The sequence below is a fragment of the Campylobacter sp. IFREMER_LSEM_CL2256 genome (assembly GCF_025771645.1).
In the GTDB taxonomy this organism is placed as follows: Bacteria; Campylobacterota; Campylobacteria; order Campylobacterales; family Campylobacteraceae; genus Campylobacter_D.
In genome coordinates, this window is record NZ_JAKMQQ010000009.1 from 1 (window position 1) to 57,671 (window position 57,671).

The window sequence follows — 57,671 nt, forward strand, 5'->3', positions numbered from 1 at the left end:
AAATAACGGAAGGAATGTAAAATAATATAGACATAGAAGATGTAAGAGGATAAAAAACTCCAAAATTTTAGTAAGGCTTTTAATTTTTGCATAAAACATATTTAACTATAAAGTTAAAACGCTTGTTTTGCCAAAATAATATATGATTTTAACCAAATAATTCCATAGCGTCTTTGTATGCACTGACCAACGAAGCTAAAGTAACAAAACCACCGATAATTAAAAAAATCATTTCGATTTTTTTTCTTTTATTCTCTTTTATTTTTTCCTTTTTATCTTCCTCTTGATTTTGTTCAATATGCAAAATATCAACAAGATTTTCTATCTGGATTTTAAGCTCTTGATGTTGTTCTAAAATATCGTAATATTGAAATATAATTTTCCATATTGCATGTTTTTGTTGGTAGTTATAGTGCACTGGATTACTAAAAAAATACTTTAGATTAAAAACATAAAAATCTTTTTTAATATCAATAACATCATGATAATTTTCTTCATCTATAATACTTGAAGTTAAATTCAAATAATACTCCATTTTCTCACGATAAGCCAAAGAAAGCGCAAACATAGTCATTGTATCGTTAAATTTACTTTCACAATTATTAAATCTAGCCTGAAATAAAAAGCCTTTTTCTGAAAACACAACTTTAATATCTGGATTATCATAACAATTTGATTTATCTATTTTTAATGTAGAACTACCTCTTAATAGTTGCGATATTTTACCATCATTCATATTTTCATCGGTATATACAACTATATGATCTATCACACCTTTTTTAAATTGACAATACTCTTGACTTACCGAGACTCCATCTTTTATGCATATAATACATATATCAAAAATTTTATATATTAATATTGTATCTTTGGCATACTTTTGATCTTCTATATTGGTGTAAATTTCTAAATTTTGAGTCAAAAAGGTATGAAAAAAATCTTTTGTTCTTGTATCTTCTTTAAATTTATCCTTGCAAAAATTTTCAATAATTTTAACTTGATATATATTTACCATAGCATCTTCCTAATTTTGTAGTATTATAAATTTAACTTATTGTTATAAATATGATTAAGATGAATCGCGAAACTTAAATACTTAAAAGAATTTTAAATTAGTGGTGCGGATGAAAGGACTTGAACCTTCACGCATTGCTGCACCAGATCCTAAGTCTGGCGTGTCTGCCAATTTCACCACATCCGCAAAAGTGGTACGCTCAAGAGGATTCGAACCTCTGACCTACGGCTTAGAAGGCCGTTGCTCTATCCAGCTGAGCTATGAGCGCATAAAAATAAAAATAATAATAGGCTTATGGTGCGCCCGATAGGAATCGAACCCATAACCTACAGATCCGAAGTCTGTCGCTCTATCCAGTTGAGCTACGAGCGCTGATGGGGTGAGTGATGGGAATCGAACCCACGACCCTCAGGACCACAATCTGATGCTCTAACCGACTGAGCTACACTCACCATTTATAAAAATGGTCGGGGTGAAAGGATTCGAACCTTCGGCCCCTTGGTCCCAAACCAAGTGCGCTAACCAGACTGCGCTACACCCCGATGTACAAAAATAAAGCGTTATTCTACATAAAAAAATATTAAAAGTCAAGATAAAAAAATATTTAGCATAAAAAATGCTAAATATTTTAAGAATTATTTGTTTGTTTTTTTTGCGAAATGATGTTTAAAATTTCTACTATCAAAGAAAAAGCCATAGCTGTATAAATATATGCTTTATCTATATGGATATCAAAACTTTCACATACTAAAACAAAGCCTATCATTACTAAAAATGCCAAAGCTAAGATTTTAATACTTGGATATTTTTCCACAAAATCTGCAATTGGTTTAGAAGCAAAAAGCATAACTAAAACTGCAACAATAACAGCAATAATCATAATCTCTATATCTTGAGCAATGCCCACAGCAGTAATAACACTATCAAGAGAAAATACTATGTCTATCACGGCTATTTCAGCTACTACAACCCAAAGTTTATTGCTAATTTTTATATTGCTTTGACTTTCCTCTTGGTGCATTATACTTTCTTTAATTTCCTTAATAGACTTAACTATTAAAAACAAACCTCCAAGCAAAAGCACCAAATCTCTACCTGAAATTTCATTGCCTAATATACTAAATAAAGGTGTGACAAGCTTCATCACCCAAAATAAAGATAATAATAATAAAATTCTAGTAATCATCGCAAAGGCAAGACCTAGAATTCTACCCTTATCTCTATGTTCTGGTGGTAATTTAGAAACTAAAATCGCTAGAAAAATGATATTATCAATCCCTAGTACAATCTCCAAAGCTGTAAGAGTAAGCAATACCACCCAAGCATCTACACTAAAAATCCATTCAAACATTTACTATCCTTAAACAAAAAGCGTAATTATAATGATGAAAAATTAATCATTTTCAAAAATTTTTACAATGGTTTCAGGTAAAAGTGTATGTTCGAGCTGGTGGATTTTATCTTCAAACTCTTCAAAGCTTAACTTAGCTTTTTCAAACGCCTTTTGTGCAATGATTTTACCACCATCAAGCTCTTCATTAACCCAATGCACACTAATGCCTGCTACTTTCATATCACTTTCATAGCTTTCTTTGATAGCATGAGCACCTTTAAATAAAGGAAGCAAAGAAGGATGAAGATTAATAGCTTTTATATTTTGAGTGAAAATAGGACTTAAAATTCGCATAAATCCTGCTAAGATAGTCAAATCTGCTTGACTTTCTTTTATAATTTTTACTAATTCTGCATCAAATTCTTCTCTTGAAGTAAATTTTTCATGTTCTATGATTTTAGTATCAAGGTTATATTTTAAAGCTCTTTGTATGCCATAAGCTTCTTTTTTATTACACACACACAAAACCACTTCAAAGGTATTTTTACCAAAAGTTTTTTTATGTAATTTTTCTAAAATATTTTCCAAATTACTTCCATTACCACTAAATAAAACTGCTAGTTTTATAAGCATTTTAACCCCTTTATTAATTTTAAAGCATCAAAACTAATTTTATTTTTCTTATAATTTTTAGCCACCAAAGCATGGGCTAATACTGCATTTTTAGCAGCTTCTAAAGCATTAAATTTAACTCCAAGTAAAGCCGCTATCATACCACTTAACACATCCCCACTTCCACCTTTTGCCAAAGCTTCATTGCCACAATTTACTACAAAAAGTTTTTCTTTTTGAGTAATGATGGGGTTAGCCCCTTTTAACACCAAAGCACATTGGAATTTAGAACTAAATTTTCTTGCATAAAAAAAGCGTTTGTTTTGAATTTCTTCTACACTTACATCCTCATTAAAACAAAGTTTTAAAAGCATAGAAAACTCTTTAGGATGAGGAGTTAAAACAACATCTTCTCTATTAAGATAAGAAAGTAAATTTTCACTTTGAAAGCAATTTGCATCTAAGACTAAAGGAATATTTTTTAATCTTTCATCTTTTAAAATACTTAAATCATCAAGTCCCATACCTATAGCAGCTGCATTTATTTTGCCTTCAATATCATCTTTTAGCATAACCAAAGGCGAAAAGCTTTCTTTAGCCACCAAAGACACAAGCCCTGCCCCAAACTCCAAAGCACCAAGTCCAGCTAAAGTACCTGCACTTTTATTGGCAAAAATATAAACATGGCCAAAATCACCTTTATTTGAGTTAGCCTTTTTTGTAATGAGTTTTAAATCTTTTTTTTCTAGTAAAAAGCTTGAAGTATTTTGCATATAAGGTTTTAAACCCAAATTCGCAATTTTAATTTTGCCTACAAATTCTTTTGCAAAATCTTCTAATAAAATTTCTTTAATCACTCCCATGCAAAGAGTGTAATCAGCCTTAAAACATAGTTCTTGTCCAAGTCCGCTAGAAATATCACAAGCTATTTTTAAAGCCTTACTTTTAGCAATTTTTTTAAAAATTCTTTGTAAATTTTCATCTAAAGCTTTATTTAAACCACTCCCAAAAATACAATCAACTATGATGTCAAAATCTTTAAATTTAGGTTCTTTTTTTAAAAATTTAAAACCTATATTTTTTAAAATTTGCTCTTGCTTGATAAACATTGTACTTTTTTTATATGGCATAACATAAGCAAAAGCTTTTTTTAAATGCCTTATAGCCACAAGTCCATCAGCTCCATTTCCACCAGTACCAAGCAAGAATAAAATTTTAGCATTTTTTATGTTTTTACTTTTTTTCTTAATCAAATTTGCAAGCTCTATGCCTGCATTTTCCATCATTAAAAGCTCATCCAAACCTTTTTCAATGAGCTCTTTTTCATAAGAAATATTATCTTTAAATACTACTTTCATCGCTCATCTCACATTTTATAAGCTTTTGAGTTTTAGCGCCTAGCTCTTTAAGCTTTATCACTCTTGAAGCGATATTTCCACTTCCATGAGTAAGCTTTGTTTGCATATTATCTACATTTGAGTTTAATCTTTTGATATTTTCTTTGATTTTTTCAAAATCATCTAAAACACCTGCAAATTTATCATGAAATTTGCCAAGCTCATCAAAAGCTTTTAGGATATTTTCATTACTTTGTATATTTTTCCATGAAATATTTATCGTATTCAGTGCCATAAAAAGAGTGTTTGGTGTGGTTAAATAAACCTTTTTTTTATAAGCGTATTGATAAATTTCAAGATCTACATTTAAAATCAAATCTAAGATATTTTGATAAGGTATAAAAAGCAAAACAAATTCATAAGTGTGTTTGTCATACTGCATATAAGGCTTTTTGGCTAACTCATCAATTCTTGATTTTAGATTATAAGCTAAATCAAGGCAGGTATTTTGACTAATATCTTCAAAAGCAAAATCACTTGGCAAAGAAAATTTTGCATCTATGATTATACTTTTTTGTTTATCTAAAAACACAACCGCATCAGGAATATAGGTTTTACCCTCATCTTGAAATCTCTCTTGCAATTTATACTGCACGCCCTCTACCAAACCACTATTTTCTAAAACTGATTTTAGTTGCAATTCTGCAAAATTGCCACGAATTTTTTTATCGCCCTTTAAAATTTTAGCTAACTTATCTGCATTTTCTGTCATATTTTGGCTAAATTTAAACATATTATCAATATGAGTTTTAAGACTAACTTCATTTGAATTTAGTCTTTCATTGTATTCTTTAACGCTTTTTTTCACAGGCAAGAAAATTTCTTCTAAGATTTTTTTTGTATCTTCATTAAGCATAAGTTTGTTTTGGTTTAAAATACTAGCATTTTGTTTTTGTAAATTTTGTTCTAATTCTTGTTTTAATTCTACTAAGCTTTGCTTGTATTTTTCTTCTAGTTTTATTAAAGTTTGGGTATATTCTTCTTTTAAATTCGCACGCTCTTTTAAATGTATATTTAAAAGTTCTTGCTGGGTTTGTTCTTTTTGAGCTAATTTTGCTTCTAAAGCCTCATTTTTAGACAAATATAATATTTTTTCATCTAAAAGTTTGGAATTTTTTTCTATGAGTGTAGTTTTTTCAAACTCTAAATTAGCAAGTTGATTTTGCAAAGCTATATTACTTTGGTTTAAAAACTCTAATTTTGCTTTTTCTTTTTGACTTTTAAACACGTACCATATAAAAGCCAAAATTACAACAACTAAAAAGGCTATCAAGATATTTTCCATTTTTAAGCCTTTGTTTTTTCAATAAGAAAATAAATATTTTTTTCATTACCTTCTTTAAATTGTTTCATTTGTGGTAAAAACTCTTTTACCAATGCTCTAAAATTTTTAAAACCAAAATTTTGAGGGATAAAATTTGCGTGTTTTCTATTCATATTAGTGCGAATTTGAGCATATTCAGCACGGCCTTTTTCTTCTATTAAAGCTTCTGTGATATTGATTAAATCTTTGATATATTCTTTAGTGCTTAATACTTTTTCTTTGGATTCATCTTGATCTAAATAAAAAAATTCACTAAAAGAATTCACATAAGATTTTACAGCTTGTTTTAAACCCATACCTATAACTTGCTTTTTGCCTTCTTTAAGTCTTTGGATTAAACTAGTATAATCACTATCACTTGAAACAATGACAAAAATATCAATATCTTTTTCATAAAAAAAACTCATAATCTCAGTGATTAAGTACATATCACTTGAGTTTTTATTAGCTATAAAATTAAATTGTTGCATAGCGATGATAGAATATTGTGCGATTTGTTCTTTCCAATTTTGTATATTTTTTTGTGTCCAATCTCCATAAATTCGTTTTATAACAATTTCTCCATAATCAGAGGCGATATCAAAAATAGATTTTGCATATTTTGAAGGAATATTTTCTGCATCAATAAAGATCGCCACACTTTTGTTATCCATTTTTTCTCCTATGTAGTTCTCATTCTAAAACTTAATGCTTTTAAAATATGAGTTTTTAAGATCAACTCACTTTGCTCTAAATCTGCAATGGTTCTTGCTACTTTTACGGTTTTATTTACCCCTCTTTGAGAGAGATTATATGAATTTATAGCCTTTTGCAAAATTTCATTCGCAGTAGAATCTAAAATACAAAATTGCTTCAGCTGTTCATCATTTAATTTAGCATTAAATTCTTCTTGTTTTCTTTGCTTTTGAAATAAAAATCCTTTAAAAACCATTTCATTCATCTGTTCAGAGCTTAAACTTGTTTTATCTTCATGCGAAATTTCATCCATAGCTACATAAAGATCGATCCTATCTAAAATAGGAGATGAAATTTTATTTTTGTATTTTTTAATTTCTATCTCTTGGCAACGACATGCAAGATTTTTAGAAAATAAATTTCCACAAGGACAAGGATTTTGCGCACAAGCAAATAAAAATTTAGTTTCATAAATCACCTTGGTATTAACTCTTGAAATAAGAATTTTAAAATCCTCTAGCGGCTCTCTTAAACTTTCTATAATTTGTTTTGAAAAATGGGGAAACTCATCAAAAAACAAAACCCCTCCATTTGCAAGTGCTATTTCTCCTATCTTGGCATTTTTGGTTCCTCCACCAAAAATACTAGCCCTAGTACTTGTATGATGAGGACTTCTAAAAACCCTACTAGCACTAAAATCATCGTCTAAAGAATTTAATGACTTATAGGCATTTTGAGCTAAAATTTCTTTCAAACTTTGTGGTGGCATGATGAAAGGAAGTCTTTTAGCACACATACTTTTACCACTACCTGGACTACCTTCAAATAAAATATTATGCATACCCAAAGCTGCTATTATACAAGCAAATTTAGCATTTTCTTGACTCTTAACTTCTTTAAAATCATAAGGGTAAGTAGAATTTTTTATATATTTTTGATTATTAATTTCTATGGCATTTTCAAATAAAGGATGAGCATTATTTATATGATAATTTTCATAATTTTTTTCTTTAAAAAAATCCATAGCTTGAGCTAAATTTTCCAAAGCATAGATTGTTAAGTTGGGTATCATCGAAGCTTTTTGTGCTATAGCTTTTGGTACTACTACTTTGGCATTTTGTACTTTTGCACTTAAAAAAAGCAAGATAGAAAATAAACTAGCAGTACTTTTAATACTCCCATCTAAACCAAGTTCTCCAAAAACAAAAAAGTCATCTAAATTTTCTTTTTGAAATAAAATCAAAATCGCAATAGCCAAATCAAAATGAGAGCCATTTTTAGGGATATCTGATGGACTAAGATTGATAGTGATTTTTTGAGCTGGGAAATTGAAATTTTGACTTAGTAAAGTTGCCTTAACTCTTTCTGTGCTTTCTTTGATGGTAGAATTTGCAAGACCCACTATACTAAAACCTGGCAAACCTCTTGTGAAAGTTGATTCTACATCGATAATATCAAGCTCTGTAGAAAAACTTGCACATTTTAGTTTTTTCATTTGGTCTTTTTGGATTTTTTCTTAAAGTCTTTATCAAATTTTTGGCGTTTTAAAAAAGAAAGTTTTTCTATAAATAAATGCCCATCAAGATGATCAACTTCATGTTGAATAGCCACTGCTAAAAAATCATGTGCTTGCAAACTTTGTGGCTTGCCAAATCTATCTTGATAATCAAGTTGTATATTTTTATAGCGCATTACATCTTCATAAAAACCTGGTATGCTTAAACAACCCTCGTTACAAGAAATTTTTTCATCATCTAAAGGTGTTATAATAGGATTAATAATTTCTAAAAGAGTTTGTTTATCTTCTTTTTGCTCACCTTCTTCATCACCAATATCTACAAGCAAAGCTCTAATTGGCACATCAACTTGAATAGCAGCCAAGCCTACGCCCTTATTAGCTATCATTGTTTCATACATATCATCTAGAAGTATATGTAAATCTTTATCAAAATTTTCTACTTTTTTTGACTCTAAAAATAATCTTGGATTAGGATAGGTAATTATCTTTCTTATCATTTTTCTTTTTCCACTATTATAAAGGGTTCTAAATTTTTTCCTGAATCTTTTAAAGCTTCAATACATTTTTCTATTAATTCTTCACCCTTGCTATCTTGATTAACAGCACTTATAGCCACTTCAACATCTACATCTATTTCTTTATCTGCTAGGAAAAAATTTGAATTTTCTAAAGATTCTAAAATTTTATTACATATTTCTTGTGCTTTTTCTAAATTTGTATGAGAAATCATCATAGCAAAAATATTGTTTCCACAATGGGCTACTATATCGCTTGAAGAGACATTTTTACTAAAAATTCTACACACACCTTTTAAAAAAGCATTTTTTTCTTTTTGAGTATAAGTTTGCTCAAGAATTTCTTCTTTTACTCTAAAAAATATTAAGGAAGTATGATAATTATATTTTGCATTACTTTCAATGCTTTTTTCTAAATTTTCTAAAAAATATTTTTTATTATAAACTCCAAATTTAGAGTCAAAATCACTTTGCTCTTCTATATGTTTATAAGTTTGTCTAACCTCATCAAAACTTTCTTTAATCTCATCTGAATATTTATCTAAAATACTAGAAAATCTTGAAAGATCTGCTTCAAGAGCGTGAATTACATTAGAAACAGCTAAATTTCCTGTACTAATAGCAAGTTCTGAATTACGTCTTCTTAACATATCTTTAACTGTTTCAAGATGTCTATAAATCATAGCAATGTATTGCAATAATGCCGAAGTAGAACTAAAACTTTTTTTGATTTCTTGTTCTATATTTGCACGTTTGATACCATCATCATTTTGCTCAAATTCCATAATCTCGCTAACTTTTTTCTTAAAAGCTACCGGACGTTCTTCAAGCATTTTTTGAAAATAAACTCCGTAATTAGTTGGTGTTGGAGGTATATTATCTTTTACAAGCTCAGTCAAAATAGACTTTGCAAATTTTTCAAATTCACCTCCACTAATTTTTTGAATTTTTGGAGCTTCTTTGGCTGGAGTTGGATCACTACTTAAATTTAAATCAGCAAATAAATCATCATCTAACATTGCTATGCTTTTCCTTATTTAAAACTTTTTTCCAAAACCTTATCGATTAAGCCATATTCCTTAGCTTCTACAGCACTCATAAAAAAGTCTCTATCAGTGTCTTTTTCTATTTTAGAGAGTTTTTGTTTGGTGTTTTTAGCCAAAATATCATTTAAAATCGCTTTTAATCTTAGAATTTCTTTTGCTTGAATTTCTATATCAGTTGCTTGCCCTCTTGCACCACCTAGTGGTTGATGGATCATAATTCTTGAATTTGGCAGAGCAAATCTTTTCCCTGGAGCACCACAACTAAGCAAAAATGCACCCATTGAAGCAGCTTGACCAATACAAATAGTACTTACATCAGCTTTAATATAATTCATCGTATCATAAATACTAAATCCACTGGTTACAACCCCACCTGGTGAGTTAATATAAAGATAAATATCTTTTTGAGGATCTTCAGCCTCTAAAAACAAAAGCTGAGCTACAATAGAAGCAGCAAGATCATCATTGATCTCGCCACTTAGCATGATAATTCTATCTTTTAAAAGTCTTGAATAAATATCATAACTTCTTTCGCCTCTGCTTGTTTTTTCAACCACATAAGGTATGTATGAGCTCATTATTTTTCACTTTCTTTTTCAGTTTTCTTTTTGTCATTTTTTTTGAAAATATCAGCAAAAAGTTTTTCTTCGATTAAAGACATTTTAATAGCAGGCAATGCACCTTGTTTTTTGTAATTATCTAAATGTTCTTGCGGGTTAAAACCATATCTATAAGCTTCAAAATAAATCGCTTGGATTAATTCTTGATCGCTTACTGTAATATTTCTAAGTTTTGCTAGCTCGTCTATAATGAAAGTTAATTTTACGCTTTTTTGTGCATCTTCTTTAAAACTTTCTCTTTTTTCTTTATATTTAGCCTCATCTTTAAATTCTTTTAATTCTTCTTCGCTTAAAGTTCTCAAAGAGCTTCTAAATTGCATATCTGTTTCTTGCTCTACTATATTTCTTGGTAAAACAAAGTCAAACTTAGCTACCAAAGCTTCTGCAAATTGATTTTTAAGCTCATCATTGATAAGTTTAAAGATTTTTTCATTTTTTAGTTGTTCTTTTAATTTTGCATCTAATTTTTCAACACTTGGTTCTTTTTCTTCAGGTAACAAGCTTTTTAAAAGCTCTTCATTTAACTCAGGTAATTTAAGTTCTTGAATTTCATGAATTTTTACTTTAAATACCGCATCTTTTCCTGCTAAATGCGCTGCACCATATTCTTTTGGAAAAGTTACATTAATATCTTTTTCCTCACCTGCTTTTAAACCAATCATACCTTCTTCAAATCCTGGTATGAATTGTTTTGAACCAATTTCTAAAACATAATTTTGAGCTTTTCCACCTTCAAAAGCTTTACCATCAACAAAACCTTCAAAATCAAATTTAGCAAAATCGCCTTCTTTTAAAGCTCTTGCTTCTTTAATCGCTTCAGGAGTAGCAAATCTTTTTAATAATTCTTCTTTTTTTGCATCAATTTCTTTTTGAGTTACTTTTGGTGTATTATAAGTTGGAATTAGTTCTTCATATCCATCTAATTTTACTTCCGGTCTAAAAGATAATACCATTTGAGCCTCAATAGCACCATCTTTTCTATCAAATTTTTCAAAATATGGCTCACCTACTAAATCTTTAGTCTCTTTTTGAACTTCTTTTAAAGCACCATCTACAGCATTTCTTAAAAGATCTTGCTCCGCATCTCTTGTAAGCTCTTTTTCATATCTTTTAAGTATAGCAGCAACAGGAACTTTTCCTGCTCTAAAACCATCCATTTTCATAGTTTTAGACGCTTTTTTAGCTAATTTTTCAACTTCTGCTTTAATAGCTCCTTGAGCAATTTTCACAGTAGCATTTGCATTTGCAAAATCAATTAGTTTTGCTGTAACTTCCATAATATTTTCCCTTTTTAAATAAAATTTTTTGATAATATACCAAAATTTTCCTTATCACTTTATATAAAAATAAAAATATGTTAAAATTTTAATTTTTGATGGAGAAAAAATGCAAGAAAAATTTGAACAATCAGTAAAAAATATGTTAGAAATTATCGGGGAAAATCCACAAAGAGAAGGGCTTTTAAAAACTCCTACAAGAGTTTTTAAGGCTTTTGAATTTTTAAGTAGCGGTTATAAACAAGATCCAAAACAAATACTAAATGATGCCTTATTTGAAAGCTCAAACAATGAAATGGTTTTAGTAAGAGATATAGAATTTTATAGTCTTTGTGAACATCATCTTTTGCCTTTTTTTGGGCGCGTGCATGTTGCGTATATACCAGATAAAAAAGTCGTAGGACTTAGTAAAATCCCACGCCTTGTAGAAGTTTTTGCAAGACGCTTACAAATTCAAGAACAACTTACAGAGCAAATCGCAGAAGCTTTAATGGAACATGTAGGTGCAAAAGGCGTTGGGGTAGTTATTGAAGCAAGACATATGTGTGTTGAAATGCGTGGAGTACAAAAGGCAAATTCTACTACTAGTACTTCAGCATTAAGAGGTAGCTTTTTAAAAAGCGAAAAAACAAGAAAAGAATTTTTTACCTTAATTAACTCAGCAAAACAGGTTAGATTTTAATGGGTTTAGAAAAACTTCGTAGTAAAATTGTTTCACAAAATCTTGCCAGTGTTTTTGGACAAATTACTAAAATTTCAAGCACTAGTATAGAAATAAATGGATTAAAAACTAGCATAGGTGATATCATTAAAATAGTTTCTAGTGAAGATGAGAGTAAAGAAGCTATGGCTATGGTGGTAGAAGTAGATGAGAATTTAAGCTATTTAAGTCCTTTTGGCTTTGTGGAAGGTTTTAAAATAGGCGATCGTGCTTTTATTAATGATGCGGGTATGCAAATAGGAGTTAGTGATGAACTTTTAGGAAGGGTGGTTGATCCTTTTATGCGACCAAAAGATGGTAAAGGACCTATTGAGGCAAGTAAATTTATGCCTATTATGCGTGCACCTATTGATGCAATGAAACGAGGTTTGATAGAGGAAGTCTTTCCAGTAGGAGTTAAAACAATAGATGCGCTTTTAACTTGTGGGGTAGGACAAAAGCTTGGGATTTTTGCAGGAAGTGGGGTTGGTAAATCAACCCTTATGGGCATGATAGTAAAAAATTCCAAAGCTCCTATTAAAGTGATAGCTTTAATAGGGGAGCGTGGTAGAGAAATTCCTGAATTTATACAAAAAAATCTTGGTGGTAAACTTGATGATACTGTCATCATCGTTGCAACAAGTGATAATAGTGCGCTGATGAGAAAATACGGAGCATTTTGCGCTATGAGTGTGGCTGAGTATTTTAAAGAACAAGGTAAAGATGTATTATTTATCATGGATAGTGTAACGCGTTTTGCTATGGCTCAAAGAGAAATAGGCCTAGCTCTAGGTGAACCACCTACGACAAAAGGCTATCCACCAAGCGTTTTAAGTCTTTTACCTCAGCTTATGGAGCGCGCAGGAAAAGAAGAAGGTAAAGGCACTATAACAGCTTTTTTTACCGTGTTAGTTGATGGAGATGATATGAGTGATCCAATAGCTGATCAAAGCAGATCAATACTTGATGGGCATATAGTGCTTAGTCGCGAACTTACTGACTTTGGAATTTATCCACCTATAAATATACAAAATTCAGCCTCAAGGGTTATGGGTGATATTATTAGTGATGAACACAAACTAGCTGCTAGAAAATTTAAACGTTTAAATTCTTTGCTTAAAGAAAATGAGGTTTTACTTAGAATTGGTGCTTATCAAAAAGGCACTGATAAAGAACTTGATCAGGCTATCGCTAAAAAAGACTTTATGCAACAATTTCTTAGTCAAAATCCTGAAGAAAGTTTTGAATTTGAAGATACTATCAATATGCTAAAAATGATTGATACACAATAATTGGAATGATTTTTGCTTTTTTATGATAAAAAGTCATGAAAAAAGGATGGATCATGTCAAATATAGCTTTTTTAGATCATCAACAAAGCTTGGGTTTAAAATACACCGATATTTGTCAAAATATCTTTGAAAGAGAAATTTTTACACATATGTTTTTAGAGTGTATAAGCTATCTTTTATTAGAAAATAAAGCTAAATTAAAATACTTAAAAATTATTAATTCAAAAGAAGAATTTATCGTTGAATTTAAAATCAACAATCAAAAAAAATCATTTATTATCAATGATAAAAAAATACTAAATGCAGAATTTAGTGCAAAAAGAATAACTCAAGATGAGTATGAAAGAGAAATCGCTAGAATTTATCAAATAGAAAGATATTTAAAAACACAAAGCAATCTTCAAAATTTTTCTAGCGAAATTAACACTACCATGAAAAATCTTTTTAAAGATATGGATGAGTTTAAAAACTATATCGATATGCTTGAAGCAAAAGAAAACACTCACAATCACTACTTATCAAAAATTTATAATATAGCTTAATATTAACCAAACTTTGCCGATAATACTACTAATCCAAACAAAAGGAGTATGTTATGGGCGAAGTTACTAACAACCAAGCAAGTTTAATGCTTAACATTGCAACTACTATGATGAAAAAAACCATAGAAGCCAATGAAAATGCAGTAATGCAAGTACTTGAAGGCGTAAATGCAAACCCTGCTCCAACTACTACTCCTAGCACTAGTTCAGGATTGCTTGACATTTACGCTTAATTTTTCTCTTCGATTCAAAAATTTTGGCATAGCTTTTGCTTTTTTAAGGCTAAGCAATATTTTTGAAGAGAAGAGTTATGTTTGTAAATTCTAATGTCAATCCGTATCAGAATTTTGCAAATTATCCTTTTGCAAAGACTGGACACGCGGAAGAAAAAAAAGAAAATACCAATATTAAAAGTGATTTACTTGATATAAAAGGTTCTAATTTAGATTATGAAGTAAGCTATGCAAGCGAATTTGGTTTTAGAATCAACGAGCAAGGTTTTTTTGAAAAAGATCTTAATAAAACGGCTGCTTTGCCTCTTGATTATGATATTAATATAAAAAATATAAGAGAAATTTCAAAACAACTTATAAAGCTTGATGAAAATTTAAACTATAACAAAATAGACTTACCAAGACTTTTAAACACTTATCATAATACACTAAAAGCCATCAATCATGAATTTCAAAAAAATGATAATAATTTTTTAAGTAAAGCGCAAATTTCAGAATTAAATCAAGGTTATAGCTATACTTATGAAGGAAAAATTTTAAAAGTTTATGAAAATGCCAAAAGTTTACAAAATGCAAAAGAAGCAAATAAAAATCTAAATACCTTAATGCTTGATAACAAAATAGGAGACTTTGCATTCAATGCGAGCATTGAAAACACGGCTAGTAATCCTATCATAAGACCTTATCTAAACCGACAAGGCGAAGTTTCTAAAAGTGGATTATTGCTTAATTATATTTATCATGATTTAAAAGAACAAAATAATCAAAAGGCTAATTTCTTTTTAACTCCTATTGAGTTAGATATGTCTTCTAATGTAAATTTTCAAAAACTCATGAGAGGTCAAATGAGTATGCAAGATTATCTAAGTGAAAGCAATAAAGAAAAAATGAGTTTTGATTTATATTTATATATCAATGGAGTAGATAAAAACAACACCACAGAAGATAAACTTTCAGTTTTCTTTCAACAATACATTAACTATCAACACAGTATCAACATGCAAGAATTTGCTAATTCAAGTTCTATTTATAGTCTTTATAGTGAGCAAATTAGCAAAGATTTTGAAGCTTTAAAAAAAGAGTTTAATCAAAATGATTCTAATATAGACCTTGAAAAAATTAATACTCAAAAAGAACTTTTAGATACTCAATTTTTAGAAAATCGCAAAAGACAAGCAAGCATTAATAAAATTTTACACTCATATTTAAATGCAATGGCTTAACTTGTGCTAAAATAATAAAAAATTTTACACAAGTGAAATCCATTTAGTTTAATGTTAAATTTAACATTTTAGTGTATATTAACAAAAAAGATAAAAATTATCCTAATTAAAGGAGTGTAATTTTGAAAGTATATTTAGACAATAATGCAACAACACAACTTGCACCAGAAGCTTATGAGCTTATGAAACCTTTTTTAAAAGAACATTATGGTAATCCAAACAGCCTTCATCAATGGGGTAGTGCAACTCACCCTGCTTTAAAAGAAGCTATGGATAAACTTTATGCAGGACTTGGGGCAAGCGATTTAGATGACATCATTATCACTTCCTGTGCCACAGAGAGTATCAACTGGGTATTAAAAGGTGTGTATTTTGATAGAATTTTAAATAGCGATAAAAATGAAGTAATTATTTCTAGTGTAGAACATCCTGCAGTAGCAGCTAGTGCTATGTTTTTAAAATCTTTAGGAGTAAAAGTCATAGAACTTGGCGTTGATCATGAGGGTGTTTCTAGTGTAAAAGATCTAAAAGAAGCTATTTCAGATAAAACTGCCCTAGTAAGCATTATGTGGGCAAATAATGAAACTGGTATGATTTTTCCTATAGAAGAAATGGCTCAAATTGCTCATGAATATGGAGCATTATTTCATACTGATGCAACTCAAGCTGTTGGGAAAATCAAGGTTAATTTTGCAAAAGCTGGAGTTGATTTTGCTTCATTTTCTGCACATAAATTCCATGGACCAAAAGGTGTAGGTGGACTTTATATTAAAAAAGATATAGAATTAACTCCGCTTTTACATGGTGGTGAGCATATGGGTGGTAGAAGAAGCGGAACTTTAAATGTGCCATATATTATAGCAATGGCAGAAGCTTTAAGAATTGCAAATACTATGCTTGATTTTGAAAACTCACACATTAGAAGATTAAGAGATAAATTAGAAGATTTAATTTTAGCTATGCCTGATACAAGTGTAGTTGGAGATAGATCAAGAAGGGTTCCTAATACCATCTTAGCAAGCGTTAAAGGCGTAGAAGGCGAGGCTATGCTTTGGGATTTAAACAAAAATGGTATAGCAGCAAGCACCGGTTCAGCCTGTGCTAGCGAAGCACTTGAGAGCAATCCTATCATGGAGGCAATTGGTGCTGAAAACGATTTAGCTCATACTGCTCTAAGACTTTCTTTATCAAGATTTAACACAGAAGATGAAATTGATTATGCAGCAGAGCAAATAAAAAAAGCAACGCAAAGACTTAGAGCAATCTCAAGTACTTATGCATATAAGCCTGAAAATATTTAAAGGATAAAAAATGGCAAAGAATAATTTAATTGGCGGATCAATTTGGGATGAGTATTCTCAAAAAGTACAAGATAGAATGAATAACCCTCAACATATGGGCGAATTTACACAAGAAGATGCACAAAAAGCAAATGCAAAACTTATTGTTGCAGATTTTGGAGCTGAAAGCTGTGGCGATGCGGTTAGGCTTTATTGGCTAGTGGATGAAAAAACTGATAAAATCATTGATGCTAAATTTAAAAGCTTTGGCTGTGGTACAGCAATAGCAAGTAGTGATACTATGGTTGATCTTTGTATAGGTAAAACTGTAGATGAGGCTGTAAAAATTACAAATTTAGATGTTGAATTTGCTATGAGAGATAACCCTGAAACTCCTGCAGTTCCACCGCAAAAAATGCACTGTTCAGTTATGGCTTATGATGTTATCAAACAAGCTGCGGCGCATTATAAAGGTGTTAATCCTGAGGATTTTGAAGATCAAATCATAGTTTGTGAGTGTGCTAGAGTAAGCCTTGGAACCATTAAAGAAGTAATTAAACTAAATGATTTACATACAGTAGAAGAAATAACGCAATTTACCAAAGCAGGTGCTTTTTGTAAATCTTGTGTTAAGCCTGGAGGACATGAGAAAAAAGATTATTATCTTGTAGATATTTTAGCTGAAACTAGGGCTGAAATGGAAAGAGAAAAGCTAAAAGATCAAAGTAAAACAGATATTGCTTTTGATGATATGACCATGGTTAAACAACTAAAAGCAGTAGAGGCTGTTTTAGATAGCGATGTGCGTCCTATGCTACATGGTGATGGTGGAGATTTAGAAGTAATTGATATCCAAAAAAGTGACAATAAAAATATAGATATATATATACGTTATCTTGGAGCATGTAGCGGCTGTTCAAGTGGGAGTGGTGCAACCTTATATGCTATAGAAAATATCTTACAAGAAGAACTTAGTCCAAATATACGCGTTATACCTGTTTAAGCAGTTTTTCTGCTTAAACTTTAAATTTCAAGCCTTTTTATGTTAAAATAACACGTTAATAAAAATTTGAAAAGGCTATTTATGCAAAGACTTCAAACCTTTGTTAAAAGTGAAACTTTTCCTGGTGTTTTACTAATATTTTTTACCGTACTTGCACTCATTTTACAAAATAGTTCTTTAACGGATCAATATACTAACTTTTTAAATATTCCTTTTGGCTTTCAAGCTGGAAGTTTAGAAATTTTCAAACCTTTACTTTTATGGATTAATGATGGACTTATTGCAATCTTTTTCTTTGCCATAGGACTTGAATTAAAATATGAAGTAACAAGAGGGCAACTCAATAGTATAAAGGCTATGTCTTTACCTGTATTTGCTGCACTTGGCGGTATGATAGTGCCTGCTTTGATTTTTGCGTTTTTTAACTATAAGGATCCTTTTGCTTTACAAGGCTGGGCTATACCAACGGCTACTGATGTAGCTTTTGCGGTTGGTATTTTAATGCTTTTAGGCAAAAGAGTACCTACTTCTTTAAAATTATTCTTACTTTCTTTAGCTATTTTTGATGATTTAGGCGCGATTATTGTAATTGCTTTATTTTATACAAGCGAACTTTCAGTTTTTGCTATGATTGCTGCTTTAGTGTGTATTCTAGCGCTTTATTTGTTAAATCACTTCCATGTTACTAAAAAATCTTTTTATATCATCATAGCTATAGTATTTTGGATAAGCATGTTAAAAAGTGGGGTGCATGCAACTTTGGCAGGTGTGATTACTGCTTTATTTATACCACTTCAAACAAAAAGCGGTGAGTCTTTTTTAAAAGAAATAGAACACGACTTAGCACCTTGGGTGAGTTATTTCATCTTGCCTATTTTTGCTTTTGCAAATGCGGGAGTTGATTTAAAAGATATGGATCCAAGTTTTATGTTTTCTTCGGTTAGCTTAGGTATTATTTTAGGATTATTTTTAGGAAAACAAATTGGAGTATTTTTATTTTCATATATTAGTATAAAACTAGGACTAGCAAAACTTCCACAAAATGTTAATTTCAAACAACTTTACGGGGTTTGTATACTCACAGGTATAGGTTTTACCATGAGCTTTTTTATAGATGGCCTAGCTTATCAAAATAGTGACATTTTTGCGTATTCAGACAAACTTGCAATTTTAGTAGCTTCATTATTAAGCGCTATAGTTGGATATGTTTACTTAAAACTTATTTATAGTTTTAAAAAATGAAATTAAGAAGTTTCCAAAACTTTTTATCACTTGAAATTTTAGGAGGATTATTGCTTTTATTAGCAACGATCTTTGCCTTGCTACTTAAAAATAGTCCTTATGGACAACATTATATGGATTTTTTAAGTGTAGAAATGGGTGTAAAAGTAGGCGCTTGGGAACTTTTTAAGCCTTCTTTATTGTGGATTAATGATGGTCTTATTGCAATCTTTTTCTTTGCCATAGGACTTGAATTAAAAAAAGAATTTGTTCAAGGAGAGTTTAAAACTCTTAGTAATATTACCCTACCCTTAATGGCTGCTATAGGCGGTATAGTTGTGCCTGCTTTGATATTTTGTGCTATCAATTTTAATGATGCTTATGTTTTAAAAGGTTGGGCTATACCAACGGCAACTGATACTGCATTTGCCCTAGTTATACTTACAATGCTAAAACAACGCATACCAAGTTCTTTAAAAATATTCTTAGTATCTTTAGCGATTTTTGATGATGTAGGAGCTATTTTAATCATTGCTATTTTTTATACAGGAGAACTTTCAACTTTAGCCTTTTTTGTTGCCTTTTGCTGCATTGTGGGTCTATTTTTACTTAATCGCTTGGGCAATGAAAGGAAATCATTTTATTATATACTTGGAGCATTACTTTGGCTTAGTGTATTAAAAAGTGGAGTGCATGCAACTTTAGCAGGCATCATCACAGCTTTATTTATACCTATATATACAAAAAACAACCATGCTTTATTAGAAGAAATCGAGCATGGTTTAAAATTTTGGATAGCTTTTATAATACTACCACTTTTTGCTTTTGCCAATGCAGGGGTTGATCTTTCAAAAATTGAAGTACATATGCTATTTAGCGGTGTAAGTGTAGGGATTTTCTTAGGCTTGTTTGTTGGAAAACAACTAGGTGTATTTAGCTTTGCTTATATGGCAATTAAATTTAAACTTGCAAAACTACCAAAAGATGCTAATTTTAAACAACTCTATGGAGTTTGCATACTCACAGGCATAGGTTTTACCATGAGCTTTTTTATAGACGCCCTTGCCTATGAAGTAAGTGATATATTTAATTTTGTGGATAATTTTGCTATTTTACTAGCTTCCTTAGCTTCAGGTGTATTTGGCTATTTTTATCTGCGCTTTGTAAAATAATTAAGTTTTTTTTAAATTAAATAAGATATAATTTCATTTCTTATTTAATATTTGGCCCATTCGTCTAGCGGTTAGGACATCGCCCTTTCACGGCGGTAACACGAGTTCGAGTCTCGTATGGGTCACCACTTTTTAACTTCTAATTACAAAAATATCAAAAATAGTAATTTTCCATAACTAAGCTTAATTTACAACCAATACATCAAATAAATATTCTAAAAGTAAAAAATATAAATAAATTTACCTACTGACAAGCTTGTAAGATTTTATGAAAATACTATGGATAATAAGGCTTATCCTTTAAGAATTTATAAGATAGAATTTTAACTTTCTTTATTCTCTCCATCCTTAAAAGAAAATATAGGCAAACTTAAACCATAATATATAGCCAAAAGTCTTGCTATGGTTCCTACAATCAATGAAGCAAGAATTACCCACAACTCATCTACGCCTAAAATATACAATATATAATACAAAGCCCCTGTTAATATAGCAACACCCGCATAAATTTCTTTTTGAAATACAAGTGGTATTCTAGCACACAATATATCTCTTAATATCCCACCAAACACACCAGTAATCACAGCTGAACTCACAGCCACTATAAAACCATACCCCATTTGTATTGCAATTTGTGCACCTAAAACACTAAAAACAACCAAACCTATAGCATCTAAAATCAAAAAAAGTTTTTCAAGCCTTATAACATATTTGGCAATTTTTGTTGTAATCATAGCTGCAACACAAATTAAAATCACGTATTCGGGAGTTTTAATCCAAGTTAGCGGATGATGATCAAGCAAAATATCTCTAATAGAACCTCCGCCAATAGCTGTTACCAAAGCTATAAATATCACTCCAAAAAGATCCATTTTATGTCTTCCCGCAGCAATAGCTCCTGTCATTGCATCAACAGTAATTCCGATAATATAAAGTATAGTTAAAAGCATAATGAGTTTTCAAAAAACCCTTGTTAAAACAAGGGTTAATTTTTACTTACGATATCAATGATATTTTGAGCTACTTTTTTAGCAATAGGCTCAACAAATTCAGCAGGAGAAGTAAATCCTACGCAAGAGCAATTAATCTCACCTAAAACATATTTATCTTTACCATTTTCATCTGTATCTAAGATAAAATCAGCAGTCCAAATCAAAGGAATATCATAATTTCCAAGTTTTGAACGAATTTCAGGTAAGGTTGCTAAAAACCAATCAACCAATCCTTGCCAATCTTTTGGCTCATCATATCTATATTTTGCACCTGAAAAAAGTGTTGCAGAGAATGCATCAGCACCTTCTGCAGGCTTTTTATGCACAACATAAATTGGAGTATGATAAAGCATTAAAATTCTAATTTCACCTTCTTTGATACGCGGTAAGAAAGTCATATCTACAAGCATACCATTATCACCTATAATGTATTGCTCACAAAAATCCATAAACTCACCAAGCTCTCTTTCTTCTGTGTGATTATCTTTTGCTTCTGTGCATTTGATTTTTGCATTTAATGGCACACTTGTCGTCCCCGCTGGTAACTCATCTATCAATCTCACACGCCAAATTCCCTCACCCGTTGAGCCACGATTTTGTTTTAAAACCCTCTCACCCTTTGCTAAAGTTTTTGGAAAACTTTCTTTAAAAGTTTTGATATCATAATACGCATAAGTATCTTCAGGTACTAAAGCCGTTTTATTAAGCTTGGTAAGCGCATCTTTAGCGCCATATCCTATCATCGCATCAGGATGAGGCATACCTATAACACCATTTGCACAAAGTTTTCTAAGCATATCAAAATACTCGTTTTCTTCTTTTAAATTTCCAGGATTAATTCTAGAAACATAAGCATCAGCATTGTTTTTTACATATTCATAAATTTCATCTTTTTTTTCTACTTCAAAAAAGATAACCTCAGCATTCCAACCTTGTTCTTTTAAGGCATTTACCATAGGCATAGTATCTTTTCTATGGCCATCTTCACCTTTATCGCTACCACCTCTAACTTCAAAAAACACAATATTTTTTTTCATATTTCTCCCTTTTTAAAGATATTTTATCATCATATCTAAATAAGTATTAAATTTTTATTTGTTTTTTCCATAAACTCGTTGTAAATTTTGCAAATTTGAGCTTGCATTTAAAAGCAAAGCATCAGCCATGCAAATTGCTACCATAGCATTTACCACAACACTGCCTCTTATACCCACACAAGGATCATGTCTGCCTTTTAACTCATGTATAACATTTTCTCCTTGAGTATTTTGCGTTTGTTGGGGTAAAAATATAGAAGGAGTTGGCTTAAAATATGTTTTTATATCGATAAAGTCCCCATTAGAAATTCCGCCTAAGATCCCACCGCTATGATTGCTTAAAAACACCCCATCTTTTAGTTCATCATTATTTTGACTTCCATATATATAACTACTTTGAAAACCACTTCCTATTTCTATAGCCTTAACCGCATTTACCCCCATAATCGCATGAGCAAGTTTAGAATCAAGCTTATCATACAAAGGCTCGCCTAAGCCTTTGATAGGGTTTTTCACTCTAGTAAAAACTCTAGCACCTATGCTGTTTTTTGCCTTTTTAGCTTTTAAAATTTCATCTTTAAAACTTTGCTCTAAATTTTTATCTAAAGCATAAACTTCACTATTTTTAGCATAATCAAAATCAAACTCATCATTACTAAGTTTGCTATCAATATTTCCTATTCCAAAAACCCCGCTCATTATCTCTATATCAAATTCTTTTAAAAGCATTTGTGCCACAGCACCTGCTGCTGCTCTTGCTACACTTTCTCTAGCACTAGCTCTTCCACCGCCTCTATAATCTCTAATGCCATATTTATGATAATAAGTAAAATCAGCATGTGCAGGACGAAATACATCTTTTTCATAATCTTTTGAGCGTGTATTTTCATTATACACCAAAACACTTATAGGAGTTCCTGTTGTATAACCCTCAAAAACCCCACTTAAAACTTGAGCTTTATCTTCTTCTTTTCTAGGAGTGCTAAATTTATTTTGACCTGGCTTTCTTTTATCTAGCATTTCTTGTAAAAAATCAAAATCAAACTTCACCCCTGCTGGCATACCATCTATTATACAACCTATAGCTTGACCATGAGATTCGCCAAAGCTTGTAAATTTAAATCTTACTCCAAAGCTATTCATAGTTTTCCTAATTTCTCAAGTGCGATTTTAGCACATTGTTGTTGGGCTTCTTTTTTACTACCTGCTGTAGATCTTGCTACTTCTATGCCTTGAATTTTCACTGCGATTTCAAATTGCTTTTTATGATCAGGCCCAAAAGCCTTTACTACAATATACTCAGGTGTGCCTGCCATATTTGCCTGCGTAATTTCTTGAAGTCTTGTTTTATAGTCTTTAAATAAACTTTGTGTATCAATATGCGGATAAACTTCATTGAGTAAATTTAATGCTATGTTTTTAGTTTTTTCAAAACCTATTTCTAAATACAAAGCCCCCATTAAAGCTTCAAAGGCATCAGAAAGTATAGAAGGTTTATTGCGTCCATCATTATTTTCTTCTGCAATAGACATAAAAATACATGCTCCAAGATCAAGTTTTTGTGCTAAGGTTGCAAAAGATTTTTCATTTACCAAAGCTGCCCTAAGCTTAGAAAGGTTTCCTTCTGAATCTTTTTGGAATTTAAAAAACAAAAACTCCCCTACTACTAAATCCATCACAGCATCACCCAAAAACTCTAATCTTTCGTTATTATAAGGCTTTTTATAGCTTTTATGTGTCAAAGCTTCGATGAGCAATTGCTCATTTTTAAAATGATAACTTAATCTTTCTTGGAGTTTTTTAAGCATTTATTGACCTTTCTTCTTGGAGCTTTAAGGCTGCATTTCTTGCTAGCTCATCACAACGCTCATTTAATTCATGGCCATTGTGCGCTTTGATCCAAAAAGCAGTTATTTTATGATCTTTAGCTACATTTAAATACTCTTTCCAAAGATCAATATTTTTTTTACCCTTAAAATCTTTTTTTACCCAACCTTCAAGCCATTCATTAATACTTTGTACCATTAAATTTGAATCTGTGTATAACTTTACCTCACATGGTTCTTTTAAAGCTTTTAAAGCCTCTATAATAGCCATTAATTCCATGCGGTTGTTTGTTGTATTCTCACACGCCCCACTTTGTTCTTTTTGATGATTTTTATAAGTTAAAACATAAGCCCACCCTCCAAAGCCAGGGTTGTTTAAGCAAGAACCATCAGTATAAATTTCAATATTTTTCAAGCTTTTACCTCATAATAAATCTCACATTTTCCAAATTCATAACAAAATGGACAATGATAAAAAAACAAAGGACTTTGATTTTTACAATTATTACACACATAAGTAAAGCTAAGATTTGCACTTAGCTTATTATCGTTTAAAATTTTTAAAATTTTTAGTTTATGATTTTTGATAGGAATAGCTTTTGTGCTTAAATTTTTTGCATAAAAAAACTCATGGTATTTTTCATCTTCAAGATTAAGCGGACTTTTGCATTCATTAAGCAAATCAATGACATTTTCAAATTGAGGCATTTGAGTAAGTTTATCTTTATAATGCAAAAAGCAAAGTCTTAAAATATACTCATTATCCTTGCTCAAAGCTAAAATTTCTTTTAGTTTTTGTTCTTGCTCTTTAGAACTTGCTTGAATTTTTAAAGCTTTTATCAAGGCTTTTTCTGCATATATATTTTCTCCTAGCTCAAACAAACACTCTAAAACATCTAAAACCTTGTCATAATCTTTGAGTTTTAAATAAACAATTTTTAAAAGTTTTAAGCTTTCTTTATTGCGTGCTTTAATTTTTAAGGCATTTAACAAAGCTTCTACACTACGCTCTAAAAATCCTGCTTTTAGATAAACTTGTGCTAGTGAAAAAAAGATAAATTCTTTTTGGCTTGCTTCATTTGCTTTTTGCAAAGCTATGAGATAAATCCCCACAGCTTTTTCAAATTCACCACTTTTGGTAAAAATTTGAGCTAAGAAATTTAAATTTTCTATACTTAAATTAGCATTTTTTAAAATTTGTTGGTGTGTGGAATTAATTTCAAATTTTTTTACAAAACGATCAAGTTTGCTTTTTTGGTCTTTACTTGCAAAAATACGCCATATATAATGTGAGCTAGCTATGATAAAAACCAAAGCAGTCAAAACAATAAGACCAAATAAAGGATCGCGGTATTCTACAAAGAAAAAATCCATAACCTTACAACTTAATTTTCAAATTTATAACAATTATAGCTAAATGCTTATATAATTTTCTTTAAGGTTTAAAGATGATAGAACAAGCAAGTATAGAACAACTTTTACAAAAAACAGATATTGTTGATATCATAGCTCATTATGTTGAAGTAAAAAAACAAGGCTCAAGCTATGTTTGCGTTTGTCCTTTTCATGATGATAAAAATCCTAGTATGCATATTAATTCTATTAAAGGGTTTTATCATTGTTTTGCATGCAAGGCTGGGGGTAATGTTTTTAAATTTGTAATGGATTATGAGAAATTAAACTTCGTTGAAGCGGTGGAAAAAGTTGCTTCATGGAGTAATTTTTCACTTACTTATATCTCGCAAAAACAAGATAATAAAAAATCCATCATTCATATCTTGCCTACTCTTAATGCTTTTTACAAACAAAACCTAGCTAAAAACAAAGAAGCTTTAGCTTATCTTTATAAAAGAGGCTTAAATGATGAGGATATCAGAACCTTTGAACTAGGCTTTGCGCCAAGTTCCAATGAAACACTAAGACTGCTACAAAATGAGCAAATCACTCAAGAAGAAGCTTTAGAGGTAGGTGCGATAAAACAAAATGAAAATGGCGCTTATGCAAGTTTTATCAACCGCATTACTTTTAGTATTTATGATCATAAAAATTTGCTTATAGGCTTTGGTGGTAGAACTTTAGATGAAACAAATATGGCAAAATATGTTAATTCTCCCCAAAGCAAACTTTTTGATAAATCACGCGTTTTTTATGCACTCAATTTAGCAAAAGATGCCATTTATAAACAAAAAGAAATGATAATTTGTGAGGGCTATATGGATGCTATAGCCTTTCATAAAGCAGGATTTAAAAATGCTGTGGCGGTTTTGGGAACTGCTTTAGGAGAACATCATATACCTTTAATCAAACGATTTGAAGCAAGAGTAATTTTGTGTTTTGACAATGATAATGCAGGACTTAATGCAGCTGTGCGTTCGGCACATTTGCTAAGTTTAGCAAAAATTGATGGAAAAGTAGTCTTAATAGAAGGTGGAAAAGATCCGGCTGAACTTGTAGCAAGCCATCAAGAAAAATTACTTTTTAATATTTTAGAAAAAGGTATAGAACTTGGAGAATTTTATATAAGAAGCTTGATTGCAAGTTGTGATTTAAACTCAGCACTTAGCAAACAAAAGGCTTTAGAAGAGGTACAAAAATATACTTTTAACCTTGAACCTTTAATAGCAAATTCCTACACTACCTTGGTAGCAAATCTTTTGGGTGTAAATATTAATGATATTAAACTTTCTAAAAATACAAGAAAAATAAGCTTCATTAATCCTATAAAACAAAGTAAAATCAACAATATAAGCGAGTTAGAGCTTTTGAAATTTTTATATGAAAATAATGAAACCATAGGGCTTTTTAAGCTTTTAAGCGCAAAAGAATATTTTTTACACCAAGATATTACTAAAGCTATTTTAGAGCAAAAGAACTTTGAAGATCCTAGTATAAGAGAACTTTATGAATTTGAAAATATCAAAAACTTAAGCAATTTAGAAGAATTTTTATATGCTATTTGCAAGATCAACCTTGCATATTTTAATAAATTAAAAAGTTTAAATTTAAAACAAGCCTTTAAAAAACAAATTTATAATTTACTCAATCAAAATTTAGAAAAAATCAAAAAAAGCTATCAAAATGATGAAGTTTTTTTTAATCACTTGATAGAAGTTTTAAAAAGCGTGCATTTTTTAGATGATGAGGAAAGCTTGGAATTATTTTTAAATAGACTACAAAAAAATATCAAAGATAAAAAAGCAATTCATTATAACTTTGAAGAAGAAGTTTTTTAAATAAAAACTTGCACAAAAATTAAAAAATATTCATTACAATATGCCAAAAATTTCGAAAGGAAAAAATGAAAGCATTAGCACTTTTTAGTGGTGGGCTTGATTCTATGCTTGCTATAAAACTCATAAGCTCTCAAGGTATAGAAGTAAAAGCTTTAAATATAAACATAGGCTTTGGTGGCACAAGCGATAAAAGCGAACTCATGGCAAAACGCGCTGCTATGGCAGGGGCTAGTTTTGAAATGATAGATGTAAGAAATGCATATTTGCAAGAAGTTTTATTTAACCCTCAATATGGATATGGAAAGCATTTTAATCCTTGTATAGATTGTCATGCTTTTATGTTTAAAACTGCTCTTTCAATGTTAAAAGATGAAAATGCAAGTTTTATCATCACAGGAGAAGTAGTTGGTCAACGCCCTATGAGTCAAAGAAATGATGCTATGGCTAAGGTTAAAAAACTAGCACTTGATGAAGAAGATTTAATCTTGCGTCCAATGTGCGCTAAAAATTTACCTTTAACTAAACCTGAGCGTGAGGGTTGGGTTGATAGAGAAAAGTTAGAAAACATCAACGGAAGAAGTAGAAAAAGACAACTTGAACTAGCTGCCAAATTTGGTTTTGAAGATTTTGAAAGTCCAGGCGGTGGATGTTTGCTTACACTTGAGAGCTTTTCTAATAAAATCAAAGATTTCATTAAATTTGATAAAAATATGCAAGTTAATGACGCTCAACTTTTAAAATACGGACGCCACTTAAGACTTCCAAATGGCTCTAAAATGATAGTAGGTAGAAATGAGCTAGAAAATCAATTTTTAAAAGAATTAAAAACTCAAAAATACGAAGAATTAAGACTTTTTGATTTAATAGGTGCTTATTCTTTGGTGGATGAAAACATCAATCCACAAGATCTTGAACTTGCTCTAAGCATAGCACTAACTTATGCTAAAACTCAAAATAATACAAAATACAAAATAGGCTTTAAAGATAAAATTTTCCAAAGTATGGCTTTTGAAGATAAAAATAAAATTCAAGAATATTTTATAAATTAAACTACCCTTTAAAGGGTAGTTTTTTAGAATTTCTTTCTTCTAACCTCTGCTACAATATCAGCTGACATAGAATCAACTTCATTAGCTACAGAATTAGTCGCATGAGCAATTTGTGAGTTTTCTTTAGTTAAACCATCAATTACTGAAACAGATTGATTAATTTGTGAAATTCCTAAAGCTTGCTCCTTAATACTCTCACCCATTTCATTAATAGATTGAACTAAGATATTAGTATTAGCTTCAATCTCACCTAAAGACTTTTGAGTTCTTTCTGCTAGATTTCTAACTTCATCAGCAACAACAGCAAAGCCACGTCCATGTTCACCAGCACGTGCAGCTTCAATAGCTGCATTTAATGCAAGCAGGTTAATTTGATCTGCAATATCTCTAATAACATCGGTTACATCTTTGATATCACTACTTTGCTTAATAACCTCTTCAGTTCTTGCCGCTACTGCATTCATAGAAGCACTCATTTCTTCAACTGCAGCTGCGCTTTCTTGTAAAGAATCAGCTTGTTTTTGCGCACCATCATTAAGTTTTAAAACACTCTCTTTTAAAGCATCAGCTTTAGTTTGAAGCATTTCACCTTGACTTAGTGAAGCTTGAAGCATTTTTCTAATCTCTGCACCTACTGCATTAAGTGATTTTTCTATCTCACCTTCTGCATTTTCAAGCTTATCGGAAAAATCAAGATTTTTAAAACTTGCAAAAACTCTTTCTATTTCATTTAAATCCCTACCTATTTTTAATTCCATATCCTCAAGCATTTTGTTTAATACTTCTTTTAATTCTACAAGTTTTGGATTTACAGGATTTGCCTCTATTCTTTGAGTGAAATATCCTTTTTCTATTTCACAAGAAACTTCTAAAATATTTTGCACAGTAATGTCATCTTTTTCTAAGCAAGTTTGAATATACTGGACATTATCATTAATCACACCAGCCATTTTGCCTATTTCATCATTATATCTAGGTTTTAAAACTTCTACTGTTGCAACCTCATGATTTAGGTATCTAAAAAATTTCATTAAATGACTTTGAAGTCTTTGTACTCTAACAGAAACAATTCTTTTTACAGAAACACTGATTGCAATCACGATAAAAATAACCGCTATAACAGAACTTACCAAGATGATATTTCTAAGATCTACGATTGGTGCATACACAGATTCATTAGGCACAACAGCCAACATAGCCCAATGAATTCCAGTATTTGGCCACACTTCAAACACCCTTATAGCTCCATGATATTCACTACCATCATCTGCTATATAATCAATAGCTCCTGCATGGATAGTTTTTTGAGCTTCTATCACATGAGCTGCATTTTTATTAACATCCGTAATTTTCTTCGTAACAAAATCTGCATTTGGATGTGTAGCTATGACACCGTTGCTTGCTATTAAAATCCTTCTTGCTCCTTGATAAATTGATCTTGATGGATCATTTAAAAAATCTGCAATAGGTTTAAGATCATAAAGCATACCAACAACACCTATTGCCTTGCCTTCTTTATTTACAATAGGTGCAGCTACATTAAGTCCTAAAAATTTATTACCTTGGATGTTATACCATCTTGGTTCACCAAAATAAAGCTTATCACCACCCATTAAATTTTTAATAGCTTGTGTTGAAGCTATTTCTTCACTCGCTGCTATAGTTTGCATACCGCCAGCATTGTTTGCGTCATTATCTTTCATCAAAACCATAAATTCATTATTATTTGTAAAGTATTTTGTATCAACACCTAAATTTTTATATACAGAACCATCTTGCAAATAATAATAACCATAAGATACATCATGGTTTGCATCAATAGCTTCCCCTAGAATATTTTCTATCCTTTTTGGGTTTATAGCACCTTCTGAAATAAGATTGTTTAATGTTCTTTGAGTACCAATAGCACTTACAAATAAAGACTTGATACTTGCTTCAGCTTGATTTCCATAGCGATGTACAGAAGCTGTAAGTGTATTTTCTATCTGCGTGTTTAAAATAGCAGTAGATCTGTTAATAATAAGCAAAGACAAAGCACTCAAAATTAAAATAACAGTAATAATTGCCACGAAGACAATTTTTGCACCAAGACTCCAATTTCGCATTTTCTCTCCTTAGATATTAAGTGGTAAAATATTCTTGTTATTATAAATAATTTTTATTAAAAAAATATAAAAAATTATTTTATTTTTATTTATTTTATAAGAATTATAATTACTTTTATTTTTTATCGCTTAAAATACTATAAAATAGGGGGGGGGGTAATGGATTTTTAGTTAGTATTTTTTACTATTTATATTTAAAATATATTAAAAGTTACAAAATCACTTTGTCCATTTTCACTAATAATATTAAGAGTATATTTACCTTTTTTTAAATTTAAGGCCAAAGATTCTTCCTTACCTTCGAAAATTAGCTCTTGATTTAAATACCAAAAAAGCTTTTCTTTTCTAGGATTTGTAAGCTTTATTAATAATTTTTGTGAACCTTTTAAATCTTTTGGTAAAATGATATTAAGATTATCTAATGGATAAATAATTTTTAAATTTTGATTATAATTTTGCAAATTTTGCCTTTCTTTTGCAAAAAACGCTTGTGCATTAGAAGGTAAATTTAATATAATCTTTTTCTTTGCATGGATGAAATTTTCATCTAAAGAATCAATTTCTTTGTTTTTATACATAAAAACTTCTTTTAAAAATGGTGAAGTCCTTAAAACATTTGCACTTTGTGGGTAAAGCACCTCTTTAAAATCAAATTTATAATCATATCTATATCCTGTTTGATTATCTATCTTTATAGTAACCAAATCACTAGGTTTTTCAAATTCTAAATTAACTCCCTCAAGTAAGGCTAAAAGCTCAAAAAACAACTCTCCTGCTATATTTACACCATATAAATTTGCATTTGCTTCGCCATTAAAATTTCCAACCCACACTCCTAAAGTATATTTAGGAGAAGTTCCTATAGCCCAGGCATCTTTTCTCCCATAACTTGTGCCTGTTTTCCAAGAAACGATGGTATTAAAATCATATTGTCTTAAACCTGCTCTATCTAAATCCTTTAAGGTTTGTAAGGTTAAAAAGCTTGCTCCATCACTAATAAGCTTTTTATCTTCTTCAGTAAATGCATTTTCTTCATATAAAAGTTCTTTAAAATTTCCATAATTTCCAAGCCCTAGATAAATTTTTACCATATCTTCTAAGCTAAATTCTTTTGTACCTAAAATCAAAGAAAGTCCGTATTTTTTAAAATTTTCATCTTCAAAATCTAAAATATCTTTGAGCTTATAAAAAAACTTCTCATGCCCATATTCTGCAAGTAAGCTTACAAAAGGGATATTAAGTGATTTTTGCAAAGATTCTTTTGCGCTAATAAGGCCATGATATTTTTTATTTGCATTTTGCGGGGCAAAATTAGAAAAATATGTAGGCACATCAAGCATTAAAGACTCAGGCACTACAAGCCCCTTATCTATGGCAAAAGCAAAAAGCAAAGGTTTTAAGGTTGAACCCACACTACGCTTTGCCATCACCCCATCAACTTGACCAAAACTTGCAAAATCATAAAAATCATTAGATCCTACATAAGCTAAAACTTTATTTGTTTTGGTATCTGCTAATAATATAGCTAAATTTTTTATACCCTTTTGTTCTAATTTGTAAGAATATTCTTTAGCTTTTTCTTCAAATTTGATTTGAATTTTTTTATCTATACTAGAAACAATTTTTTCTTTATCAGTTAAAAGTCTACGCGCTAAATGTGGAGCTAAGTTTTTTCTTGCTTTAAAACTAGGAAGTTTTTCAGCCTTTGCAAGAGTTAAAATATCTTTAGAAAAATATCCCTTTTCAAAAAGCCTATCAAGCAAAGCATTGCGTTTTTTTAAAAGTTTATCTTTGTTTTTTTCAAGATTAATCAAACCTGGATTATTAGGAAGCACAGCAAGCAAGGCTGCTTCACTCCAAGTAAGATCTTTTAAATCTTTTTCAAAATAAAACAACCCCGCACTTGCAACACCTACTAAATTTCCTCCATAAGAGGCATTGTTTAAATAAAGCTTTAGAATTTCATCTTTTTCATAAGCACTTTCTAAAGCAACAGCTTTGATGATTTCGTTAAATTTATTAAAATATGTACGTTTATTTTGCTCTAGAAGTTTGATTGTTTGCATAGAAATCGTACTTGCACCACTTCTTTTACTTGAAAAAAGATTATTTATAAAAGCTCTTATAAGTGCTAAAAAATCTACTCCATAATGAGAATAAAAATTTTTATCTTCATACAAAATAACTGCACTTTTTAATTTTTGTGGTATAAAATCACTCTCTAAGTGCCATTGTTCATTAGCATCTAAAAATACACTAAGAATTTCTTTGTTTTTATCAAGTAAAACCTTGCTATAAGTGCCTTTAAATAAATCCTTGCTATCAAAACTAAAATAAACTAAGCCTATGTAAAAACATAGGCTTAAAAAGCATATTGCAAGGCTTATTTTGATTTTCACTGCACCACTTTGACTCTTTTACTCTCACTTAAAGCTTTATAAGCATTATCATACATTGCCTCAGCATAAGCTCCACTCAAAGTATAAACACCTGGAGTAACAGCACTTAATTTCACAAAAAATTCTCTTGATTCATCAGAATATAAAGGAAAGAAATACATGATTTTATCATCTCTTATATCGACAAAATCATAATAAGAATTTTTCACAAAATCAGGAGTTTCATCATCTAAAAGATCATGCACTATCTCCCATCCACTTGGTAAAATTTGAGTTAAAGCTATATTAGAAGCGCCTGGATAATTTTTATTTGATATTTTTAATTTCATATAAAAAATTTGAGAACTTTTTATAGCACTTTCATCTATTTCATTTCCATTTTCATCATAAAAACTTCTTTCTATATACATACGCTGCGCAAAAGGCTCGGCAATACCTTTTTTAATACCCTCTACCCCAAAATGTACATAAGTATCTTCTTTAGCTTCTATCAAAGCGCTGCCTTGATTAAACTCAAATTTAGAAAAAGTTGTATTGAGCTTTTTATCCTCACCATTAATTTTTACTCTTGTATTGATAGTTTTAGAGTTTTCATCACTAAAACTATTTGCCAAAGCATATAAAGCATAACCTGTGCTTTGAGTACTAAGCCAAGCTTGGCTTTCTAAAGTTTTTTTAATATCATCTAATAATTCATCATTATCTTTACCATAGATTATTTTATACGCATTTGCAATAATAGCTTCATCTCTTAGAAAAGATCCATAGGTGTGAGTATAATTAGCTTTTTCATCAGGCTTTGTGCTTAAATTTTTAGCTATATTTAAAGCTACCCCATCAAAACCTGCTAATTTATAAGCTGCACTAAGTTGCCAAAGACTTGTATTGTTTAAGCTTTGTAAATAAGCACTATCTTCATAAATAGCATTCATTATGCTTAAATTTGGCTCTTTAGCTAAGGCTAAAAGATATAAAGAATTTATTCTAATTTCTTTATTTGTTTGAGCTTTTAAAACATAGCGTTTTTGATAATCAAGCCATGCTTTAAACATACCCTCACTCACATAATAGCCTCTTTCTTTAGCCAAAATCATAAACATACCCGCATAATTACTTCCCCAAGCATCAGAATCTTTAAGTCCTTGCCAATAAGCAAAGCCACCATTAGCAGTTTGGAAATTTGCGTATTTACTTAACAATGCATTGATATTGTTAATATTTTTTTGCTCATTTGCTCCTTGATCAAGTTTTTGTAAAAAAAGTTGTGGTAAAACTGCTGAAGTGCTTTGTTCTATACATCCATAAGGATAATTTTGCAAGTATTTTAATCTATGATTTATATTTAAAATAGGCTTAGAACTCACACTTAAAAACGCCACTGGATTAATATAATCTTGTGTGATTTTAAACTCCATAGAAGTATTTGCAGGAATTTTAAAAGATTTACCCTCATAAGTAATGGTATTTAGCGCTTTTATGTCAATTTGAGTATTTTGAGTATAGGTGTAATCTTTTGCATTTAAACTTAACTCTATTTCTTCTACTCCAAGCTTGTTTGAATTTGCTTTTGCATTAACATAAATATCTTTGCTTTTTTCATTACCAAAGTCAATTAAAATTTCATCTTTTTCAAAATTTATGAGTGAATTTTTTGTTTTTAATTTAAGTTTTGCATTTTTTACATCATCATCTACTTTAAATACTTGCACCAAAAACTTAAACTCATCATCAAGCCTTAAAGCCCTTGGCAAAGTTTCAAGCATTACAGCAGGTGCGCTAACTTGGATATCTTTAGAAGCACTACCAAAACCTGCTAAGTTGTTTGCCACTGCCATAACTCTAACCGAACCTAAGTATGATGGCATATTAAATTTTAATTTTGCATAACCATTTTCATCACTTTGTACTGGCTCTTGAAACAATACAACAGGTTTAAAGCGTCTTGCTTTTTCATCATTTTTGCTTTTATTTGCTCTACTTTCTAAGAAAACATCACCGCCCGTAGTTAATACCTTGGAAGCATTAGAAATATTTTTAGCAATGATTTTATCATAGGTATCATATATACTCATGTTAAAGCGTGTTTTTTGGTAAAAATACCCCCAAATATCTGGGGTTTTAAAAGCATTCACATCAAGCAAGCCCTCATCTACAATAGCTACAGTATAAGTATAACTTTGCTTGTTTTTACTTTGAATTTCTACTTCAAAATCTTGTTTTGGCATGATTTTATCCGGTACTTTTAAATCAAGTTCAATTTTACTTTGCTCATCTACTACATTTAAAGGCACCACACCAAAAAGTCTTAAGGCTCTATCATTAGTGTATTGATCATAATCTTGAAGTAAAATCACGCTCACATAAACATTTGGCATATATTCTTTAAGAATAGGAATTTCAACCTTTGTAATATCTTCATGCGTATCTATCACAAAGCGTTTTAAAACCTTTGCATTATCATTTAAAGTAACAATAGCTTTTGCACCCTTAACACTTTCAAATTCTATAAAAGCTGTTTCATTTGGCTTGTATTCTTTTTTATCGCTTTTTATTTTTAAAGAACTCACTATATCAGCATTACTTGGCGCACCAAAACTACTAATATAAAAAAACTCTCCTGTGCTTGTTTTACTTTGTACATCTTCAAGTTCTATGAACATTTCACCATTATATTCTTTTGGATCAAATTCTATTTTAACCGGTTTATCCTTACTTAAAATACTTCCTTGAGTAATGATTTGTGTGTTTTTATCTTTTTTGAGTGATTTTAAAAAATCATCATAATTATCATAATCCCACCACCAAGAATAATCATTTGCATAAATAGTATATTTAATTTCCCTATTTGCTATCAAATTCTCATCTAAATCACTCACAATGGCTTCAAAATTGATAATAGAACCCGAGCTTAAATAGTGATTTTTTAAACGCTTAATACCTACAAAATACTCATGCAATATCACTTGTGAATTCACAAGCGCTTCAACCGATCTTGAACCTTTTTCAAAAACCCTAGCCCTTATGCTAGCTTCTAAATTATATGGGGTATTTTTTAAAAAGTCATTTAAAGTAAATTCTTGCTTTGTAAAGCCATTTTCATCTAACATACCTTTTAAATTATCTTGATATTTTTGTACTAAAACACTAGGATTTGAAAAAATATATTCTGGGTATTTTAAATTTTTATATTCTTTTTTACTTACAAATAAATCAGCTTGATATTGTAAATTACTTGCTGGTGTTCCAAAAAGATATTTTGAGCTAATATTAAAATCTAATTTTTCATTTTCTTTTATACTTTTTGGAGCTTGCATGGATACTTTTATACGATTTGACACTATATTTTGTACTAAAATTTCTTTATCAAAAACCATATTTGCAAATTCTACTCTAGCTAAATACACTCCACTTAAAGCTTGTTGATCAAGTGAAATCTTTTTATAAAAAGTTCCATTACTTAAAGGTTCAAGCTTGATTTTATCCAAAAGCTTTTTATTGCGTGGGTCAAAAAAACTTAAAAATATTGGATGATTAACAACTCCTTTATCATTTCTTGCAACCATAGTTAAATGGATATCATCACCTGGTCTATAAACCCCTCTTTCTGTGTAAATAAATACTTTATTTTGAGAAGTTAAATCAAAACCATCAACATCAAAACCATCATATAATAAAGGTGAACTTAAGCGCAAGATAGAAGCTTGTTTATCTTTTGAAGCAATGATAAATAAAGCTTTTGATTCATCAATATCATCAAAAACAGCCAAACCATTATCATCACTCATTTTAGAAGCTAAAACTTGATTACTTTTGCTAATAACATCAACCTTAACCTCACCTAAAGCCTTTTGCGTGGTAAAATCTCTCACATCTACAAAAAGCTTTTTATTTAAATTTTGAGCAATCAAAGCTATATCTGAAAAAATTAAGTTCTTGCTTACTTTTGCTTTTTGGTTAAAAAATCTATATTTTTTCCAACTCTCCATTCCCTCATCAAAAACATAATCAACATCTTCTTCTTTAAAATAAAGCTTGACTATAAACACACCGCTTAAATCTTTTAAACCATCTAATACGATCTCATTTTCTTGCCATTGATTTTTGGTATTTTTTATATCAAAGTCTTTTTTTAACACTATTTCACTAGTATAATCACTCTCTGAAAAAATATCACTATCATAATCGCTTAAATTTTTAGCACCTTGAAGATTTTTATATCTTAAATATTCGCTTAAGTTATTTGAAAATACTTGATGAACTTCCAAACGAACTTTTTTAATATTCATACTCTTAAAAGCTATTTTTTTACTCGCTTTGCTAGATAAAAATACCCCTTGATTTGTAAAACTTATAGCAGGCTCATAGTCTTTTAAACTTACTTGAGTTTTATAATTTTCTTTTGTACTAATTTCATCAGCGCTTTTAATCCCTTGAGCAAGTTGAATTTCATAAGTTTTATTTGGAGAAAAATTACCTGTAAGCTTGATTTTATTTCCAAAAGCTAATGCCTTAAAATCTACTTCTGGGGTAATAAAAATCAATTCTTTTAAATTCTGATCTTGTGAAATATTTTGAGAAAAAAGCAATTCTATGTTTTTATTAACTATATTTGCATTTTGAAAAACAAATTCGCTCTTTGCAAGCAAAATATACTCTAAATCTATATTTTTCTCTAAACCTAAAATTTCTTTATCAAAAACTACTTTTACATTGGTATTAGTATTTTTGATACTTAGTGCTTTAGAATATATACTTGCTATATCACCTTGGATAATGATTTTATCTATTTGAATTTCTTTTTCTTGTGCAGTAATTTTAATAGCTTTTAACAATTCATCTTTATTAAGAGTATAAAAACTTTGAATATTTAAAAGCAATACACTTGCATCATTTGAAATATTTTGAAAATATCCTTTAATATCTAGTTTTTCAAAAGGAGTTTGGACTTTTAATTGCACTTTTTCATTTGCTAAAATATCATTTAAATCTATAAAAATATCATATGCTCGATTTGCTTTTAAAGCTGTAAAAATATTTAATCTTGTGGGTGTTTCAAGCTCATATTTTACTTTTGTCTTTTGATTATTAACAATAATTTCTCTTTCTTTTATAATGCCTATTTCTTGATTAATAATATTAGTATTAAACTCTATAAAAATACTTTGCGTGTTTTCATTAAAACCATAAGCTCTTATAGCAGAGCTTTTATCTTCATTTTTAGAACAAGCAAACAATAAACTTGCAAGCAAAAATGCAAAAAAACAATGTAAAAACCCTCTCATAAATACCTCATTTTAGTAAATTTTTTAAATTATATCTAAATTCACTCTTGCTTCACTCAAAAAATTATATAATTCTTGCATAAAAAATAAAGGAGAAAAAATGAAAAAGAAAATCGCTACATTATTAACAGTTTTAGGTCTTTCAAGTCTTGCTTATGCAGATGGAATTTATGGAGTGATAGTAGATGTAAATGATGGTGCAAAAACCATTTTAATTGACACCACTTACGGTCAAAAAATGAATGTAAAAATTCTGCCAAATACTGAAATTGATATGGATGATTGTGGTATTTTTGGTATGGATAAATACGGCACTTTTAGAGATTTAAAAGTAGGAACTTTTATAGAAGCTGAAGTTTTCCATGGCTATGCTCAAACAACACCAAATCCACAAACACCAAATCAAGTTCAAAATATAACTGCTAAAGAAATCAAAATCGAATGCAAAAAAAGAGCTTATTAAGCAAAATAACTCCTAAAAAGGAGTTATTTTAATGCGTTTTTTTCTTATACTAGTTTGCATTAGCACTTTTGCATTTGCTTATAAAATTCAAGGCATCTTAAAAAATACCACAGCTCACACAATAAGCATTCAAACAAGTTTTGATAATAATTTAATCATCACAATTTTACCCCAAACACGTATTGATGTTTATGGTTGTGGAATTTTTGGAAGCAATAAAAAACAAGCTAATGTACAAGATTTAAAAAAAGGAAGCCTTGTTAAAATTAAAGGCAGTAAAAATGGAAGTATTATCATCGCTGAAAAAATTATAGTTGAATGCGATAATCAAAGAAGAGCTTATTAAGATAATAGCTCTTCTTTGTCTTCTTTATTGATTTTTTCTATATAAAGACTTTGCGAAGGAAAAGCAAAGCTGAGTTTATTTCTTTCAACAATTTTCATTAACTCAAGCAGAATACTTTGTCTTGCCTCTCTAAAACCACCTGCATCTACTGCTTTGGTATAAAAATATACTTCTATATCAATAGAACTTGCACCAAAACCACTCACAGCCACATAAGTGTTATTTTTATACCCTTCTAAGTCATTTACTGAAACTAAATTTTGTCTGTATCTAGCGCGTGTTCCACCATGATTTAACGCACTATCATCAACTTGGGCTATCAAAGGACTAGTAGCTAATAAATATCTTATATCTTCTACACATTGTTCAAGTTGCTCAGGTCTTGCATCATAAGTGACACCGATAAATAATTTTACATGGCGTCCTATTTTTCTTTTGCTCCAATTTTTTATATTTGTTCCCATGATAGTTGAGTTTGGTAAAAATACTAAAGAATTATCAAAAGTTCTAATAGTGGTTTTTCTAAGTCCAATTTCTACTATGGTTCCTTCTATACCTGAAATTTCCACCCAATCGCCTTGATTAAAACTATTATCAAAAAGCAAAAGCACGGAAGCAAAGAAATTTGCGATAATATCCTTAGCTGCTAATGCCACAGCTAAACCACCAATACCTAAAGATGCAATTAATGCTGAAATATTAAACCCTAAATGCGCTAAAACAAATAAAACAGCTATCACTATAATGATAAAATATAAAATTTTAATGATTAAATTAACCACTTCACGCTTACCACTTTTTTCAGCAAGCTTTGCAACAATCACCATGCCATAACTATCAAAGATATTTATCACAAGCCAAGCAGTTAAAATAACATAAGCAATAGATAAAATATTGCTAATTCTTATATCTACAGGCGCAGGATAGTAAAAAATAGTAAAACAAATTCCTATAGCATAAGCAAATAAAAACCAACCTACCGGCCCTTGAAGTTTTTCTAGAAAATGAGTTTTTATCTCCATATTAGCTGAATTTTTTCCAAATAAGCGTATAAGTATAAAATATAAAATCTTTGCTAGATAAAATTTCAAAGAATAAAAAAAGACAATTACAGCGATAGAAATGACTATTTTTCCAAGATTTACGCTACTAATAGAAGTTTGTTCATTGATATAATTAATCGCATTTTGCAAACCCAAACCTGTAAATAAAAAATTAGTTTCAAGCAAACTAGCATTGTTTCTTAAATAAACTAAAATTTCATTATAAGATTTTATAGCATTTCTTAAATTATTTTCATTGATTTCTAAGGTTCTAAGCTGAGTAATATCATTAATTTTTTCTTTATCTAAGGTAAAATTAAAAACCATATCTTCTTTGAGCACATCAATACTTTTATCAATAATGCTTCTTATAGTCTGACTTTGCGCTCCTTCGATAAAAACTTTTTCTAATTCAAAGATGCATAGGTAAAAATGTTCTGCAGAGGTTAAATTTAAAAGTTTAATTTTATTATCTACATAATCATAATATCTTTTCTTAGCTTGAGTATTTTCAACACTTTTTTGCAAAGCATTTTTGGTTTGTAAAAAGTCTTTCGCCTCTTTATCATCAATTTTTTGAGATACCATTTTTAAAGGTAAAGTAGTTAAAATTGCAGCTTTTTGTTTTTCTATTTCTTTAATATTATCTTGAAATTCACTGCTATTTGTATCGCTATTTTTAAAACTTTCTAAAAGTAAATTTAGCTCTATGTAATTTTGCACTAGGGCAAAAATACTATTTTTATCCTCTAAAGCGTTTTTTTCTTGTGCATATAAAGCATTAACAAATAAAAAAAGCAAAATAATGCTAAAAATCTTTTTCATGGTTTTCTCGCTCTCTCTTGAATTAAAACAAAATTTTCAAAATTAAAATCATACTCATAAATTTCACCCGTTTCTATGATGTAATACCAAGCATGGAGTTCAATTTCTTTTTTATTTAAAGCTTCTTCAACGCCTGGATAAGTTAATAAATTTTGCAAAGAATTTACCAAATTCATTTTTTCAGTCATCCAAGAACGCATAGCTAAATCACTACCTGCAATCTTTAAAACCTTATTTTTTATAGGCTCAAGCAAAGTAAGCCATTTTTTGACATTAGGCATATTTTTTAAATCATTTTCGTTTGCATATAAAGCCGCGCAGCCTCCGCAATTACTATGACCGCAAACTATAATATTTTTTATATGTAAAGAATTAAAAGCATATTCAATAGCTGAAGTAGTTGCTAAAAAATCATCCCCGACTCTATAAGGTGGAACGATATTGCCTATATTTCTTACAACAAAAAGCTCGCCTGGACCTGTATTAGTGATTAAGTTTGGTATCACTCTTGAATCAGCACAACCTATAAAAAGCGTATGAGGATTTTGTTTGTTTTTTAAACTTTCAAAAAGCTCTGCATGCTCTTTAAAATCTTCTTGCATAAATTTTAAAGCACCATCGATCAAGTCTTTCAAGAATAGTCCTTTTTTGTATTTTAACAAGACATTATACTAAAATTATTTTTACTTAAACCAAATCAATAAATTTATTTTTTTGTTATATTTTTATGTAGTTTTAATCTTTCATTTATCTTTTTTTTGTAAATTTTGGTTTTAAAAATTATTGGAGGATTTTAATGAGTCTTTATGATAGAGATTATTCTAACTCTAAAACTCAAGAATTTGAAGGTTATGCTAGAAGTGATTTAAGCATTTTTATAAAACAAACTTATCAGCTTTTTGCTGCTTCATTATTAGCTGCAACAGCGGGCGCTTACATAGGAATTTTTGCCCTAGCGCATTTATTTGCACAATCTCAAGCAACTTTTTGGATTTTATTTATTGTTGAAATTGGTTTATTGTTTGCATTACAATGGAAAAAAAGAGAAGCTCCGCTTAATTTAATTTTACTTTTTGCCTTTACTTTTGTTTCAGGGCTTACTTTAACACCACTTTTATATTCAGTTTTAGCACTTCCTGCAGGGGCTAGCATCATCGCTCAAGCTTTTGCTTTAACAACAGTAGCTTTTGGTGCTTTAAGTGTATTTGCTATAAATACAAAAAGAGATTTTACTATGATGGGAAAAATGCTTTTTATAGCTTTAATCGTTATCGTAGTGGCTTCTTTAATTAATCTATTTTTCCAAAGCTCACTTGTGAGTTTAGCTATTTCTGGTATTGGTGCAATTTTATTTTCTTTTTACATCCTTTATGATACTCAAAACATCATTAGAGGAAACTATGAAACACCAATCGAAGGCGCAGTTGCTCTTTATCTTGATTTTATCAACCTTTTCATCTCTCTTCTTAATATTTTAAGAAGCTTTAATAGCAGATAAAAATTTGCGAGATTTTTTCTCGCAAATTTTTTTTACCTCTTTCAAGTTTTTATCAAACTTTTTAAGTTAAAATACTCATTTTATTTTCAATAAGGAAAATTCATGACTACTCTTTTAATTATTTTGCAATTTGCAATTGTTGTGATTATTTGTATTGCGGTTTTATTACAAAAAAGTTCAAGCATAGGACTTGGAGCTTATAGTGGAAGTAATGAAAGTTTATTTGGAGCAAAAGGTCCTGCGGGATTTTTGGCTAAATTTACTTTTGTAATGGGTGTTTTACTTATTGCTAATACAATTGCTCTTAGCTATATGTATAATAATGCTAATTCTAACTCACTTGCTGAAAAAGCAGAACAAATTTTACCAAAAGCACCTGAGACAAACACAACTAACATTCCAGTTGCACCAAGTGCCCCAATTAGCGAAAGCAACACTAGCAAATAAAAAGGATAAACCATGCTAAATGAAATTTATACCAAACAAAAACAACAATCAGATAAAAGCTTAGAGGCCTTAAAAAAAGATTTTACCACTATAAGAACTGGTAAAGTAAATATCAACATACTTGATCATATTCATGTTGATTATTATGGTAGTGTAACCCCGCTTAATCAGGTAGCAACAGTTTTAGCAACCGATGCTTCAACTATTAGCATTACTCCTTGGGAAAAATCAATGCTAAAAGCTATAGAAAGTGCTATAGCTGCAGCAAATATAGGAGTAAATCCAAACAATGATGGTGAAAGTGTGAAATTATTCTTTCCACCTATGACAAGAGAACAAAGAGAAGAAAATGCTAAAAATGCCAAAGCTATGGGAGAAAAGGCTAAAGTGGCTATTAGAAACATTAGAAAAGACGCAAATGATGCGGTTAAAAAATTAGAAAAAGATAAAGCAATTTCAGAAGATGAAGCCAAAAAAGCTTATGATGAGGTTCAAAAACAAACTGATAATTACACAGCAAAAGTAGATGAATTAGTTAAAAACAAAGAAGCAGAACTTTTAAAGGTTTGATAATGAACTTAGAACAAATTTATAAAGATTGTGGGGCATACCTACAAGGGCATTTCTTGCTTAGCTCAGGGAAACACTCTGAGTTTTACCTTCAAAGTGCTAAAGTTTTAGAAAATCCAAAACTAGCAGGTGAACTTTGTGAGGAGCTTGCAAAAGTTATTGCTAGTTTTGATATTGAATTTGATAGCATTTGTTCTCCTGCCTTGGGTGGAATTTTAGCAGGTTATGAGCTTGCTAGAGCTTGCAATAAACGCTTTATTTTCACTGAGCGCGTAGAAGGAGTGATGAGTCTTAGACGTGGTTTTGAAGTAAAAAAAGGCGAAAAATTTATCGTTTGTGAAGATATTATTACAACAGGTGGTTCTGCACTTGAGAGTGCAAAAATCATCGAAAGCTTAGGTGGGGAAGTAGTAGGCTTTGCAGCTTTAGCAAATCGTGGTTTTTGCGCGGTAAAAAATTTAAACAATCCAAGAAAAGAAAACGCGAAATTGCCTGAAAATTTACCACTTTTTGCACTAGGAAATTTTGAATTTGATATTTATGAAGCAAATGCTTGTCCACTTTGTGAAAAAGGCACCAAAGCTATCAAACCTGGTAGTCGTGGAAACTAATGAAAACTAAAGCAAAAATAGCTACTCGCTTTTTAAGATTTAAAGCTTTTTTGATTGATCTATTTTTGCTTTATGTGCCTATTTTATATTTATTTTATTTTACACTTGGCTCTAAAGAAGCCTTTTTAAACAATCAACTTATAATTTTTTTATGTTCTTTAATTTTTGGGCTTATACAGGCCTTATTTTTAGCAAAAAAAGCTCAAAGTCCTGGACTTAAAGCTTATGATTTATATTTAATTGATCTTAAAAATGGCCAAAAACTTAATTTTTTTAGAATACTCTTACGCTATATAATTTTTATCGTAAGTTTTGGTTTATTGATTGGGTTTTTGGTAAGTTTTTTAAGAAAAGATACTTTGGCTTTGCATGATATTTTAAGCCAAAGTGTTATTGTCACAAAGGTAGAAAAATGAATAGAAAAAGAATTTATAATCCAAAATCAAATGAAACTTTAAATGATAGAAAAGTATTTAATGGTAATCCTCATGGGATTTTAAATTTTACTAAAGCAAAATACACTTGGGCTTTAAAGCTTTGGGATTTAATGGAGGCAAATACTTGGTTTCCAAAAGAAGTAGATACAACCAAAGATGCACTTGATTATCGCTGTAATCTAACCGTAGCAGAAAAAAGAATGTATGATTTAGTTTGGTCTCAACTTATCTCAATGGATAGTTTTCAAACAAACAACCTTGCTGATAATATCAATCCTTACATCACAGCACCTGAAATCAATGCAGTTTTAGCAAGACAAGCTTATGAAGAAGCAAATCACTCAAAATCTTATGCAGTAATGGTTGAAGCAATCTGTGAAAATACAGACTTAATTTATGAAATGGAAAAACATGATGAAACTTTAAGAGAAAAAAATGATTTCATTTCAAGCATTTATGAAGAATTAGCCGGTGAAGTAGATGATAACAAACTATTACTTGCAATGGTAGCAAATCAAATCTTAGAAGGAGTATATTTTTATAGTGGTTTTACTGCTATTTATGCTTTAGCGCGCGCAGGGAAAATGCTAGGATCAGCACAAATGATACGCTTTATACAAAGAGATGAGATTACACATTTGCTATTATTTCAAAATATGATTAATTCTGTGCGCAAAGAAAGACCTGATTTGTTTAATGATACCAATGTAAATAAAATCTATGATATGTTTAAAAAAGCAGGTGAACTTGAAATTAAATGGGGTAAATACATCACTCAAAATCAAATCATGGGTTTTACAGATGATATTATAGAAGAATATATTCATTATCTTGTTGATCAAAGACTAATTGCAATTAATCTTGATAAAATCTATAATGCAAAACATCCTATTAAATGGGTAGATGATTTTTCTAAATTTAATGATCAAAAGAGTAATTTCTTTGAAAGCAAGGTTACAAATTACTCCAAAGGAAGCTTAAGTTTTGATGACTTCTAAGTCTCAAAACTACTCATTTTTTTATACTTTTTAAATCAAATCTCTTTTTCAGTTTAATATTTTATTTTTATTTATTCTAATATAGTAAAATCGGCGGTTTTTATTTTATTTCAAAGGGGAAATGATGGAGTTTTTAGAACTTTTGTTAATCTTTATCGCCATAGTCCTCATGATAGTTAAACCAGAAAAAGAAAAATTAGCTTTTTCTATACTTGTAATTTCATGGGCTATTATGGTATTTGACTATTTAGGTCGTAAATCAGGCGCAATCTTAGGCCTAATGAATCTATAAGGTGGCAAATATGTGTGATATTAACAAAACTAAATTCTTTTATTTTTTAATGTGCTTAGCAGGCTTTTTGGTTATTTTATTGCCTGTTGGAATTGCAAATTTAATCTTTGGCTATATGCTAGGTGATAGCCCTTGTACTTCTTGCTGGGGTCAAAGAGAATCAATGATTTTCATCGGCGTAGCGGCTTTATTTGTTGTACGTTATGGTATGAAAGGTAAATTTTTAGCTTTCCTTTTAATCGCAACAGCTTTTGGTTTATGGCAATCATTTAATCATATAAGCGGCCATGCACACCGTGATCTTGATCAAGGTTTTGGTTTACCTATTTTTGGTTTACATACTTATTTTTGGGCTGAAGTGGTATTTTGGGCTGTAGTTTTACTACTTGGTGTTATTTTTGCCTTTGCTCCAAAATTTGGTTCTTTTGAAAAAGAAATGGAAGGATCTAGCTTTAGAAAATTAACTAAATTTAATCTAGCTGCTATGGTTATTGTTGCTTTTATTGTAGCTTCAAATGTATTCCAAGCTTTTGTAAGCACTGGTCCTGTTCCATATAGCGGACAAGGCGATCCGGTTCGTTTTAGTTTAAATCCAAAATATATCATTTGGGATGATTCAGGTTGGAGCAAAAGCTGGAAAAGCATTTCTTTCTTAGGAAAACGCGACGTTAAAGAACCTGACTTTGCTTTTGCGCCTGCTAGTGAAAAACTAGGTATTCAATTTGATAATAATATTAGCAATGCTCCATTTGCAAGTATTGATGAAAATCTAAAAATAACAAATGAAACAAAAATTGATTTTCCTAAAGCTATCAATACACTTGATTATATCAATGGAGAATATGTTGCAAGTTCAAAATGGGAAGTATTTTTCCTAGATAATAATTTTAGCACTAAAGTTGATTTTGTTTTAGATCCATATTTTTCAGCTACAATCAACCCTATCATAGGAATTATCCCTTATCTAGACAATAAATACATCTTAATGGGTTCTAATAAAACTTTCTTAAGATTTGCTCAAAATCCTAATGCAAATGAGGCTTTACAATATGCTGATTTTATGAAAGGGGCAAATAATTTCGAAGGTCAAGGCAAAGATCTTGGTCGTGGTAGAATTGATACAGTTAGAGCTAAATTCCATCACATCTTAAGCACAACTACCGATGGAAAATATATGTATACAGCAACTGTTCCAAACAATAAAGACGCTAAAACTTTTGTAATTTCTAAAATTTCTTTAGCAGATAGAGTTCTTTCAGCTGAATTTACTCCTAAAGCTGATCTAAAGGAAGGGAAAACATTAGGTGATCTTTATGTAACTTCAATGGCATTTAAAGACGGTAAAATTTATGCATTAAGCAAAAAGCATAATGTTATTGCTGTAATTGATCTAGACAAAGAAGAAGTTGTAAAAACCATTTCTTATCCAGAAAATATAACTAATGCAAGAAGTTTATTCTTTAAAGATGGCAAAATGCATATCTTATCTTATCAAGATGGATCAAATATCCTTTATACACTTGATTAATCTTAAGGCGTTTTTACGCCTTAAGGATTTTAAAGCTAGATAAATAAAATTTAAGATAAAATAACACTTTTTATCAAGGGGTGCTTATTGATTCATATATTTGAACAAAAACAATGTCAAACTATGGCAGAAGAAATTCGCAAAAATACTTTCATCAATGAAGAATTATTTGAAGCTTTTTGTTCCACTCCAAGAGAAATTTTTTCACCTTTAAAAATGCATGCTTATAGACTTGATGCACTTCCTTTAATGGGCAATCAATGGATAAGCTCGCCTTTAACCGTAGCTAAAATGACTATGGCACTTGATTTTAAAGATGCTGATAGTGTTTTAGAAATAGGTTGTGGTAGCGGGTATCAAGCTGCGATTTTAAGCAAACTCATAAGAAGAGTTTTTACCATAGAGCGCATTGAAAAACTTGCAATTAGCGCTATAGAAAAATTTAAAAAACTAAACTATGCTAATATCCATGTAAAATTTGATGATGGACAAAATGGTTGGAAAAATTATGCACCATATGATAGAATTTTACTCTCAGCTTATATAGAGCATATTCCAAATGTATTGTTTGATCAACTTGAAAACAATGGAATTTTAGTAGCTCCTTTACTCATAGGAAATCAACAATTTATCACTAAATTTACCAAAAAAGATGGCGAGATTAGCAAAGAGGTTTTAGATGAATGTCTTTTTGTACCCATCAAAGATGGTAAAGAATAATCTTGCTAATTTTTAAGATAAATATTTAATTTTAATATAATTATTTTTAAACATAAGCTTTTTATAGGGGATATTTTTTTATAATTATATTAAAAAGGAATATTATGAGTTTAAAAAAAATACTTTTTGGTTTATTTACCACTAGCATGCTTTTTGCCTATGAGCAAATGCCTCAAAATGCCTCACACGGAAATTTTATAGACAAAGATAAATGGAAAAATTTAGATAAAAACTGGATTTATTGTGAAAGTGGGTTAAATCAAGATTTTATTAATATAAACAGTAAAAAGGCTACAAATAAAAATCATTCTTTAGAATTTAACTATTCAAATGATTCTTTTGGTTTAATAAATGATGGTTATACCATAAAAATGCATTTTGCAAGCAATGGAAGCTATATCGTGCTAGATAATACAAGTTATAATTTATCTCATTTTCACTTTCATAGCCCATCAAAAATTTCTATTAATAAAAAATCTTATCCTTTAGAAATTCATTTTAGCCATGTAAATCAAAAAGGCGATATAGCAGTAGTTGTACTGTTTTTACAAGAAAGTGCGGAAAATCCTTTTATTAAAAAAATCATCCGTGCTTTTCCTAAAAAAGAAGGCGATAAACTTTATGTTCAAGGCTTAAGTGCTAATGAGTTATTACCAAATGACCTTCAATCTTTTTATATCTTTAAAAATAAACTCAACAAGCCTTGTAATCAAAAAATCACTTGGATAGTTTTAAAAGATATAAGCTATGCCTCTAAAGAGCAAATCCAAACCATACAAAATTTAATGGGAAAAAATGAGAATTTAAAAATACAAGAAATTAATAATTTAGAACAAAATGATTAAGTAAGCTAAACTTAATCATGTATAAAAGCTTGGATTTTTTCTAAATTAGCTCTAAAAAGTTTAAAATTTAACTCACTTGAAATTTTCAAATCAGCAAAAAAAGGATTTTTCAAACTTGCTATAAGCAAGTAATCATCTTTTTTCAAAACTCTTTGTGTAGAAAATTCTTTATCCTTTGCTTTTTCAAAAATACTTTCATTTGAGTTGATATCTTCTTTTAATTTCTTACTATAAAGCAAAACTCCACAAAAGAAATTCCCAAATTCATCTTTAAATTTCACATCATAAAGAATAAAATCATCAAAAACAAAAGAATTTTGAGAATGATAAGTTTTTAAAGAAAAATCAAAAGCAATTTTTTCAAAATCTTTTTGGCCAAAGCCTTGTTTGTCAAATTTAGCATTGTTTTGTTTTAAAAATTCCTCACACATTTTAAACACAAGCTCATTGCGTCCCCACATAAGCTTTCTTCCTAAAATTCTAAAAAACAAAACTCCTGCTAAAACAGCAAAAAATAAAGCTATGATCACATCTTTGCTAAATTGAAAAGCAAGAAAAAATACAACCAAAGCTTCAGCAAATGCTAAAATTTGCAAAGCTTTGAGTCTTTTATTTAAAGCTTGTCTTATGGCTTCAAAATCCATTAAGACTTAGCCTTTTCCATTCTTTTTCTTTGAGTAGGATCAAGATATCTTTTTCTAACTCTAATATTTTGCGGAGTAACCTCTACAAGCTCATCTTCTTCTATCCACTCTAACGCTCTTTCAAGGCTTAATTTTCTAGGTGGCACAAGCTTAATTGCATCATCACTTCCACTTGCTCTAACATTAGTTAAATTTTTACCTTTAATAGGATTAACATCTAAATCATTTGGGCGTGAATGCTCACCTATAATCATACCTGTATATACTTTTGTTTGAGGATCAATAAATAATACCCCTCTATCTTGTAAATTAAACAAAGAATACCCTAGCGCAACACCATTTTCCATAGAAATTAACGCACCATTATTTCTTTTTTCAACTGCCCCGCTAAATGGACGAAACTCTAAAAAGCTATGGTTCATCACACCCTCGCCTTTAGTATCTGTTAAAAATTGTGATCTAAATCCTATAAGCCCGCGCGCAGGAATTTCAAACTCAAGTCTTGTTTGACCATCTCCAGTTGGTGTCATAGTTTTCATTTCAGCTTTTCTTTTACCTAATTTTTCAATCACAACCCCAGTAAAATCATCAGGCACATCAATCACTAAATGCTCAAATGGTTCTGTTTTAACTCCATCTTCTACCTTAACGATAACCTCAGGCCTTCCCATACAAAACTCAAAACCTTCTCTACGCATATTTTCAGCCAAGATAGTTATTTGCAGTTCACCTCTTCCACTTACTTTAAATTTACCCTCGCCTGTACTTTCATATTTCATAGCAATATTAGTTTTCATCTCCGCTTCTAGACGTTCTGCGATTTTATTTGAAGTTACATGCTTGCCTTCAGTACCTGCTAAAGGACCATCATTTACTGAGAATACTATGCTTAAAGTTGGTTCTTCTATATGTAAAGGATCAAGAGGCATAGGATTGTTTGGATCTACCACACTATCTCCCACATCTAAAGCTTCAAAACCTGCAATCGCTACAATATCACCTGTTCCTGCTTCCTCAATGTCCATTTTTTCTAGACCCATAAAACCAATAAGTTTTGAAATTCTTCCATTGATTTTAGAACCATCTGCCTTAGCAAGCATTACATTTTGATTTTTCTTTACTTTACCATTAAAAATTCTTGCAATGCCTATTTTACCAACGAAATTATCATAACCTAGAGTAAAAACTTGAAGCTGTAAAGGATTTTCATCACTACCACTTGGAGCAGGCACGCGCTCAAGTATAGTCTTAAACAACGGCTCCATATTAGTGCTTTCATCTTCAAGTGCAAGTTTTGCATAACCATTTTTAGCAGCCGCATAAACTACAGCAAAATCAAGCTGTTCATCATTTGCCTCTAAAGCCACGAAAAGATCAAAAATTTCATTGATTACTCTTTCAGGATCAGCAGCTGGTTTGTCAATTTTATTAATAACAACAATAGGTTTAAGCCCTAAAGATAAAGCCTTTTTTACCACAAATTTAGTTTGAGGCATAACACCTTCTTGTGCATCAACTAAAAGCAAAACTCCATCAACCATTTTTAACACACGCTCAACTTCACCGCCAAAATCAGCATGGCCTGGAGTGTCTATGATGTTTATTTTAGTGCCTTTATAATTAATAGCAGTATTTTTAGAAAGTATAGTAATACCTCTTTCTTTTTCTATATCGTTGCTATCCATTACGCGCTCTGCTATTTGCTCACGCTCACTAAAAGTTCCTGATTGCTTTAAAAGCTCATCTACCATTGTTGTTTTACCATGATCAACGTGAGCTATAACAGCTATATTTCTAATATTATCCAAGTTTTTCTCCAAAGTCTTAAATTTAAAATCTAATATTATATAAAAAAAATGCTTAAAAATTAAGATTAGCAAATTGGAACACTTGTTGCTTTTGTCTTGGATAAGAATTATTTTTAAGGAGAAAAATATGTCAAATCTAGGAACTCAAATCTTTAACGCTAACTTAGAAAAACAAGGAACTTCAGTTTTAAATAGTAAGCATTTTATGGAACTTTTAAATTATTTAGAAGTTGTAAATTCAAATGAAGAAAAAGAACTAAACTATGCAAAACTTTCAAGTAAAGTAAGTGAAATTTTGGATGATGTTCATAATGAAAATGCAGTTTTAAATGCTAAAAATATAGAAGAATTACTAGTAATATTTAAAAACTTTAATCTTTCTCATGAAAATTTAAAACTTGATTGTGCAGCGCAATTGCAAAGTTTATTTCCAAATTTAGCAAAAAATAATTTTTTAGTAGGTTAATTAATGTCAAATATCCAAGCTAGCGATGCTTTAAACTTACTAAGCATCGCTCCACAAAATGAAAATCCTAGCAAAGAAAGTGCTAATTCAAATAGCGATGGAGAAGAATTTTTAAATTCACTATTGCAAGCTATAGATGAAAAAGATGGAAGTTTACCAAAAGACTTTAAAGTACCACAAAAAGAAAATAAAAACGAAAGCTTAAAAGAAACCATTGACGATAAAGTTCAATTAGACGAAAAGGATGCTTTAAAGCTTTTTGAAGGTGCAAATTTTATGCAAATTCTTTCTTTACTAGAAGTTTTACAAAGTGATAGCAAGGATATAAAATTAAACAAACTTGTCCAAGATAATACTGCTATTTTAGCTCTTGAAAAAAACCTACACAAGTTAAAAAATATAAAAAATATCAATGAGCTTTTTAATATAGCAAAAGAACTTGGATTAAATATAAAAAATATAAAATTTGAACAAATCAAAGATTTAAAAGAAGCTTTTCCAAATCTTGATAAAAAAGGTTTTTTTGAAAATGCAAAACAAAACAATACTAATGTTTTTCAAGATTTAATCAATCAAAAAATCACCAAACTTTTAAAAGAAGAACCAAATACAAATAAAAATATAAAAAGCAAAGAAAACGAAGGTGTTTCTTTACTTTCTTCTGCTTTAAAAAACATAGAGCTTCCAAAAAAAGATGTAAAAGTAAAAGAAAATATTCAAAATATAGATTTCAAAGAAAAATTTATAGAAAAAATTCAAGATAACAAAGAAACAAAAGACATAAAAAATATTAATAAAAATGATATAGAACTCATTAATCTAACTCAAAATTCAAACTTAAAAAAAGAAATTAAGGATAAAGAAAAAATAGATTTTAAAGAAATATTAAAAAATGAAAAATTAACTACCAGTGAAGATAGTTTTAGTAAAAAAATAAGTTCTGTTTTAGAAAATTCAAAGGACTTAAAAACTGAATTAACAAATACAAAAAATACTCAAAATTTACAAAATCAAGATTTAAAAATTAATTTAGAGAATTTATTAAATCCTCAAGAAAAACAATTAAAAACAGAAAAAAATACTCAAAACACAGATGTTTTTAACGATATTTTCAAAAACACCACAGAATTTACAAAAGATGATAGTGATCATAATGAAGAAAATTTAAATTCTTACGTGAAAGAAATGAATAGAGTTTCTAATAATTTTGTGAAAAACCAAAATATTCCTATGAAAGAAACTTTCAATGATTTTGCCCAAGAATTTAAAGACAAACTAGAAAGTTATAAAGCACCTATAACTCGCTTTAGTATAACTCTAAACCCGCATAATCTTGGAGAAGTAGAAGTTACCTTAGTCCAAAGAGGATCTAATCTAAACATCAGCTTTAATTCTAATCAAAATACCTTAAATCTTTTCATACAACATCAAGCTGAGTTTAAAAACGCTCTTGTAAACATGGGCTTTACAAATTTAGAAATGAATTTTAATAATCAAGAAAGAAAAGAACAAAATAATCAACAAAAACAAAAAAATAACAATAATAAAGAAGATAAGGTGAATTTCGAAAAAGAAATTCAAGAAAAACCAAGCTTAGAAATGGTTTTAGCAAAATATTTTTAAATGGAATATTTTTTGCTTTAAGCTTTAAAAATATATAAAAAAGGATTTTTATGTCAAATATAAATACACAAACTCTTCAAGGTCCTTTAGCAACACTTAATACTAAAGATATGCCAAATACAAAAGGAAACGCTAGAGCCGGAGAAGGCGATAGTGGGTTGATTTATAACCCTGGAGCAGAACTTGACAAGGATGCATTTTTAAAGCTTCTTTTGATAGAACTTCAACACCAAGATCCAACCGATCCTATGGATACTGAAAAAATGCTTACTCAAACAGCACAACTTTCAGCACTTGAAATGCAAGATAACACCAATAAAACCATGACTCAACTAGTAGATGCGATGGCAAAACTACAAAATTCTATTGCAGCAAGTACCGGTATGAGTGCATTAGCTGCAGTTGGAAAACTTGCAACAGTTAAAGATGATTATCTTGTGGTAGCAGATGATGATATACAATTTCAAATTAATATGTATTTACCAAAAGAACCACAAAAAGGTAAAAAGACTGATATTGACACTGAAGGTTTTGAACTTAAGAAAAATGGTGAAGATAAACTAGACATTACAGGTAAGGTAGATAAAGAAATAGCAGGGCCTGGAGAAACTATATATGTAAAATTAGTTGATGATAAAGGCCAAGAAGAAACTGTTAAAGCAGTAGTTGGTGAGGATCAAACCTTTAAAATTATAGGACATACTCCAAGCGTTGATATCAAAACAGCTAAGATTGATTCAGCTTATAAATCAGATAGCGAACCTGTAACATTTACTATTTATAACGAAGCAGGTGATCCTGTAAGAACAATGAAAGTTAAAGATATGACTGCGGGTATGAAACAGATTGTTTGGGATAGAACAGATGATAGTGGAAATCCTGTGCCATCTGGTAAATACTATGTAAGAGCAAGTTATATAGGTGAAGATGGAACAACAGTTAACTCAACTTATGGTGCTTATCCTATCACCGGTGTAAGATTTGAAGATGGTGAAGCTCTAGTTGGTATGGGCGGTAGCTGGGTTAAATGGGAAGATATTAAAGAAATTACAGGATAAAATCATGTTTACAGCATTTTACAATGGAGTAAATGGAGTAAAATCCCAAAGTTATGGCATAGACAATACTGCTCATAATATAAGCAATGTCAATACAGTCGGTTTTAAATACTCCGATGTAGCTTTCAAAGATGTATTTTATAGCACCATAACAACGCAATCATATAATAAAGGTCAAACTGGTTATGGTAGTGTAGCAGGAGCTACAAATGATGTTTTTGAACAAGGACCACTAGTTTCTACTGATAATGAATTTGATGTGGCTATTGCTGGAAAGGGCTTTTTTGGTGTAAGTAATGCCAATGGAGTTTATTATACTAGAAATGGCGCTTTTAAACCTGATGCAAATGGATTTTTAGTAGATTCAAATGGTAATTATGTGCTTGGAACTATGAATCCATCATTAAAAGAAATTCAGCTAAGCGATAGGGTTTCTAATATGTTTGGTCAAGCTATGGGACAAAAAGTTACCACAGCTTGGAGTGGAACACCTGGAGAAAATTTCCAAATAGGTGGAGTTAATACCCAAGGGCCTATTTCTGTGCCTAAAAATCTTTATTTACTACCTCAACCAACACAAAATATCACTTGGAGTGGAAATTTAGACACAAGCACCAAAACAGAAGCAGTGAACGTAGATGTAGATGCTTCTAAATTTGAATTTAGCAAAAATGAAGATGGTAGTGTAAAAATTTCAGGTAGTGTAAAAGATGAGCAAATTTTTGGTTTAAAGCCTGGTGATACTATATATTTTAAAATTACTGATGAAAAAGGTGCTAGTCAAACATTACAAGCTACTTTAGATGAGAATTTGGCTTTTAGTATTGACAATCAAAAACTAGATAAAGTAGATTTAGAAACAGCTAAGTTAGAATCATCTCATTTAAGTGTAGAAAAAGAAGTAGCTGATAGCACAGAACTTTCTGCAAAATTAATTAATCCTGATGGTTCTACTAGTTGGATTAAGGTTAAATTAGATAGAGTTTTACCGCAAAATGGCACAGATTTAGAGTACAAAGCCGTTGCTCAAGTATATGATAATGATGGCAATAAAATAGGTGGAACTACCGAAGGTTTAATCACCTTTAATGAAGCTGGAGCTTTGGTATCTAGTACTCTAAACTCAGTTGATAATAACGGAACAAAAGTCAATATAAACCTTGGGTCTTATTATGATCCAAATATACCAAATTCAGGTTATGATGGACTTCATGCTTTAAAAAATAAACAGCCTTCAGTACACACACAAACAGATGGCAAAGGTGAAGGGTTTTTAAATAATTATTCTATCAACACAGATGGTACCATCATCGCCACTTTTACTAATGGCGATCAAATAGCTATGGCAAAACTTGCTTTGTTTAATTTTACCAATGAACAAGGTTTGGAAAAGCTAGGAGAGAATCTTTATGGACAAACAGGAAATAGCGGTAATCCAACCTTTTTGCTTGATGATAATGGAAATTTCAGCACAGCAACCTTTAAAGGCTCTTATTTAGAGCAATCAAATGTAGATTTATCCGTAGCATTTACAAACTTAATCACTTTGCAAAAAGCTTATGATTCAAGTAGTAAAAGTATCACAACAGCTGATCAAATGATACAAAAAGCAATCAACATGAAACGCTAATTTTAGCCTTTCATGATGGTTCTTTTGAATTTTTTTCTAAAATATATTTTATTTCTTGCTCAAAAAATTCATACACCCTAAGTTGCACTAAAGCTTCTTCTTCATTTTTATCCATCAAACGCTCAAGTCTATGAAAATTAATCTTTTTTGCATATCTTGGATTTTTCTTTAAAAGTGAAGCAATATTTTTAAGTAAAGCGTCTAAACTAAGCTCATTTTTTAAAACTCTATCCACATATTCTTTAGAAGTTTGCACTAAAATAGCCTGCCTGCTTTTATCAACTGGATAAACTTCACTTGCAATATCAGCCAAAACTTGCCAAATTTCTGCTTTTATAGTCTTATTTGCCACAATAATAGCAGCAAAAGATTTTGCTCTAAATTCTAAAGATAAATGACTAGGAACAAAAAATTCTCTAAATTTAGATAAAAAATTTGCAAATATACTCAACATACTTCACCTCAATGTTTTTTAAGATATTTTAAGGTATTATTTCAACTGCCTTCTCTTAGACCTGTGCAATGCTATTTTTAAGCACCGCTTCAGGGTGGGAACACAGCAGAGCACTTAGACTTAGTGTGTGCCGCAGTCATCTGGGAGAGGGTTTTAAAGTTTAAAATATCCTTTAATATCCTCACAAATTCTAAAGAAATTTACCCCATTAATAGTCGGATTTGTTTTAAAATATTCATACATTCCCACAAAACCACTTTCAAGCTCTTTAGACTTTACTCCATAGCTAATCGATAAAGCTGCTTCTATAAAAGCTGCTAATTTATCACAATATTTCAAAGCCTTTCCATCAATAGCTTTAAAACGATCTTCATTAACCGCATCTAAACTACCACTATAAACACTTGGCTTGTTATTAAAAATACGATTTTCAAATTCATTTTTTACAAAGGCACTTTCTTCGTTTTGTCCTTCTCTAATACCAAGTATATAGCTAAATTCCTCTCTAAAAGATAGTGGTATAAAAGGTAAAATTTTCTCATTAATAAGCTTCATTTCATACTCATTGATGATTTCATTTAACCCATCTATGCCATATTTTACCGGAGAGATGATATCCCTAGTTAAACTTTCAGGCAAATCATGAAACAAAGCACAATAAAAATTGCTTTCTATTCTACCATCGCATGCTTTTACTTCTAAAGAATAAAAATAAGACAAAATAGCTACCACAAGCATATGTCCTAAAACTGCAGTTTCTGGAATCCTTGGAGTTTGCGCCCATCTTTTTTGAAAACGCAAACGCCCGCTTAAATCAATTATTTTAGAAATTTTTTGGTTAAGAGCTATTTTTCTTGCACCGATTAATTCATAATAATCTTCTAATTCTTCTTCAACCTTAGCCTTAATCTCATCAATATCACTTAAAAACGAGCTAGTTTGATAAACTATATTAAACTCCCACCTTGTCGCAAAATATGAAGCAGCTTTTAAAATAAGCCTTTCTTTAGCATAATCTTTACCTTGTAAAAAAAGCTCATAGCGTTTTAAAAACTCACCATTTTCAATATCTTGAATCATCGGTGCGATTTTACTTAACACCCAAGCGCTTACCTGCTCATTTTTTGCTCGTGTTATCTCATGGTACACATCAGGGCGTATATCAGTCACTACTACCCTGCTTAAAAACTCAAAAATCCCCGCTTCTATGATAAAGCGCATATTGACATCTTTTTCCATTTTAGCAATGAAATAAGCAATGATAAATTTATGCGCTTGTTTATCAAGTTCGACTAAATTTGTCATTCTAGGATAATCATTCCATCTTGATATAGAAGCTGCTTTAAAAATATGCTCTATTAATTCTACACTAATCATTTATTTCCTTTTTTTGCTGTGATTTTACTTTATTTTATAATCTTTAGCAAATTTTATTTTGATATT

Annotated in this window: 52 protein-coding genes, 6 tRNA genes, 1 other RNA gene and 2 pseudogenes; 29 read left to right on the forward strand and 32 right to left on the reverse strand. The window is 30.1% G+C overall.

Annotation, left to right across the window (positions count from 1 at the left end):
- Positions 1–148: 148 nt before the first annotated feature.
- The 16 genes from L8U00_RS05550 to tig all read right to left on the reverse strand — a co-directional run bounded on the left by L8U00_RS05550 (position 149) and on the right by tig (position 11,333).
- Positions 149–1,015 carry a hypothetical protein gene (locus L8U00_RS05550; protein WP_263708818.1) on the reverse strand — a complete coding sequence of 289 codons (867 nt, stop codon included), beginning with the start codon at positions 1,013–1,015 and terminating at the stop codon, positions 149–151.
- A 101-nt stretch (positions 1,016–1,116) separates the two neighbouring features.
- Positions 1,117–1,201 (reverse strand) — tRNA-Leu (locus tag L8U00_RS05555).
- 5 nt (positions 1,202–1,206) lie between these two features.
- Positions 1,207–1,283, reverse strand: a tRNA-Arg gene (locus L8U00_RS05560).
- 27 nt (positions 1,284–1,310) lie between these two features.
- Positions 1,311–1,387, reverse strand: a tRNA-Arg gene (locus L8U00_RS05565).
- Positions 1,388–1,390: 3 nt separating this feature from the next.
- Positions 1,391–1,467, reverse strand: a tRNA-His gene (locus tag L8U00_RS05570).
- A gap of 12 nt (positions 1,468–1,479) precedes the next feature.
- Positions 1,480–1,557 (reverse strand) — tRNA-Pro (locus L8U00_RS05575).
- Between the two features lie 86 nt (positions 1,558–1,643).
- Positions 1,644–2,366, reverse strand: coding sequence for a TerC family protein (locus L8U00_RS05580; RefSeq protein WP_039668910.1), 723 nt, complete (start codon positions 2,364–2,366; stop codon positions 1,644–1,646).
- Positions 2,367–2,408: 42 nt separating this feature from the next.
- Complete coding sequence (purN, locus tag L8U00_RS05585; RefSeq protein WP_263674990.1) at positions 2,409–2,981, reverse strand: phosphoribosylglycinamide formyltransferase; 573 nt, start codon at positions 2,979–2,981, stop codon at positions 2,409–2,411.
- On the reverse strand, positions 2,972–4,318 hold the full coding sequence (locus L8U00_RS05590; RefSeq protein WP_263708820.1) for an NAD(P)H-hydrate dehydratase: 1,347 nt from the start codon (positions 4,316–4,318) through the stop codon (positions 2,972–2,974). The genes purN and L8U00_RS05590 overlap by 10 nt, the downstream gene beginning before the upstream one ends.
- Positions 4,302–5,642 (reverse strand): DNA recombination protein RmuC, encoded by a 1,341-nt coding sequence (gene rmuC, locus L8U00_RS05595; protein ID WP_263708821.1) that lies wholly within the window; start codon positions 5,640–5,642, stop codon positions 4,302–4,304. Before rmuC ends, L8U00_RS05590 begins: the two co-directional genes overlap by 17 nt.
- A gap of 2 nt (positions 5,643–5,644) precedes the next feature.
- A complete protein-coding gene (locus L8U00_RS05600; RefSeq protein WP_039627173.1) occupies positions 5,645–6,334 on the reverse strand; it encodes an NYN domain-containing protein in 690 nt (229 codons plus the stop codon).
- A gap of 8 nt (positions 6,335–6,342) precedes the next feature.
- Complete coding sequence (locus tag L8U00_RS05605; protein ID WP_263708823.1) at positions 6,343–7,851, reverse strand: YifB family Mg chelatase-like AAA ATPase; 1,509 nt, start codon at positions 7,849–7,851, stop codon at positions 6,343–6,345.
- Positions 7,848–8,372 carry a peptide deformylase gene (def, locus tag L8U00_RS05610; RefSeq protein WP_257904743.1) on the reverse strand — a complete coding sequence of 175 codons (525 nt, stop codon included), beginning with the start codon at positions 8,370–8,372 and terminating at the stop codon, positions 7,848–7,850. Before def ends, L8U00_RS05605 begins: the two co-directional genes overlap by 4 nt.
- The gene (locus tag L8U00_RS05615; RefSeq protein WP_263708824.1) at positions 8,369–9,409 is read right to left on the reverse strand and encodes a GGDEF domain-containing protein; all 1,041 of its coding nucleotides are present in this window, start codon (positions 9,407–9,409) and stop codon (positions 8,369–8,371) included. The genes def and L8U00_RS05615 overlap by 4 nt, the downstream gene beginning before the upstream one ends.
- A gap of 14 nt (positions 9,410–9,423) precedes the next feature.
- Complete coding sequence (clpP, locus tag L8U00_RS05620) at positions 9,424–10,014, reverse strand: ATP-dependent Clp endopeptidase proteolytic subunit ClpP (RefSeq protein WP_087699173.1); 591 nt, start codon at positions 10,012–10,014, stop codon at positions 9,424–9,426.
- Entirely contained in the window at positions 10,014–11,333 is a 1,320-nt protein-coding gene (gene tig, locus L8U00_RS05625; protein ID WP_263708825.1) for a trigger factor, read from the reverse strand. Before tig ends, clpP begins: the two co-directional genes overlap by 1 nt.
- Positions 11,334–11,442: 109 nt before the next feature.
- Here tig and folE point away from each other — a divergent pair, with 109 nt between their 5' ends.
- The 10 genes from folE to L8U00_RS05675 all read left to right on the forward strand — a co-directional run bounded on the left by folE (position 11,443) and on the right by L8U00_RS05675 (position 20,127).
- Complete coding sequence (folE, locus tag L8U00_RS05630) at positions 11,443–12,015, forward strand: GTP cyclohydrolase I FolE (RefSeq protein WP_039619389.1); 573 nt, start codon at positions 11,443–11,445, stop codon at positions 12,013–12,015.
- Positions 12,015–13,325, forward strand: coding sequence for a flagellar protein export ATPase FliI (fliI, locus tag L8U00_RS05635; protein WP_263708826.1), 1,311 nt, complete (start codon positions 12,015–12,017; stop codon positions 13,323–13,325). Before folE ends, fliI begins: the two co-directional genes overlap by 1 nt.
- A gap of 53 nt (positions 13,326–13,378) precedes the next feature.
- The gene (locus L8U00_RS05640; protein ID WP_263664075.1) at positions 13,379–13,867 is read left to right on the forward strand and encodes a hypothetical protein; all 489 of its coding nucleotides are present in this window, start codon (positions 13,379–13,381) and stop codon (positions 13,865–13,867) included.
- A gap of 53 nt (positions 13,868–13,920) precedes the next feature.
- Entirely contained in the window at positions 13,921–14,100 is a 180-nt protein-coding gene (locus tag L8U00_RS05645; protein WP_039619394.1) for a putative motility protein, read from the forward strand.
- A gap of 77 nt (positions 14,101–14,177) precedes the next feature.
- Entirely contained in the window at positions 14,178–15,323 is a 1,146-nt protein-coding gene (locus tag L8U00_RS05650; protein ID WP_263708855.1) for a hypothetical protein, read from the forward strand.
- A 122-nt stretch (positions 15,324–15,445) separates the two neighbouring features.
- A complete protein-coding gene (locus L8U00_RS05655) occupies positions 15,446–16,624 on the forward strand; it encodes a NifS family cysteine desulfurase (RefSeq protein WP_263708827.1) in 1,179 nt (392 codons plus the stop codon).
- Between the two features lie 10 nt (positions 16,625–16,634).
- A complete protein-coding gene (locus L8U00_RS05660; RefSeq protein WP_087685319.1) occupies positions 16,635–17,606 on the forward strand; it encodes an iron-sulfur cluster assembly scaffold protein in 972 nt (323 codons plus the stop codon).
- 81 nt (positions 17,607–17,687) lie between these two features.
- Positions 17,688–18,848, forward strand: a complete 1,161-nt coding sequence (gene nhaA, locus L8U00_RS05665) for a Na+/H+ antiporter NhaA (RefSeq protein WP_263679575.1) — start codon at positions 17,688–17,690, stop codon at positions 18,846–18,848.
- On the forward strand, positions 18,845–19,999 hold the full coding sequence (gene nhaA, locus L8U00_RS05670; RefSeq protein ID WP_263708828.1) for a Na+/H+ antiporter NhaA: 1,155 nt from the start codon (positions 18,845–18,847) through the stop codon (positions 19,997–19,999). Before nhaA (L8U00_RS05665) ends, nhaA (L8U00_RS05670) begins: the two co-directional genes overlap by 4 nt.
- A 53-nt stretch (positions 20,000–20,052) precedes the next feature.
- Positions 20,053–20,127: transfer RNA gene (locus L8U00_RS05675), tRNA-Glu, on the forward strand.
- A gap of 195 nt (positions 20,128–20,322) precedes the next feature.
- Here L8U00_RS05675 and L8U00_RS05680 read toward each other — a convergent pair.
- Genes L8U00_RS05680 through L8U00_RS05705 form a run of 6 tightly spaced genes read right to left on the reverse strand, consistent with a single transcriptional unit; the run spans position 20,323 to position 25,228 of the window.
- Entirely contained in the window at positions 20,323–20,949 is a 627-nt protein-coding gene (locus tag L8U00_RS05680) for a trimeric intracellular cation channel family protein (RefSeq protein WP_039629140.1), read from the reverse strand.
- Positions 20,950–20,984: 35 nt separating this feature from the next.
- Positions 20,985–22,028, reverse strand: coding sequence for a Cj0069 family protein (locus tag L8U00_RS05685; protein ID WP_263679573.1), 1,044 nt, complete (start codon positions 22,026–22,028; stop codon positions 20,985–20,987).
- 54 nt (positions 22,029–22,082) lie between these two features.
- Positions 22,083–23,171 carry a chorismate synthase gene (aroC, locus tag L8U00_RS05690; protein WP_263664063.1) on the reverse strand — a complete coding sequence of 363 codons (1,089 nt, stop codon included), beginning with the start codon at positions 23,169–23,171 and terminating at the stop codon, positions 22,083–22,085.
- Positions 23,168–23,836, reverse strand: a complete 669-nt coding sequence (gene rnc / locus L8U00_RS05695; protein WP_263708829.1) for a ribonuclease III — start codon at positions 23,834–23,836, stop codon at positions 23,168–23,170. The genes aroC and rnc overlap by 4 nt, the downstream gene beginning before the upstream one ends.
- Positions 23,829–24,269, reverse strand: a complete 441-nt coding sequence (gene rnhA / locus L8U00_RS05700; RefSeq protein ID WP_039668930.1) for a ribonuclease HI — start codon at positions 24,267–24,269, stop codon at positions 23,829–23,831. Before rnhA ends, rnc begins: the two co-directional genes overlap by 8 nt.
- Positions 24,266–25,228 (reverse strand): hypothetical protein, encoded by a 963-nt coding sequence (locus L8U00_RS05705; RefSeq protein ID WP_263708830.1) that lies wholly within the window; start codon positions 25,226–25,228, stop codon positions 24,266–24,268. Before L8U00_RS05705 ends, rnhA begins: the two co-directional genes overlap by 4 nt.
- Positions 25,229–25,302: 74 nt before the next feature.
- Here L8U00_RS05705 and dnaG point away from each other — a divergent pair, with 74 nt between their 5' ends.
- Entirely contained in the window at positions 25,303–27,087 is a 1,785-nt protein-coding gene (dnaG, locus tag L8U00_RS05710) for a DNA primase (RefSeq protein ID WP_263708831.1), read from the forward strand.
- A gap of 65 nt (positions 27,088–27,152) precedes the next feature.
- Entirely contained in the window at positions 27,153–28,136 is a 984-nt protein-coding gene (locus L8U00_RS05715) for an MnmA/TRMU family protein (protein WP_263708832.1), read from the forward strand.
- Positions 28,137–28,159: 23 nt separating this feature from the next.
- Here the strand turns inward: L8U00_RS05715 and L8U00_RS07830 are convergent.
- The 4 genes and pseudogenes from L8U00_RS07830 to L8U00_RS05730 form a co-directional block, all read right to left on the reverse strand.
- Positions 28,160–28,540: pseudogene (locus L8U00_RS07830) on the reverse strand (methyl-accepting chemotaxis protein); the annotation flags it as partial.
- A 1,068-nt stretch (positions 28,541–29,608) separates the two neighbouring features.
- Positions 29,609–30,241: pseudogene (locus tag L8U00_RS07835) on the reverse strand (PDC sensor domain-containing protein); the annotation flags it as partial.
- 194 nt (positions 30,242–30,435) lie between these two features.
- A complete protein-coding gene (gene pbpC / locus L8U00_RS05725) occupies positions 30,436–32,640 on the reverse strand; it encodes a penicillin-binding protein 1C (protein WP_263708833.1) in 2,205 nt (734 codons plus the stop codon).
- The gene (locus tag L8U00_RS05730) at positions 32,637–37,922 is read right to left on the reverse strand and encodes an alpha-2-macroglobulin family protein (RefSeq protein ID WP_263708834.1); all 5,286 of its coding nucleotides are present in this window, start codon (positions 37,920–37,922) and stop codon (positions 32,637–32,639) included. Before L8U00_RS05730 ends, pbpC begins: the two co-directional genes overlap by 4 nt.
- Positions 37,923–38,022: 100 nt before the next feature.
- Between L8U00_RS05730 and L8U00_RS05735 the strand changes: the two genes are divergently transcribed.
- Positions 38,023–38,385: a hypothetical protein gene (locus L8U00_RS05735; RefSeq protein ID WP_263664050.1), complete on the forward strand. Its 363-nt coding sequence runs from the start codon at positions 38,023–38,025 to the stop codon at positions 38,383–38,385.
- A gap of 31 nt (positions 38,386–38,416) precedes the next feature.
- A complete protein-coding gene (locus tag L8U00_RS05740; RefSeq protein WP_263708835.1) occupies positions 38,417–38,731 on the forward strand; it encodes a hypothetical protein in 315 nt (104 codons plus the stop codon).
- Here the strand turns inward: L8U00_RS05740 and L8U00_RS05745 are convergent.
- Entirely contained in the window at positions 38,728–40,599 is a 1,872-nt protein-coding gene (locus L8U00_RS05745) for a mechanosensitive ion channel family protein (protein WP_263708837.1), read from the reverse strand. The genes L8U00_RS05740 and L8U00_RS05745 overlap by 4 nt on opposite strands.
- A complete protein-coding gene (locus L8U00_RS05750; protein ID WP_263664047.1) occupies positions 40,596–41,234 on the reverse strand; it encodes a carbonic anhydrase in 639 nt (212 codons plus the stop codon). The genes L8U00_RS05745 and L8U00_RS05750 overlap by 4 nt, the downstream gene beginning before the upstream one ends.
- Positions 41,235–41,395: 161 nt before the next feature.
- Here L8U00_RS05750 and L8U00_RS05755 point away from each other — a divergent pair, with 161 nt between their 5' ends.
- The 10 genes from L8U00_RS05755 (at position 41,396) to L8U00_RS05800 (ending at position 48,545) form a co-directional block, all read left to right on the forward strand.
- On the forward strand, positions 41,396–42,097 hold the full coding sequence (locus L8U00_RS05755; protein WP_263708839.1) for a Bax inhibitor-1/YccA family protein: 702 nt from the start codon (positions 41,396–41,398) through the stop codon (positions 42,095–42,097).
- 102 nt (positions 42,098–42,199) lie between these two features.
- A complete protein-coding gene (gene secG, locus L8U00_RS05760; protein WP_012662194.1) occupies positions 42,200–42,544 on the forward strand; it encodes a preprotein translocase subunit SecG in 345 nt (114 codons plus the stop codon).
- A 12-nt stretch (positions 42,545–42,556) separates the two neighbouring features.
- Complete coding sequence (gene frr / locus L8U00_RS05765; RefSeq protein ID WP_263708841.1) at positions 42,557–43,114, forward strand: ribosome recycling factor; 558 nt, start codon at positions 42,557–42,559, stop codon at positions 43,112–43,114.
- 2 nt (positions 43,115–43,116) lie between these two features.
- Positions 43,117–43,725, forward strand: a complete 609-nt coding sequence (pyrE, locus tag L8U00_RS05770) for an orotate phosphoribosyltransferase (protein ID WP_263708842.1) — start codon at positions 43,117–43,119, stop codon at positions 43,723–43,725.
- Positions 43,725–44,141 (forward strand): RDD family protein, encoded by a 417-nt coding sequence (locus L8U00_RS05775; protein ID WP_263708843.1) that lies wholly within the window; start codon positions 43,725–43,727, stop codon positions 44,139–44,141. The genes pyrE and L8U00_RS05775 overlap by 1 nt, the downstream gene beginning before the upstream one ends.
- Entirely contained in the window at positions 44,138–45,160 is a 1,023-nt protein-coding gene (locus L8U00_RS05780) for a ribonucleotide-diphosphate reductase subunit beta (protein ID WP_263664043.1), read from the forward strand. Before L8U00_RS05775 ends, L8U00_RS05780 begins: the two co-directional genes overlap by 4 nt.
- Before the next feature lie 121 nt (positions 45,161–45,281).
- Positions 45,282–45,452, forward strand: coding sequence for a dihydroneopterin aldolase (locus L8U00_RS05785; RefSeq protein ID WP_306810257.1), 171 nt, complete (start codon positions 45,282–45,284; stop codon positions 45,450–45,452).
- 10 nt (positions 45,453–45,462) lie between these two features.
- On the forward strand, positions 45,463–46,980 hold the full coding sequence (locus L8U00_RS05790; protein ID WP_263683129.1) for a disulfide bond formation protein B: 1,518 nt from the start codon (positions 45,463–45,465) through the stop codon (positions 46,978–46,980).
- A 90-nt stretch (positions 46,981–47,070) separates the two neighbouring features.
- Complete coding sequence (locus tag L8U00_RS05795; RefSeq protein WP_263664091.1) at positions 47,071–47,700, forward strand: protein-L-isoaspartate(D-aspartate) O-methyltransferase; 630 nt, start codon at positions 47,071–47,073, stop codon at positions 47,698–47,700.
- 104 nt (positions 47,701–47,804) lie between these two features.
- On the forward strand, positions 47,805–48,545 hold the full coding sequence (locus tag L8U00_RS05800) for a carbonic anhydrase family protein (protein ID WP_263708844.1): 741 nt from the start codon (positions 47,805–47,807) through the stop codon (positions 48,543–48,545).
- 11 nt (positions 48,546–48,556) lie between these two features.
- Here the strand turns inward: L8U00_RS05800 and L8U00_RS05805 are convergent, their stop codons facing one another.
- On the reverse strand, positions 48,557–49,189 hold the full coding sequence (locus tag L8U00_RS05805; protein ID WP_263708845.1) for a poly(A) polymerase: 633 nt from the start codon (positions 49,187–49,189) through the stop codon (positions 48,557–48,559).
- On the reverse strand, positions 49,189–50,997 hold the full coding sequence (typA, locus tag L8U00_RS05810) for a translational GTPase TypA (RefSeq protein ID WP_039629177.1): 1,809 nt from the start codon (positions 50,995–50,997) through the stop codon (positions 49,189–49,191). Before typA ends, L8U00_RS05805 begins: the two co-directional genes overlap by 1 nt.
- A gap of 127 nt (positions 50,998–51,124) precedes the next feature.
- Between typA and L8U00_RS05815 the strand changes: the two genes are divergently transcribed.
- From L8U00_RS05815 to L8U00_RS05835, 4 genes are read left to right on the forward strand one after another with little or no spacing between them, the layout of a single operon-like run.
- Positions 51,125–51,463 (forward strand): hypothetical protein, encoded by a 339-nt coding sequence (locus L8U00_RS05815; protein ID WP_263708846.1) that lies wholly within the window; start codon positions 51,125–51,127, stop codon positions 51,461–51,463.
- Between the two features lie 3 nt (positions 51,464–51,466).
- Positions 51,467–53,086 carry a flagellar hook-length control protein FliK gene (locus tag L8U00_RS05820; RefSeq protein WP_263708847.1) on the forward strand — a complete coding sequence of 540 codons (1,620 nt, stop codon included), beginning with the start codon at positions 51,467–51,469 and terminating at the stop codon, positions 53,084–53,086.
- A gap of 50 nt (positions 53,087–53,136) precedes the next feature.
- Positions 53,137–54,144, forward strand: a complete 1,008-nt coding sequence (locus L8U00_RS07840) for a flagellar hook capping FlgD N-terminal domain-containing protein (protein ID WP_412175425.1) — start codon at positions 53,137–53,139, stop codon at positions 54,142–54,144.
- A 4-nt stretch (positions 54,145–54,148) separates the two neighbouring features.
- Positions 54,149–55,774, forward strand: coding sequence for a flagellar hook protein FlgE (locus tag L8U00_RS05835; RefSeq protein WP_263708848.1), 1,626 nt, complete (start codon positions 54,149–54,151; stop codon positions 55,772–55,774).
- Positions 55,775–55,784: 10 nt separating this feature from the next.
- Here L8U00_RS05835 and L8U00_RS05840 read toward each other — a convergent pair whose 3' ends face one another.
- Positions 55,785–56,228, reverse strand: a complete 444-nt coding sequence (locus L8U00_RS05840) for a hypothetical protein (protein ID WP_263708849.1) — start codon at positions 56,226–56,228, stop codon at positions 55,785–55,787.
- A gap of 52 nt (positions 56,229–56,280) precedes the next feature.
- Here L8U00_RS05840 and ffs point away from each other — a divergent pair.
- Positions 56,281–56,378: signal recognition particle sRNA small type (gene ffs / locus L8U00_RS05845), an RNA gene on the forward strand.
- Positions 56,379–56,381: 3 nt separating this feature from the next.
- On the opposite strand, the gene L8U00_RS05850 is transcribed toward ffs, so the two are convergent.
- Positions 56,382–57,605 carry an HD domain-containing protein gene (locus tag L8U00_RS05850; protein WP_039629186.1) on the reverse strand — a complete coding sequence of 408 codons (1,224 nt, stop codon included), beginning with the start codon at positions 57,603–57,605 and terminating at the stop codon, positions 56,382–56,384.
- Between the last annotated feature and the right edge of the window lie 66 nt (positions 57,606–57,671).

What these genes read in the sequence shown, in the direction of transcription:
- L8U00_RS05550 (WP_263708818.1), bottom strand. Translation starts at nt 1,015, where the DNA reads ATGGTAAATATATATCAAGTTAAAATTATTGAAAATTTTTGCAAGGAT.
- L8U00_RS05580 (WP_039668910.1), bottom strand. Translation starts at nt 2,366, where the DNA reads ATGTTTGAATGGATTTTTAGTGTAGATGCTTGGGTGGTATTGCTTACT.
- purN (WP_263674990.1), bottom strand. Translation starts at nt 2,981, where the DNA reads ATGCTTATAAAACTAGCAGTTTTATTTAGTGGTAATGGAAGTAATTTG.
- L8U00_RS05590 (WP_263708820.1), bottom strand. Translation starts at nt 4,318, where the DNA reads ATGAAAGTAGTATTTAAAGATAATATTTCTTATGAAAAAGAGCTCATT.
- rmuC (WP_263708821.1), bottom strand. Translation starts at nt 5,642, where the DNA reads ATGGAAAATATCTTGATAGCCTTTTTAGTTGTTGTAATTTTGGCTTTT.
- L8U00_RS05600 (WP_039627173.1), bottom strand. Translation starts at nt 6,334, where the DNA reads ATGGATAACAAAAGTGTGGCGATCTTTATTGATGCAGAAAATATTCCT.
- L8U00_RS05605 (WP_263708823.1), bottom strand. Translation starts at nt 7,851, where the DNA reads ATGAAAAAACTAAAATGTGCAAGTTTTTCTACAGAGCTTGATATTATC.
- def (WP_257904743.1), bottom strand. Translation starts at nt 8,372, where the DNA reads ATGATAAGAAAGATAATTACCTATCCTAATCCAAGATTATTTTTAGAG.
- L8U00_RS05615 (WP_263708824.1), bottom strand. Translation starts at nt 9,409, where the DNA reads ATGTTAGATGATGATTTATTTGCTGATTTAAATTTAAGTAGTGATCCA.
- clpP (WP_087699173.1), bottom strand. Translation starts at nt 10,014, where the DNA reads ATGAGCTCATACATACCTTATGTGGTTGAAAAAACAAGCAGAGGCGAA.
- tig (WP_263708825.1), bottom strand. Translation starts at nt 11,333, where the DNA reads ATGGAAGTTACAGCAAAACTAATTGATTTTGCAAATGCAAATGCTACT.
- folE (WP_039619389.1), top strand. Translation starts at nt 11,443, where the DNA reads ATGCAAGAAAAATTTGAACAATCAGTAAAAAATATGTTAGAAATTATC.
- fliI (WP_263708826.1), top strand. Translation starts at nt 12,015, where the DNA reads ATGGGTTTAGAAAAACTTCGTAGTAAAATTGTTTCACAAAATCTTGCC.
- L8U00_RS05640 (WP_263664075.1), top strand. Translation starts at nt 13,379, where the DNA reads ATGTCAAATATAGCTTTTTTAGATCATCAACAAAGCTTGGGTTTAAAA.
- L8U00_RS05645 (WP_039619394.1), top strand. Translation starts at nt 13,921, where the DNA reads ATGGGCGAAGTTACTAACAACCAAGCAAGTTTAATGCTTAACATTGCA.
- L8U00_RS05650 (WP_263708855.1), top strand. Translation starts at nt 14,178, where the DNA reads ATGTTTGTAAATTCTAATGTCAATCCGTATCAGAATTTTGCAAATTAT.
- L8U00_RS05660 (WP_087685319.1), top strand. Translation starts at nt 16,635, where the DNA reads ATGGCAAAGAATAATTTAATTGGCGGATCAATTTGGGATGAGTATTCT.
- nhaA (WP_263679575.1), top strand. Translation starts at nt 17,688, where the DNA reads ATGCAAAGACTTCAAACCTTTGTTAAAAGTGAAACTTTTCCTGGTGTT.
- nhaA (WP_263708828.1), top strand. Translation starts at nt 18,845, where the DNA reads ATGAAATTAAGAAGTTTCCAAAACTTTTTATCACTTGAAATTTTAGGA.
- L8U00_RS05680 (WP_039629140.1), bottom strand. Translation starts at nt 20,949, where the DNA reads ATGCTTTTAACTATACTTTATATTATCGGAATTACTGTTGATGCAATG.
- L8U00_RS05685 (WP_263679573.1), bottom strand. Translation starts at nt 22,028, where the DNA reads ATGAAAAAAAATATTGTGTTTTTTGAAGTTAGAGGTGGTAGCGATAAA.
- aroC (WP_263664063.1), bottom strand. Translation starts at nt 23,171, where the DNA reads ATGAATAGCTTTGGAGTAAGATTTAAATTTACAAGCTTTGGCGAATCT.
- rnc (WP_263708829.1), bottom strand. Translation starts at nt 23,836, where the DNA reads ATGCTTAAAAAACTCCAAGAAAGATTAAGTTATCATTTTAAAAATGAG.
- L8U00_RS05705 (WP_263708830.1), bottom strand. Translation starts at nt 25,228, where the DNA reads ATGGATTTTTTCTTTGTAGAATACCGCGATCCTTTATTTGGTCTTATT.
- dnaG (WP_263708831.1), top strand. Translation starts at nt 25,303, where the DNA reads ATGATAGAACAAGCAAGTATAGAACAACTTTTACAAAAAACAGATATT.
- L8U00_RS05715 (WP_263708832.1), top strand. Translation starts at nt 27,153, where the DNA reads ATGAAAGCATTAGCACTTTTTAGTGGTGGGCTTGATTCTATGCTTGCT.
- L8U00_RS05730 (WP_263708834.1), bottom strand. Translation starts at nt 37,922, where the DNA reads ATGAGAGGGTTTTTACATTGTTTTTTTGCATTTTTGCTTGCAAGTTTA.
- L8U00_RS05735 (WP_263664050.1), top strand. Translation starts at nt 38,023, where the DNA reads ATGAAAAAGAAAATCGCTACATTATTAACAGTTTTAGGTCTTTCAAGT.
- L8U00_RS05740 (WP_263708835.1), top strand. Translation starts at nt 38,417, where the DNA reads ATGCGTTTTTTTCTTATACTAGTTTGCATTAGCACTTTTGCATTTGCT.
- L8U00_RS05745 (WP_263708837.1), bottom strand. Translation starts at nt 40,599, where the DNA reads ATGAAAAAGATTTTTAGCATTATTTTGCTTTTTTTATTTGTTAATGCT.
- L8U00_RS05755 (WP_263708839.1), top strand. Translation starts at nt 41,396, where the DNA reads ATGAGTCTTTATGATAGAGATTATTCTAACTCTAAAACTCAAGAATTT.
- secG (WP_012662194.1), top strand. Translation starts at nt 42,200, where the DNA reads ATGACTACTCTTTTAATTATTTTGCAATTTGCAATTGTTGTGATTATT.
- frr (WP_263708841.1), top strand. Translation starts at nt 42,557, where the DNA reads ATGCTAAATGAAATTTATACCAAACAAAAACAACAATCAGATAAAAGC.
- pyrE (WP_263708842.1), top strand. Translation starts at nt 43,117, where the DNA reads ATGAACTTAGAACAAATTTATAAAGATTGTGGGGCATACCTACAAGGG.
- L8U00_RS05775 (WP_263708843.1), top strand. Translation starts at nt 43,725, where the DNA reads ATGAAAACTAAAGCAAAAATAGCTACTCGCTTTTTAAGATTTAAAGCT.
- L8U00_RS05780 (WP_263664043.1), top strand. Translation starts at nt 44,138, where the DNA reads ATGAATAGAAAAAGAATTTATAATCCAAAATCAAATGAAACTTTAAAT.
- L8U00_RS05785 (WP_306810257.1), top strand. Translation starts at nt 45,282, where the DNA reads ATGATGGAGTTTTTAGAACTTTTGTTAATCTTTATCGCCATAGTCCTC.
- L8U00_RS05790 (WP_263683129.1), top strand. Translation starts at nt 45,463, where the DNA reads ATGTGTGATATTAACAAAACTAAATTCTTTTATTTTTTAATGTGCTTA.
- L8U00_RS05800 (WP_263708844.1), top strand. Translation starts at nt 47,805, where the DNA reads ATGAGTTTAAAAAAAATACTTTTTGGTTTATTTACCACTAGCATGCTT.
- L8U00_RS05805 (WP_263708845.1), bottom strand. Translation starts at nt 49,189, where the DNA reads ATGGATTTTGAAGCCATAAGACAAGCTTTAAATAAAAGACTCAAAGCT.
- L8U00_RS05815 (WP_263708846.1), top strand. Translation starts at nt 51,125, where the DNA reads ATGTCAAATCTAGGAACTCAAATCTTTAACGCTAACTTAGAAAAACAA.
- L8U00_RS05820 (WP_263708847.1), top strand. Translation starts at nt 51,467, where the DNA reads ATGTCAAATATCCAAGCTAGCGATGCTTTAAACTTACTAAGCATCGCT.
- L8U00_RS07840 (WP_412175425.1), top strand. Translation starts at nt 53,137, where the DNA reads ATGTCAAATATAAATACACAAACTCTTCAAGGTCCTTTAGCAACACTT.
- L8U00_RS05835 (WP_263708848.1), top strand. Translation starts at nt 54,149, where the DNA reads ATGTTTACAGCATTTTACAATGGAGTAAATGGAGTAAAATCCCAAAGT.
- L8U00_RS05840 (WP_263708849.1), bottom strand. Translation starts at nt 56,228, where the DNA reads ATGTTGAGTATATTTGCAAATTTTTTATCTAAATTTAGAGAATTTTTT.
- L8U00_RS05850 (WP_039629186.1), bottom strand. Translation starts at nt 57,605, where the DNA reads ATGATTAGTGTAGAATTAATAGAGCATATTTTTAAAGCAGCTTCTATA.